Source organism: Pectobacterium parvum (genome assembly GCF_020971565.1).
In the GTDB taxonomy this organism is placed as follows: Bacteria; Pseudomonadota; Gammaproteobacteria; order Enterobacterales; family Enterobacteriaceae; genus Pectobacterium; species Pectobacterium polare.
On sequence record NZ_CP087392.1, the window covers coordinates 4,323,253 to 4,380,923 of the forward strand.

The 57,671-nt window shown below is 52.7% G+C and carries 56 protein-coding genes, 1 tRNA gene and 2 pseudogenes; 37 read left to right on the forward strand and 22 right to left on the reverse strand.

The features are described 5' to 3' along the window. Window positions 1–26: 26 nt before the first annotated feature. Window positions 27–323, reverse strand: coding sequence for a hypothetical protein (locus LOZ86_RS19445; RefSeq protein WP_039481919.1), 297 nt, complete (start codon window positions 321–323; stop codon window positions 27–29). Window positions 324–538: 215 nt separating this feature from the next. Between LOZ86_RS19445 and LOZ86_RS19450 the strand changes: the two genes are divergently transcribed. Further along, the gene (locus tag LOZ86_RS19450; RefSeq protein ID WP_230242647.1) at window positions 539–2,623 is read left to right on the forward strand and encodes an NADPH-dependent 2,4-dienoyl-CoA reductase; all 2,085 of its coding nucleotides are present in this window, start codon (window positions 539–541) and stop codon (window positions 2,621–2,623) included. A gap of 38 nt (window positions 2,624–2,661) precedes the next feature. Here LOZ86_RS19450 and rlmG read toward each other — a convergent pair whose 3' ends face one another. Beyond that, window positions 2,662–3,801, reverse strand: coding sequence for a 23S rRNA (guanine(1835)-N(2))-methyltransferase RlmG (gene rlmG / locus LOZ86_RS19455; protein WP_039481925.1), 1,140 nt, complete (start codon window positions 3,799–3,801; stop codon window positions 2,662–2,664). Window positions 3,802–3,962: 161 nt separating this feature from the next. On the opposite strand from rlmG, the gene LOZ86_RS19460 reads away from it, so the two are divergent. From LOZ86_RS19460 to sstT, 3 genes are all read left to right on the forward strand, one after another. After that, window positions 3,963–4,961, forward strand: a complete 999-nt coding sequence (locus tag LOZ86_RS19460) for a Gfo/Idh/MocA family protein (RefSeq protein WP_039481926.1) — start codon at window positions 3,963–3,965, stop codon at window positions 4,959–4,961. A 253-nt stretch (window positions 4,962–5,214) separates the two neighbouring features. After that, window positions 5,215–6,168, forward strand: coding sequence for a TerC family protein (locus LOZ86_RS19465; RefSeq protein WP_039481929.1), 954 nt, complete (start codon window positions 5,215–5,217; stop codon window positions 6,166–6,168). Between the two features lie 278 nt (window positions 6,169–6,446). Next, a complete protein-coding gene (sstT, locus tag LOZ86_RS19470; RefSeq protein WP_039481932.1) occupies window positions 6,447–7,694 on the forward strand; it encodes a serine/threonine transporter SstT in 1,248 nt (415 codons plus the stop codon). A 70-nt stretch (window positions 7,695–7,764) separates the two neighbouring features. Here sstT and LOZ86_RS19475 read toward each other — a convergent pair whose 3' ends face one another. From LOZ86_RS19475 to uxaC, 4 genes are all read right to left on the reverse strand, one after another. Then, complete coding sequence (locus LOZ86_RS19475; protein WP_039481934.1) at window positions 7,765–8,295, reverse strand: YgjV family protein; 531 nt, start codon at window positions 8,293–8,295, stop codon at window positions 7,765–7,767. A gap of 104 nt (window positions 8,296–8,399) precedes the next feature. Beyond that, the gene (locus LOZ86_RS19480; RefSeq protein ID WP_039481936.1) at window positions 8,400–9,890 is read right to left on the reverse strand and encodes a UxaA family hydrolase; all 1,491 of its coding nucleotides are present in this window, start codon (window positions 9,888–9,890) and stop codon (window positions 8,400–8,402) included. A 19-nt stretch (window positions 9,891–9,909) separates the two neighbouring features. Beyond that, complete coding sequence (locus tag LOZ86_RS19485) at window positions 9,910–11,376, reverse strand: tagaturonate reductase (protein ID WP_039481937.1); 1,467 nt, start codon at window positions 11,374–11,376, stop codon at window positions 9,910–9,912. Between the two features lie 112 nt (window positions 11,377–11,488). Then, the gene (gene uxaC / locus LOZ86_RS19490; protein WP_039481939.1) at window positions 11,489–12,898 is read right to left on the reverse strand and encodes a glucuronate isomerase; all 1,410 of its coding nucleotides are present in this window, start codon (window positions 12,896–12,898) and stop codon (window positions 11,489–11,491) included. 415 nt (window positions 12,899–13,313) lie between these two features. Between uxaC and LOZ86_RS19495 the strand changes: the two genes are divergently transcribed. The 10 genes from LOZ86_RS19495 (at window position 13,314) to LOZ86_RS19540 (ending at window position 20,485) form a co-directional block, all read left to right on the forward strand. Further along, entirely contained in the window at window positions 13,314–14,615 is a 1,302-nt protein-coding gene (locus LOZ86_RS19495; RefSeq protein WP_039513555.1) for an MFS transporter, read from the forward strand. Window positions 14,616–14,824: 209 nt separating this feature from the next. Then, a complete protein-coding gene (gene exuR / locus LOZ86_RS19500) occupies window positions 14,825–15,601 on the forward strand; it encodes a transcriptional regulator ExuR (RefSeq protein WP_039513554.1) in 777 nt (258 codons plus the stop codon). Window positions 15,602–16,055: 454 nt separating this feature from the next. Next, on the forward strand, window positions 16,056–16,739 hold the full coding sequence (locus LOZ86_RS19505; protein WP_039481944.1) for a DedA family protein: 684 nt from the start codon (window positions 16,056–16,058) through the stop codon (window positions 16,737–16,739). 2 nt (window positions 16,740–16,741) lie between these two features. Beyond that, complete coding sequence (gene mzrA, locus LOZ86_RS19510; RefSeq protein WP_039481946.1) at window positions 16,742–17,137, forward strand: EnvZ/OmpR regulon moderator MzrA; 396 nt, start codon at window positions 16,742–16,744, stop codon at window positions 17,135–17,137. A gap of 5 nt (window positions 17,138–17,142) precedes the next feature. Continuing rightward, window positions 17,143–17,532, forward strand: coding sequence for a DUF1090 domain-containing protein (locus tag LOZ86_RS19515; RefSeq protein WP_039481947.1), 390 nt, complete (start codon window positions 17,143–17,145; stop codon window positions 17,530–17,532). A gap of 176 nt (window positions 17,533–17,708) precedes the next feature. Then, window positions 17,709–18,014 carry an ElaB/YgaM/YqjD family protein gene (locus LOZ86_RS19520; protein WP_039481949.1) on the forward strand — a complete coding sequence of 102 codons (306 nt, stop codon included), beginning with the start codon at window positions 17,709–17,711 and terminating at the stop codon, window positions 18,012–18,014. Window positions 18,015–18,027: 13 nt separating this feature from the next. Next, window positions 18,028–18,423 carry a phage holin family protein gene (locus LOZ86_RS19525; protein ID WP_039481952.1) on the forward strand — a complete coding sequence of 132 codons (396 nt, stop codon included), beginning with the start codon at window positions 18,028–18,030 and terminating at the stop codon, window positions 18,421–18,423. Further along, window positions 18,420–18,710 (forward strand): YqjK-like family protein, encoded by a 291-nt coding sequence (locus tag LOZ86_RS19530; protein WP_039481955.1) that lies wholly within the window; start codon window positions 18,420–18,422, stop codon window positions 18,708–18,710. Before LOZ86_RS19525 ends, LOZ86_RS19530 begins: the two co-directional genes overlap by 4 nt. 276 nt (window positions 18,711–18,986) lie before the next feature. After that, window positions 18,987–19,382, forward strand: coding sequence for a DoxX family protein (locus LOZ86_RS19535; protein WP_010282928.1), 396 nt, complete (start codon window positions 18,987–18,989; stop codon window positions 19,380–19,382). Window positions 19,383–19,489: 107 nt separating this feature from the next. Then, on the forward strand, window positions 19,490–20,485 hold the full coding sequence (locus LOZ86_RS19540; protein WP_039481958.1) for a glutathione S-transferase family protein: 996 nt from the start codon (window positions 19,490–19,492) through the stop codon (window positions 20,483–20,485). A gap of 82 nt (window positions 20,486–20,567) precedes the next feature. On the opposite strand, the gene LOZ86_RS19545 is transcribed toward LOZ86_RS19540, so the two are convergent. Beyond that, window positions 20,568–21,464: a LysR family transcriptional regulator gene (locus LOZ86_RS19545; protein ID WP_039481961.1), complete on the reverse strand. Its 897-nt coding sequence runs from the start codon at window positions 21,462–21,464 to the stop codon at window positions 20,568–20,570. 112 nt (window positions 21,465–21,576) lie between these two features. Between LOZ86_RS19545 and LOZ86_RS19550 the strand changes: the two genes are divergently transcribed. Beyond that, the gene (locus LOZ86_RS19550) at window positions 21,577–22,275 is read left to right on the forward strand and encodes a pirin family protein (RefSeq protein WP_039481964.1); all 699 of its coding nucleotides are present in this window, start codon (window positions 21,577–21,579) and stop codon (window positions 22,273–22,275) included. 138 nt (window positions 22,276–22,413) lie between these two features. Next, window positions 22,414–22,923 carry a zinc uptake transcriptional repressor Zur gene (zur, locus tag LOZ86_RS19555; protein ID WP_010298842.1) on the forward strand — a complete coding sequence of 170 codons (510 nt, stop codon included), beginning with the start codon at window positions 22,414–22,416 and terminating at the stop codon, window positions 22,921–22,923. Window positions 22,924–22,991: 68 nt separating this feature from the next. Here zur and LOZ86_RS19560 read toward each other — a convergent pair whose 3' ends face one another. From LOZ86_RS19560 to LOZ86_RS19570, 3 genes are all read right to left on the reverse strand, one after another. Next, entirely contained in the window at window positions 22,992–23,201 is a 210-nt protein-coding gene (locus LOZ86_RS19560) for a CsbD family protein (RefSeq protein ID WP_039289892.1), read from the reverse strand. Window positions 23,202–23,656: 455 nt separating this feature from the next. Further along, window positions 23,657–24,265, reverse strand: a complete 609-nt coding sequence (gene lexA, locus LOZ86_RS19565; RefSeq protein WP_039481967.1) for a transcriptional repressor LexA — start codon at window positions 24,263–24,265, stop codon at window positions 23,657–23,659. Window positions 24,266–24,374: 109 nt separating this feature from the next. Beyond that, window positions 24,375–24,740 carry a diacylglycerol kinase gene (locus tag LOZ86_RS19570; protein WP_039481969.1) on the reverse strand — a complete coding sequence of 122 codons (366 nt, stop codon included), beginning with the start codon at window positions 24,738–24,740 and terminating at the stop codon, window positions 24,375–24,377. Between the two features lie 127 nt (window positions 24,741–24,867). Between LOZ86_RS19570 and plsB the strand changes: the two genes are divergently transcribed. Next, a complete protein-coding gene (gene plsB, locus LOZ86_RS19575; RefSeq protein ID WP_039481971.1) occupies window positions 24,868–27,336 on the forward strand; it encodes a glycerol-3-phosphate 1-O-acyltransferase PlsB in 2,469 nt (822 codons plus the stop codon). A 141-nt stretch (window positions 27,337–27,477) separates the two neighbouring features. On the opposite strand, the gene ubiA is transcribed toward plsB, so the two are convergent. From ubiA to LOZ86_RS19600, 5 genes are all read right to left on the reverse strand, one after another. Next, window positions 27,478–28,341, reverse strand: a complete 864-nt coding sequence (ubiA, locus tag LOZ86_RS19580; RefSeq protein ID WP_230242649.1) for a 4-hydroxybenzoate octaprenyltransferase — start codon at window positions 28,339–28,341, stop codon at window positions 27,478–27,480. Window positions 28,342–28,375: 34 nt separating this feature from the next. Next, window positions 28,376–28,885, reverse strand: a complete 510-nt coding sequence (gene ubiC, locus LOZ86_RS19585) for a chorismate lyase (RefSeq protein ID WP_039481976.1) — start codon at window positions 28,883–28,885, stop codon at window positions 28,376–28,378. Window positions 28,886–29,149: 264 nt separating this feature from the next. Further along, window positions 29,150–30,796 (reverse strand): chaperonin GroEL, encoded by a 1,647-nt coding sequence (groL, locus tag LOZ86_RS19590; RefSeq protein WP_230242650.1) that lies wholly within the window; start codon window positions 30,794–30,796, stop codon window positions 29,150–29,152. 45 nt (window positions 30,797–30,841) lie between these two features. Further along, on the reverse strand, window positions 30,842–31,135 hold the full coding sequence (locus tag LOZ86_RS19595) for a co-chaperone GroES (RefSeq protein WP_039279307.1): 294 nt from the start codon (window positions 31,133–31,135) through the stop codon (window positions 30,842–30,844). A 225-nt stretch (window positions 31,136–31,360) separates the two neighbouring features. Next, complete coding sequence (locus LOZ86_RS19600; RefSeq protein ID WP_039481983.1) at window positions 31,361–31,843, reverse strand: FxsA family protein; 483 nt, start codon at window positions 31,841–31,843, stop codon at window positions 31,361–31,363. A gap of 543 nt (window positions 31,844–32,386) precedes the next feature. Between LOZ86_RS19600 and aspA the strand changes: the two genes are divergently transcribed. The 9 genes and pseudogenes from aspA to LOZ86_RS19645 all read left to right on the forward strand — a co-directional run bounded on the left by aspA (window position 32,387) and on the right by LOZ86_RS19645 (window position 40,351). Beyond that, the gene (gene aspA, locus LOZ86_RS19605; protein ID WP_039481987.1) at window positions 32,387–33,826 is read left to right on the forward strand and encodes an aspartate ammonia-lyase; all 1,440 of its coding nucleotides are present in this window, start codon (window positions 32,387–32,389) and stop codon (window positions 33,824–33,826) included. 384 nt (window positions 33,827–34,210) lie between these two features. Continuing rightward, window positions 34,211–35,512, forward strand: a complete 1,302-nt coding sequence (locus tag LOZ86_RS19610; protein WP_039481991.1) for an anaerobic C4-dicarboxylate transporter — start codon at window positions 34,211–34,213, stop codon at window positions 35,510–35,512. Between the two features lie 131 nt (window positions 35,513–35,643). Continuing rightward, entirely contained in the window at window positions 35,644–35,976 is a 333-nt protein-coding gene (gene cutA / locus LOZ86_RS19615; protein WP_039481994.1) for a divalent cation tolerance protein CutA, read from the forward strand. Next, window positions 35,952–37,682: a protein-disulfide reductase DsbD gene (locus tag LOZ86_RS19620; protein ID WP_039481997.1), complete on the forward strand. Its 1,731-nt coding sequence runs from the start codon at window positions 35,952–35,954 to the stop codon at window positions 37,680–37,682. The genes cutA and LOZ86_RS19620 overlap by 25 nt, the downstream gene beginning before the upstream one ends. Window positions 37,683–37,920: 238 nt before the next feature. Beyond that, a complete protein-coding gene (locus tag LOZ86_RS19625; protein WP_014914059.1) occupies window positions 37,921–38,496 on the forward strand; it encodes a transcriptional regulator in 576 nt (191 codons plus the stop codon). A 126-nt stretch (window positions 38,497–38,622) separates the two neighbouring features. Then, window positions 38,623–38,698 (forward strand) — tRNA-Phe (locus LOZ86_RS19630). Between the two features lie 323 nt (window positions 38,699–39,021). After that, window positions 39,022–39,528 (forward strand): annotated as a pseudogene (locus LOZ86_RS19635) (tyrosine-type recombinase/integrase); the annotation flags it as partial. Continuing rightward, a pseudogene (locus LOZ86_RS19640) lies at window positions 39,523–39,893 on the forward strand (integrase core domain-containing protein); the annotation flags it as partial. The pseudogenes LOZ86_RS19635 and LOZ86_RS19640, both read left to right, overlap by 6 nt. Window positions 39,894–39,949: 56 nt before the next feature. Beyond that, entirely contained in the window at window positions 39,950–40,351 is a 402-nt protein-coding gene (locus LOZ86_RS19645) for a DUF4265 domain-containing protein (RefSeq protein ID WP_225969789.1), read from the forward strand. 223 nt (window positions 40,352–40,574) lie between these two features. On the opposite strand, the gene LOZ86_RS19650 is transcribed toward LOZ86_RS19645, so the two are convergent. The 5 genes from LOZ86_RS19650 to LOZ86_RS19670 form a co-directional block, all read right to left on the reverse strand. Continuing rightward, window positions 40,575–41,189, reverse strand: a complete 615-nt coding sequence (locus LOZ86_RS19650; RefSeq protein ID WP_039482000.1) for a YagU family protein — start codon at window positions 41,187–41,189, stop codon at window positions 40,575–40,577. A gap of 448 nt (window positions 41,190–41,637) precedes the next feature. Then, complete coding sequence (locus tag LOZ86_RS19655) at window positions 41,638–42,102, reverse strand: MEKHLA domain-containing protein (protein WP_039482002.1); 465 nt, start codon at window positions 42,100–42,102, stop codon at window positions 41,638–41,640. Between the two features lie 241 nt (window positions 42,103–42,343). Further along, window positions 42,344–42,787 (reverse strand): thiamine pyrophosphate-dependent enzyme, encoded by a 444-nt coding sequence (locus LOZ86_RS19660; protein ID WP_230242652.1) that lies wholly within the window; start codon window positions 42,785–42,787, stop codon window positions 42,344–42,346. A gap of 14 nt (window positions 42,788–42,801) precedes the next feature. Then, window positions 42,802–43,023: a hypothetical protein gene (locus LOZ86_RS19665; RefSeq protein WP_039482007.1), complete on the reverse strand. Its 222-nt coding sequence runs from the start codon at window positions 43,021–43,023 to the stop codon at window positions 42,802–42,804. Between the two features lie 253 nt (window positions 43,024–43,276). Next, the gene (locus LOZ86_RS19670; protein WP_225969788.1) at window positions 43,277–43,423 is read right to left on the reverse strand and encodes a hypothetical protein; all 147 of its coding nucleotides are present in this window, start codon (window positions 43,421–43,423) and stop codon (window positions 43,277–43,279) included. Between the two features lie 258 nt (window positions 43,424–43,681). Between LOZ86_RS19670 and LOZ86_RS19675 the strand changes: the two genes are divergently transcribed. From LOZ86_RS19675 to LOZ86_RS19700, 6 genes are all read left to right on the forward strand, one after another. Then, on the forward strand, window positions 43,682–45,295 hold the full coding sequence (locus tag LOZ86_RS19675) for an ABC transporter substrate-binding protein (protein WP_039482009.1): 1,614 nt from the start codon (window positions 43,682–43,684) through the stop codon (window positions 45,293–45,295). Continuing rightward, window positions 45,273–46,232: an ABC transporter permease gene (locus LOZ86_RS19680; RefSeq protein ID WP_039512800.1), complete on the forward strand. Its 960-nt coding sequence runs from the start codon at window positions 45,273–45,275 to the stop codon at window positions 46,230–46,232. Before LOZ86_RS19675 ends, LOZ86_RS19680 begins: the two co-directional genes overlap by 23 nt. Beyond that, window positions 46,225–47,091, forward strand: a complete 867-nt coding sequence (locus LOZ86_RS19685; protein ID WP_230242654.1) for an ABC transporter permease — start codon at window positions 46,225–46,227, stop codon at window positions 47,089–47,091. The genes LOZ86_RS19680 and LOZ86_RS19685 overlap by 8 nt, the downstream gene beginning before the upstream one ends. Then, window positions 47,088–48,797 (forward strand): dipeptide ABC transporter ATP-binding protein, encoded by a 1,710-nt coding sequence (locus tag LOZ86_RS19690; RefSeq protein WP_039512799.1) that lies wholly within the window; start codon window positions 47,088–47,090, stop codon window positions 48,795–48,797. Before LOZ86_RS19685 ends, LOZ86_RS19690 begins: the two co-directional genes overlap by 4 nt. Window positions 48,798–48,872: 75 nt before the next feature. After that, on the forward strand, window positions 48,873–49,124 hold the full coding sequence (yefM, locus tag LOZ86_RS19695) for a YoeB-YefM toxin-antitoxin system antitoxin YefM (protein ID WP_039324900.1): 252 nt from the start codon (window positions 48,873–48,875) through the stop codon (window positions 49,122–49,124). Then, window positions 49,121–49,375, forward strand: a complete 255-nt coding sequence (locus LOZ86_RS19700; protein WP_039482019.1) for a Txe/YoeB family addiction module toxin — start codon at window positions 49,121–49,123, stop codon at window positions 49,373–49,375. Before yefM ends, LOZ86_RS19700 begins: the two co-directional genes overlap by 4 nt. Before the next feature lie 41 nt (window positions 49,376–49,416). Here LOZ86_RS19700 and LOZ86_RS19705 read toward each other — a convergent pair whose 3' ends face one another. Further along, entirely contained in the window at window positions 49,417–50,271 is an 855-nt protein-coding gene (locus LOZ86_RS19705; protein WP_039482022.1) for a helix-turn-helix domain-containing protein, read from the reverse strand. Between the two features lie 24 nt (window positions 50,272–50,295). Beyond that, window positions 50,296–51,135: an HTH-type transcriptional activator RhaS gene (gene rhaS, locus LOZ86_RS19710; protein WP_039482025.1), complete on the reverse strand. Its 840-nt coding sequence runs from the start codon at window positions 51,133–51,135 to the stop codon at window positions 50,296–50,298. Window positions 51,136–51,470: 335 nt separating this feature from the next. Here rhaS and rhaB point away from each other — a divergent pair, with 335 nt between their 5' ends. The 5 genes from rhaB to LOZ86_RS19735 all read left to right on the forward strand — a co-directional run bounded on the left by rhaB (window position 51,471) and on the right by LOZ86_RS19735 (window position 57,577). Beyond that, a complete protein-coding gene (rhaB, locus tag LOZ86_RS19715) occupies window positions 51,471–52,961 on the forward strand; it encodes a rhamnulokinase (RefSeq protein ID WP_039482028.1) in 1,491 nt (496 codons plus the stop codon). After that, window positions 52,958–54,220, forward strand: a complete 1,263-nt coding sequence (locus tag LOZ86_RS19720; RefSeq protein ID WP_039482031.1) for an L-rhamnose isomerase — start codon at window positions 52,958–52,960, stop codon at window positions 54,218–54,220. The genes rhaB and LOZ86_RS19720 overlap by 4 nt, the downstream gene beginning before the upstream one ends. A 4-nt stretch (window positions 54,221–54,224) precedes the next feature. Continuing rightward, complete coding sequence (gene rhaD, locus LOZ86_RS19725) at window positions 54,225–55,049, forward strand: rhamnulose-1-phosphate aldolase (protein WP_010285281.1); 825 nt, start codon at window positions 54,225–54,227, stop codon at window positions 55,047–55,049. Between the two features lie 78 nt (window positions 55,050–55,127). Next, complete coding sequence (rhaM, locus tag LOZ86_RS19730) at window positions 55,128–55,442, forward strand: L-rhamnose mutarotase (RefSeq protein WP_039482034.1); 315 nt, start codon at window positions 55,128–55,130, stop codon at window positions 55,440–55,442. 557 nt (window positions 55,443–55,999) lie between these two features. Further along, the gene (locus LOZ86_RS19735; protein WP_039482037.1) at window positions 56,000–57,577 is read left to right on the forward strand and encodes a methyl-accepting chemotaxis protein; all 1,578 of its coding nucleotides are present in this window, start codon (window positions 56,000–56,002) and stop codon (window positions 57,575–57,577) included. The last annotated feature ends 94 nt before the right edge of the window (window positions 57,578–57,671 follow it).

Genomic DNA, 57,671 nt, shown 5'->3' on the forward strand with positions numbered 1-57,671 from the left:
AGGAAGCGGACGTATTGCGTTAAGCGTTACCGCAGTGAACGCCTAAAGGCGCTGGCTTCTTGTGCCAACACATCAAGATGGGCATGAACGACCTTCATTTTCTGAATCAGCGGATTACGCTCCGGCGAGCTATCCATCGCGCTCAGCTGTGCAGAGAGCCGTTCAATCTGCGCACAAAGGTAAGCGTCACGCGCTTTCGCCTGAAGCAACTGCTGCTGGAGGGACTGATGTTCCTGCCGCCACGTCTGTTGCTGACGTTGAACGCTTTGCTCTAACGCCCGAAGCGCGCTATCCAGCCGATATTCCAACTCTTCCACCCGCATAACGATACCTTTGCCCAATAAACTCGCGGATTATAATGTGACACGCCCCCGACAACAAACACTCCAGCACACGATCCCTTGTCTGCACGCGCTTCTACCTATGGTTAGCAATGACATCAATCACAATAAAGAAACATAAATTTCACAACTCCCTCAATTACGGCTAGATTGAACACCATAACTCATCAGACCAGTTGACTTCACCGGAGAGTGCAATGACTGCCTACCCCACGCTGCTTTCCCCACTCGATCTTGGCTTCACGACGTTAAAGAACCGCGTGGTGATGGGATCCATGCATACCGGTCTGGAAGAACACCCGGACGGCACCGAAAGGCTGGCGGCATTTTACCGTGAGCGCGCGCAGGGCGGCGTTGGCCTGATTGTCACCGGCGGCATTGCGCCAAACGCCAAAGGTGCCGTTGCCAAAGGCGGCGCGACCTTGCATGACAAGGTGCAGCTGGCGCATCATCAGGTGCTGACGCAGGCGGTACACGACGCGGGCGGGAAAATCGCGCTGCAAATTCTCCACGCCGGACGCTACAGCTATCAGCCCGATCCGGTCTCACCATCGGCTATTCAGGCACCAATTAACCGCTTTGCACCACGAGAAATGAGTACGCAGGATATTGTGCAAACCATCGACGACTTTGCCCGTTGCGCCGCGCTGGCACAGCAGGCGGGTTACGACGGCGTGGAAATTTTGGGATCGGAAGGCTACCTGATTAATCAGTTTCTGGTGACGCACACCAACCATCGCGATGACGAATGGGGCGGCGATTTCCAGCGCCGTAGCCGCTTCGCGCTTGAGATTGTTCGCGCCGTGCGGGAACGAACAGGGCCGGACTTCATCCTGATTTACCGTTTATCGATGCTCGACCTGATAGAAGAAGGATCAAGCTGGCAAGAAATTGTGCAACTGGCGCAGGCGATTGAGCAGGCAGGTGCCACCCTCATCAATACCGGTATCGGCTGGCATGAAGCGCGAATTCCGACTATCGCCACGCTGGTGCCTCGCGGTGCCTTCGGCTGGGTCACGCAGAAGCTAATGGGGAAAGTCCGCATCCCGCTGATTACCACCAACCGCATCAACGATCCCGTCGTCGCGGAACAGCTTTTAGCCGAAGGCTGTGCCGACATGGTGTCGATGGCGCGTCCTTTTCTCGCCGACGCTGAACTGGTAGCAAAAGCACAGTCGGGACGTGCGGATGAAATCAATACCTGTATCGGCTGCAATCAGGCCTGCCTCGATCAGATTTTTGCTGGCAAGGTCACGTCCTGCTTGGTTAACCCACGCGCTTGTCACGAAACCGAACTACCTATCCAGCCAGCCAGAGTCGGTAAACGCTTTGCGGTGGTCGGCGCGGGGCCTGCTGGCATGGCCTTTGCCGTCAACGCCGCCGCACGCGGTCATCAGGTCACGCTGTTTGAATCCTCTTCCTATATCGGCGGGCAGTTCAATATTGCCAAACAGATACCCGGCAAAGCAGAATTTTATGAAACGCTGCGCTACTACCGTCGGCAGCTAGAATTGCTCGGCGTCACGCTTCGCCTGAGCACGCAGGCAACTGCCGCCGATTTACTCGGTTTTGATGACGTGATTCTGGCCTGTGGCATCGTGCCGCGTACTCCCGAGATTGCAGGCATCGATCACCCTAGCGTGTTGAGCTATCTGGACGTGCTGCGCGACAAGAAGCCCGTCGGCAAACGGGTCGCTATTATCGGCGCAGGCGGCATTGGTTTTGATACCGCGCACTATCTTCTTAACGAGAACAGTCTTCTAAACAAGAATAGTCTTCTTAACAACGAGCACAGTGGCAACCATCGTCTTAATCCCCAGCCTTCTCAAGCGGGACATGCTGACTTTTATGCGGAATGGGGAATCGATAAGCAATTGCAGCACCGGGGCGGCCTGCTGCCTCAACAGCCTGACGGGCTTCCCCACCAGCGGGACATTACCGTATTACAGCGGAAGACCGGCAAGCCCGGTGAAAATCTGGGGAAAACGACAGGCTGGATACATCGCACCACGCTGCTGCGCCACGGTGTGACGCTGCTAGGCGGCGTGGAATATCATCATATTGATGATGAGGGACTGCACATTATCCACGACCAGCAACGACGCTGTCTGCCAGTGGATAACATCATTATCTGTGCTGGTCAGGAACCCAACCGTAAGCTGTATGACCCCTTACTCGCAGCTGGGTGTCACGTTCATCTGATTGGCGGTGCCGATGTGGCGCAGGAGTTGGACGCACGCCGGGCGATCGATCAGGCCACCCGGCTGGCGTTAATACTGTAGTTCGTGAGGCTGAATTAGCCTCACGAAACAGGAGCGGCTTAGCGGGACGAGCCCGTTTTAACCGAGCGCAGTACAGCGAACTTCGTGTTGCTGGCGAGAGTTTCACAGTTACCGAACAAGCGCTTCATCTTGTGGAAATAATCCAGATGGCGATTCCCCACGATGCGCAGTTCTCCGCCAACCTGAAGGCAACGGCGGGCATCCATAAACATCTGCCAGGCGATTTCGTCCGTCACGGCCTGCTGCTGGTGGAATGGCGGATTACACAGCACCGCCTGCAACGTATCGCGTCTAACGCGAGACAATCCGTGGTTCACCACGAAGCTACAGCGCTCAATATCCTGCGGGCGGTTGACTTCAACGTTCGTCTGGCTCGATGCCACCGCCATGTAGGATTCATCAAAGAAGCCGACGGTGGCTTCTGGGTTGGCTTCCAGCGCCGCTAGCCCAATGACGCCATTGCCACAGCCGAGATCGATGATCTTACCGTCTATCTTTTCCGGCAAGTGCTGCATAAAGAAGCGAGCGCCGATATCCAACCCATTACGCGAATACACGTTAGCCAGGTTTTGAATGCGATAGCCGTAACCATCCAGCTCCCACTCAGTAGTAAGTGATTGCTCACTGACTTTTAGTTCCGCCCACTCACAGTGAACCAGACGCGCCTTTTTCCAGGCCAGCGAGGTTTTCGTCGGCCCCATCACGCGTTCAAACAGTTGCAGCGTAGAGGTATGAATATCCCGCGCCTTCGCTCCGGCAATGATGCGCGTTTGCGGTGTAACAACCTTGCGCAACATTCTCAGCTGGTGTTCCAGCAGCGCGATCGTTTTCGGTATTTTTATCACCACCAGCGCAGGTGCATCGGGTAGCTCTGCCATGCTATCCAACAGGGTTACCGCATCGGCATCATAACCGTTCAGTTCCAGATTATGTCGCGTCGCCAGTTGGCTCAGATAAGAGTCGCTGATACTGACGGGCGATTGCGCCTGTAAACCGCAGGCCAGCGCACCAAACGTATCATTGAAAATCAGGCGCGGGCCCGGCGCGATTTCCATGGTAGCCAGTTCACGCAGCAGATATTCATCTGCGGCATCCCACGCCTGTAGCGCCGAGTTTTCAGCGACCTGAGGATAACGCACCAACGTCAGGTTGCACGTTTCCAATTCAAGTTGGCTCATTAGCCTCTCCTGCATCATAAAATTTGCGCTGTTTATCCCTTAAAACAGCCCGTCAGTAAATGCTTTTCTCTGCCAAAACCGGAAATGATTGACGTTGCCTTGTCATTTCACCGTGATAATCTGCATAGTCATCCCCCATGCCTTCAGGATACCAAACACTTATGATTCGCTTCGCCATTGTAGGAACCAGTTGGATCACCCGCCAGTTTGTTGACGCCGCCCATGAAACCGGCAAACTGAAGCTCACCGCCATCTATTCACGTACGGCAGAAAAAGCGCAGCCGTTTCAAGCCGATTACATGGTGGATACGCTGTTTGATTCACTGGAAGCCATGGCGAAATCCGATCTTATCGACGCCGTGTATCTGGCCAGCCCTAATTCCCTGCATTGCGAACAGGCGCTGCTTTTCCTGAGCCACGGCAAGCACGTCATCTGTGAAAAACCGCTGGCTTCCAACCGCTATGAAGTCGAACAAATGGTCGCCTGTGCCAGAGAAAATCAGGTCGTCCTCTTTGAAGCGTTCAAAACTGCCAGTCTGCCCAATTTTAGCGTGATCCAGCAATCGCTGCCGAAAGTTGGCAAATTGCGTAAAGTGGTGCTGAGCTACTGCCAGTATTCCTCACGCTATCCGCTCTATCTGGCGGGTGAGAACCCCAACACGTTCAATCCGGCGTTCTCCAACGGTTCTATCATGGATATCGGCTACTACTGTCTGGCATTCGCCGTCGCGCTATGGGGAGAACCGTGCACCACGCAGGCCAGCGCGACACTGCTGGAAAGCGGCGTAGACGCACATGGCTGCATCATCCTGAATTACGGCGATTTCGATGTGAGCATCGTCCACTCCAAAGTCAGCCACTCCGCTATTTCCAGCGAAATTCAAGGGGAAGACGGTTCGCTGGTGATTGAAAAAGTGTCTGAATGCCAGAACGTGAAATTCATTCCGCGTGAAGGCAAGCAGTTGGATCTCAGCCAACCGCAGCATATCAACAGCATGCTGTACGAAGCTGAAGTCTTTGCCACGCTGGTGAACAATAACGACATTAACCATGCGGAACTGGCGCGCTCACGCACCGTTGCGGCGCTGCTGACGGAAATTCGCCACCAAACAGGTGTCGTGTTTCCTGCCGACGCTGCGACGCCGGGGAATGCGGAGTAAAACAGCGATAATTATTTGACCAAGATCATCTTTTCACCTATCTTCAGTCAGGCAAAGGGGAGTAACTTTTCCGCCAGCTAATCGTCATTACGATGCGTTTCGCATCCGGTTACTGGGCAACCTTGATGAGACAGCTTCATTAACGTTGTAAGTGAGACCTTGCCGGGAGGCGAGGTGCATTTGCAGCTTTAATAACAAGCGGCCAGCGTCCTTCCGATGTTGGCCGTTTTTGTTTCTATTTAAGGATCTTGCTATGCACACCATCGGCACGCCATGGTTATGGGGCAGCTTCGCTGTCATTGTTATAGTAATGCTGGCCATCGACCTGCTCTATCAAGGGCGCAAAGGGTCGACGGTAATGACGTTCAAACAGGCTGCCGTCTGGTCTATCATCTGGGTCACGCTCTCTCTGCTGTTCAACGCCGGTTTCTGGTGGTATCTGGATGGCACGATGGGTCGCGAGGTGGCCAACGCCCAGTCGCTGGCCTTCCTGACCGGTTATTTGATCGAGAAAGCGCTTGCCGTCGATAACGTCTTCGTCTGGCTGATGCTATTCAGCTACTTCGCCGTTCCCCCGCAATACCAACGTCGCGTGCTGATTTACGGCGTATTGGGTGCCATCGTTCTCAGAACGCTGATGGTGTTTGGCGGCAGTTGGTTAGTCACGCAGTTCCAGTGGCTGCTCTATGTGTTCGGCGCGTTCCTGCTGTTTACCGGCCTTAAAATGGCGTTAGCTAAAGAAGGTGACGGAGCGATCGGCGACAAACCGCTGGTACGCTGGCTGCGTAGCCATCTGCGCATGACGGATAGCATCGAGAATGAAAAATTCTTCGTCCGTCGTAACGGCATCCTGTATGCCACGCCGCTGTTTCTGGTGCTGATTATGGTTGAAATCAGCGACGTGATTTTCGCCGTAGACAGTATCCCGGCTATTTTCGCCGTCACGACCGACCCCTTTATCGTACTGACGTCAAACCTGTTCGCGATTCTGGGCTTGCGGGCGATGTACTTCCTGCTGGCTGGCGTGGCTGAACGCTTCTCGCTGTTGAAATATGGTCTGGCCGTCATCCTGATCTTCATTGGTACCAAGATGATGCTCATCGACATTTTCCATATTCCGGTGGCGATTTCTCTGGGCGTCGTTGCCAGCATTCTGGTCATCACCATGCTGATCAACGTCTGGGTGAACAAACGCGCCGAGCGTTAATCCTGTTTTTCACCTCTCCGTAGGGTGACGGACAAGGATGTCCGTCATAAAAAAACGTCGGGAGCGTTTTTCAACGTTGCATAGCAACGGCCCGCAGGGTGACGGACAAGGATGTCCGTCATAAAAAACCACATCATTGCTTTTCCCAAAAATAAATTTTCATATACTGATACACGAAAACACACTTCGTTACGGAAAAACAAAGCCACCCGGCACAAGCCAGAGGTGTCAGCTCCGTACAGACAACTACTTAGCGGAACGGTTACATCGTCAAAATTATGGAAACTCAACACTCTCGTTTTTTGCAGTACATTACCCACGGCAGCCTGGTTAAACAGATTCTTCTAGGGCTTGCGGCGGGTATTATTCTGGCTTCACTGTCCACGCAGGCCGCGCTGGCGGCTGGCTTATTGGGAACGCTGTTCGTCGGCGCATTGAAAGCCGTCGCCCCCATTCTGGTATTCATGCTGGTCATGGCATCTATCGCCAATCACCAACAAGGGCAGAAAACCAATATCCGCCCCATTCTGGTTCTTTACCTCATTGGCACCTTCTCTGCGGCCTTCATTGCCGTCGTGTTGAGTATCACGTTTCCCTCTACGCTAGCACTGAGTGCGCAAGCTACTGACATTACGCCACCGTCAGGGATTGTCGAAGTATTAAAAGGCCTGTTGATGAGTGTTGTCGCTAACCCGATTCACGCTCTGCTCAATGCCAACTACATCGGTATTCTGGTGTGGGCTGTAGGTCTGGGATTAGCTTTCCGTCATGGGTCAGCTTCCACAAAGAACCTGATCAGCGATGCATCTCATGCAGTAACAGCTATCGTGCGTGTCGTGATCCGCTTCGCACCGCTGGGGATCTTTGGTCTGGTCGCCTCAACGCTGGCGGAAACCGGCTTCGGTGCGCTGTGGGGCTACGCCCACCTGCTGATGATGTTGATCGGTGGTATGTTGCTGGTTGCGCTGGTGATCAACCCGCTAATCGTCTACTGGAAGATTCGCAGCAACCCTTATCCGCTGGTGCTGCGCTGCCTGCGCGAGAGCGGCGTAACCGCCTTCTTTACCCGCAGCTCCGCCGCCAATATTCCGGTCAATATGGAACTGTGTCGTAAGCTGAACCTGAATGAAGATAGCTATTCCGTGGCTATACCGTTGGGCGCTACCATCAATATGGCCGGTGCGGCGATTACCATTACGGTACTGGCGCTGGCAGCCGTTCATACACTAGGGATTGAAGTTGATATCGCTACCGCATTATTACTGAGCGTGGTGGCATCTATCTGTGCCTGTGGCTCATCGGGTGTGGCGGGTGGTTCACTGCTATTGATTCCACTGGCGTGCAGCATGTTCGGTATCTCCAATGATATCGCCATGCAGGTGGTTGCGGTTGGGTTCATTATCGGCGTATTGCAGGACTCCGCAGAAACGGCATTAAACTCGTCAACAGACGTGATTTTTACCGCTGCTGTCTGTCAGGCAGAAGATGCCAAACTGGCGGAAAAAGAACGCTTGAATTTGCTGTAATTGATTAGGATTGATTATCAGCCGCTCGCTTAAAAACGAGCGGCCCTAAAGTGACGAGAAACACCTGAAATTACGCTTTGTTCTCTACGCTAAAAGGATCGATGCCGCGCTGCTGCATGCGCCAGAAGCGGATGATGTTAAAACCGTTCATCAGCAGGAAACTGCCTTCAATCAACGACCCACCAATCGAGCCCAGCCAGATATTATGCGCAACCCAGCAGGCGGTTGAGCACCACATCACGCAGCGCGTCGTTAACCCAGACGTACGAAACAGCGCCCAGGTACTGGCGACCGTGCCCGCTATCGGCAGCAGTTCCATCGCATGGTTCATGCCTGACAAACCAAAGAGCAGCGTCAGTGAGATAAAGACAAACATCACGAGGATGTTGTGCGTTTTCAGTGAGATTAATGTACGTGCCGAGTTCAACAATGCACTGGCACCTGCCGCATTTGCCCCCATCAAGAAGAAATGCAGACCAATGACGGCGCTGTATGCCGAGAGCTGTATTTTGAATTTTTGATCGTTACGGTTGAAAAACATGGTGATGCCGACCATAAATGCCAGTACACCAACAGACTGGGCAATCCAATAATGTGTCATGATCCCTGCCTCTAAAAGTTGTAGCGAATAAAAGTTGTGGCGAAAAAAAACGGCGTCATTATAAAAATGAAACGCCGTTTTATTTTAATTGGAATGAATGTAATTTATAACGTCACGCCGCTCTTAAATATGGCTAATTCGCGGAAGTCGTTCACTTCGTTCTTCGTACGCTTGCCGTCAGCAATCTCGACAATCAGCTCCACAAACTGGCTCAGCAGTTCATCCATCGGCATGTCGTGAATCAGACGCCCTGCATCGAAATCAATCCAATGTGGTTTCTTCTTCGCCAGCTCGCTGTTGGTCGCCAGTTTTACGGTAGGCACGAATCCACCGTAAGGCGTACCGCGTCCGGTACTGAACAGCACCATATGGCAACCGGCACCCGCCAGCGCGCTGGTGGCGACGGCATCATTCCCCGGTGCGCTGAGCAGGTTGAGCCCCGGTGTATGTAAGCGCTCACCATATTTCAGCACGTCCACCACTTTGCTCTGTCCGGCCTTTTGCGTACAGCCCAGTGATTTCTCTTCCAGCGTGGTGATCCCGCCCGCCTTGTTACCCGGCGAGGGGTTCTCGTAAATCGGCTGGTTGTGCGCGATGAAGTACTGTTTGAAGTCATTGACCATGTGCACGGTTTTCTCAAACGTGGCTTCATCACGGCAGCGGCTCATCAGAATACGTTCCGCACCGAACATTTCCGGCACTTCGGTCAGCACGGTGGTGCCGCCGTTGGCGATCAGATAGTCAGAGAAACGGCCTAACAGCGGGTTGGCAGTAATACCAGACAGCCCATCGGAGCCGCCGCATTCCAGACCAAACTTCAACTCGCTCAGCTTACCCGGCTCGCGTTTGTCATGGCGCATCGCCTCATACAGCGTATGCAGCCGTTCCAGACCGGCTTCAACTTCATCGTCCTGCTGCTGGCACACCATGAACGTCACGCGATCGGAATCAAAATCGCCCAGCGTCGTGCGGAAGGCGTCAACCTGATTGTTCTCACAACCCAGACCGATCACCAGTACAGCCCCCGCATTCGGGTGACGCACCATGTTTTGCAGCATCGTACGGGTGTTTTCGTGATCCTGACCGAGCTGTGAGCAGCCGAAGGTATGGCTGAACAGGTAAACGCCGTCGATCCCTTCCGCATCGTTAGTTTCTTTCAGAAAACGCTGCTGAATCTGGCGGGCAATCCCGTTCACGCAACCGACGGTAGGCAGGATCCACAGCTCATTACGGATACCGACATCGCCATTTTGGCGGCGATAGAGCTGCACATCCCGATCGCCCATCTGCGGCGGCAGTTCGAGAAATTCTGGTTCATACTGATATTCGTCCAGATCGCTCAGATTGGTTTTCGCATTCTGGGAATGGATGTGTTCTCCAGGAGCAATAGACACCAACGCATGGCCGATTGGCAGGCCATACTTGGTAATCATTTCTCCCGGTGCGATGGTTTCCAGCGCGAACTTATGTCCGCGCACGACAGGTTGCTGAAGTGTCACCGTATGGCTATCCACCGACACCGTTTCGCCTTGCTCGACATCACGCAGGGCGACAGCCACATTGTCCAGAGAATGAATTTTTATAATACTTTGCATGGATAACCCTTCTTACTGATTAGCAATAACCTTCCACGGCTGCGCGCATGCCGCGCTCAACGATGGTTTGCAACTGTTCAGTCACCTGCGCAGCCAGGCCAGGAACCAGTGTTAAATCCTGCTCCCAGTGATCGGCATCGCGCAGTACGACATTCACCAATTCAGCCAGGCTGACGGTGTTTTCTTTTACGCCCGCCCACAGCGTGGAATAACGTTCCAGCCAGTGTGCATCGTCCTGCAACGGATAGGTTTGTAACGCATCGCCTTCACCGCTGCGCTCGCCGCGATAGAATGCAATCAAGGCCGCTAGCGCAAACGTCAGGCGGGCAGGCAGCTCACCGTGGCGCTCACGGTAGGTCAGCAACTGCGGCAGAATACGGGTGCGGAATTTGGTCATGCCATTCAGCGAGATAGATAACAGCTGATGCTGAATGAACGGGTTGCGGAAGCGACTTAGCACGGCCTGAGCAAATGACGTCAGTTCGTCATGCGGCAAATCCAATACCGGCACAATCTCTTCGGCAATGGTCTTTTCTACGAATTTGCCAATCAGGGCATCATTCATCGATTCGCCAACGGTATCCAGACCTGCGAGGAATGCCACCGGCACCAGCGCAGTATGAGCACCGTTGAGAATCGCGACTTTACGTTCTTTGTACGGTTTGATGTCATCAACGATACGGACGTTCAGATCCAGCTTGTTCAGACGCAATTCTTCCGCCAGCCACTGTGGCCCTTGAATCACGAACAGGTAGAAGTGTTCCGCCGTATCCCAAAACGTATCCTGATAGCCCATTTCCTGCTGTAGCGCTTCCACTTCGGCACGCGGATAACCCGTGACAATACGGTCGACCAGCGTTGAGCAGAAGGTATTGTGATCGTTCAGCCAGGCAGTAAACGTTGGCGTCAGTTTCCACTGTGCGGCATAGCGCAGCACCAGCTCTTTCAGCGCCACGCCGTTGTAATCAATCAGCTCGCACGGCAGCAGCACCCAGCCTTTATCCGCCGCACCGTCAAAATGACAGAAGCGTTCATACAGCAGACGGGTTAATTTCGCCGGGAAGCTTACAGGCGGCGCGTCGTTCAGGCGGTCATCGGCGTGATAGCTGATACCCGCTTCGGTGGTATTGGAGAACACGAAGCGGATATTCGGATCGTGCGCCAGCGCCAGATACTCATCGAACTGACGGTACACGTTAATTTCACGGTTTACCGAACGGATCAGGCGGGGTTCACGCACTGCTTCACCCTGCTCGTTCAGACCACGGATAATGGTGGTATACAGGCCATCCTGAGTGTCCAGCGCGGGCGGGAAATCGGAATCGATCGGGCGAACAACGACAATGCCCGCATCCAGATCGGTGTGCTCATTCAGCAAATCCAACTGCCAGTCGACGAAAGCGCGCAGGAAGTTGCCTTCACCAAACTGGATAACACGATCTGGGTGTTGACGACCGGGGAAGTTACGACGATTTAACGTTTGCATTAACAGGCTACCTTAAGACAAAAGACCGAGACACCGGGAGTTGCGGCGTAAGCCCCTTTGGGAGTCTTACTGCCGCGTCCTCGCGCAATTCACACCTTACGACGCCGTGGAATTACAGCTCGATGGCAAAATAGTTTTTAGCGTTATCGAAACTGATGTTTTTCACCATTTCGCCCAGCAAAGGCAGATCGGCTGGCGCTTCGCCATCTTCCACCCAGCGGCCAATCATCTGGCACAGGATGCGGCGGAAATATTCATGACGGGTATAAGACAAGAAGCTGCGGCTATCGGTCAGCATACCGACGAAGCGGCTCAGCAGACCAAGCTGCGCTAACTGGGTCATCTGACGTTGCATGCCGTCCTTCTGATCGTTGAACCACCAGCCGGAACCGAACTGCATCTTGCCCGGCATCCCTTCGCCCTGGAAGTTGCCGATCATGGTACCGAGCACTTCGTTATCGCGCGGGTTCAGGCAGTAAAGGATGGTTTTCGGCAGCAGGTTTTCTTCATTCTGTTTGCTGAGCAGGCGAGACAGTTCCTGAGCCAGCGGACGGTCGTTGATGGAATCGAAGCCCACATCCGGCCCCAGCAGCTTGAACTGGCGCAGGTTGTTGTTGCGCAGTGCGCCAATGTGATACTGCTGAACCCAGCCGCGACGGGCATATTCCGCACCCAGCCAGACCAGAACGCCGGTCTTGAACTGTGCCACTTCATGTTCACTTAGCGTTTCGCCCGCAAGACGACGCGCCAGAATTTTATCCAGCGCAGCGTCATCGGCTTCGGCAAACATCACCACATCCAGCGCGTGGTCAGACACTTTACAGCCGTGTGCGGCGAAGTGATCCAGACGCTTGGTGAGCGCCGTTTGCAGATCGCTGAAACGACGAATGTCGGTGTCGGAGACTTCACCCAGTTTCGCCATGTAGTCGTTGAAGGTTGCCAGTTCAATGTTGAACGCTTTATCTGGGCGCCAGCTCGGCAACACTTTGATAGAGAAGCTTGAATCCTGAGCAACGGTTTTATGGTGGCGCAGATCGTCAATCGGATCGTCTGTCGTACCAACCATTTTCACGTTCATCTGCTGCATGATGCCGCGCGCGGTAAAATCATCGCGTTCCAGCATGGCATTACAACGATCCCAAATGTCTTTTGCCGTGCTCGGCGACAGCAGCGTGCCGGTGATGCCGAACGGACGACGCAGTTCCAGATGTGTCCAGTGGTAAAGCGGGTTGCCGATGGTGTGCGGCACGGTAGCAGCCCAGGCTTCAAATTTTTCCCAATCGCTGGCATCGCCCGTACACAAACGCTCAGGCACGCCGTTGGTGCGCATCGCGCGCCACTTGTAGTGATCGCCTTTTAGCCAGATGTCATACAAATTTTTGAAGCGATAGTTTTCCGCGATTTGCTCAGGCGGCAAATGGCAGTGATAGTCAAATATCGGTTGGTCGACGGCATACTCATGATAAAGACGACGGGCAAATTCACTGTCTAACAGAAAATCTTCACTCATAAACTGGGGCATGTTCTCTTCCTTACCGTGCTTCTTGTGCACCAAATTAGTTAACCGTTAAAAGATATCACACCAATTATGCGCGATATCTCACAGTATTTGTGAGGTCATGATCGCAAAAATGTAACAAATAGTACAATAACCCAGCATTTATCGCCGTAAACGGCCTATCTCTCTCGGTTTAAACGAGGAATCAGCTATTCCACATAAAAATAATGGTTTTGTGATATCACTCAACTTTTAAAGTTGTATGACAAATTATTGTAGCGCTGCCTTAAGCAGGGATTCAATCGCTATCTCACAAAGAGAAGGGTTTTCCTGTTCAGCACAACAACAAAACGTGTCGCACGACATCACAAGACACATCACACCCTGAGGCCACTCAAGAGCCATTACGGTGTTTTTTATTGACTCGGAGAGAAAGTAAATGCGTAAAATCAAAGGATTACGCTGGTATATGATCGGCCTGGTGACCATTGGCACCGTGCTGGGATATCTGACGCGTAATGCAATGTCTGTCGCCGCACCGACGCTACAAGATCAGTTGCACATCACGACACAGCAGTATTCTTACATCGTTGCTGCCTACTCAGCTTGTTATACCATTATGCAGCCCATCGCTGGCTATGTACTGGATTTGCTTGGCACAAAAATCGGCTATGCCATGTTCGCCATTCTGTGGGCCATCTGCTGTATGGGCACCGCGTTGGCAAACAGCTGGGGGGGTTTAGCGATCGCCCGCGGCGCTGTCGGTATGGCAGAAGCAGCCATGATCCCTGCTGGCCTGAAAGCCAGTAGCGAATGGTTTCCGGCAAAAGAGCGCTCTGTTGCGGTGGGTTACTTCAACGTGGGGTCATCCATCGGCGCCATGATCGCGCCACCGCTGGTCGTGTGGGCGATTGTGGCGCACAGCTGGGAAATGGCCTTTATCATTACCGGTGTACTGAGCCTGATCTGGGCCCTCTGCTGGCTCATTTTCTATAAGCACCCGAAAGATCAGAAAAAACTCAGCGACGAAGAGCGCGACTACATTCTTAGCGGGCAAGAAGCACAGCACCAGACCAATAACGCGAAAAAAATGTCCGCCTTGCAGATCCTGCGTAACCGTCAATTCTGGGGTATCGCACTGCCGCGTTTTCTGGCTGAACCCGCCTGGGGAACGTTCAATGCGTGGATCCCGCTGTTCATGTTCAAAGCCTACGGTTTTAACCTGAAAGAAATCGCCATGTTCGCCTGGATGCCGATGCTGTTCGCCGATATCGGCTGCATTCTGGGCGGTTACTTGCCAATGCTGTTCCAAAAACACTTCAAAGTGAACCTGATCGTTTCCCGCAAAATGGTCGTCACGATGGGCGCGGTACTGATGATTGCGCCGGGCATGATCGGGCTGTTCTCCAGCCCTTATGTCGCCATCGCTCTGCTGTGCGTCGGTGGTTTTGCGCACCAGTCGCTGTCCGGCGCGCTGATTACGCTGTCATCTGACGTATTTGGCCGTAATGAAGTCGCAACGGCAAATGGTTTGACCGGCATGGCAGCCTGGATGGCAAGCACCCTATTTGCTCTGGTTGTGGGCGCACTGGCCGACACGATGGGCTTCAGCCCGCTGTTCGCGGCACTGGCCGTCTTTGACCTGTTGGGTGCTATCGTCATCTGGACCGTGTTGAAAAACCAACCGGCATCAGAAGTCGCCGCCGCGGCTGAAACATTGAAAGAAGCCAACCAACACTGATAATCCCTGCATTATCCTGGCTCATCCGGTATGATCTGCGACTGGGTGAGCCACCTCCCTCCGATAACACACCGCGATAACTGTGACCACAACATTGGTTGCTGCTATGATTAAGTGGTATAACAAATCATCCCTGAAAGATTAACGAGATAGACACTCAGGCCCTGACGTGGCACATGGACCGTCATCTATCGAGAGTAGACATCATCATGGCACTCACTGAACCCCGACGGCTATACCAGCAGTTAGCCGCAGAATTAAAACAGCGCATCGAAAGTGGTATGTATCAGGTCGGCGAAAAATTACCGGCAGAGCGCTATATTTCTGAAGAAATGAACGTCAGCCGCACCGTGGTGCGCGAAGCCATCATTATGCTGGAAGTCGAAGGGTACGTTGAAGTACGCAAGGGTTCAGGCATTCACGTTATTTCCAACCAGCAGAAGAATTCGTTCATTAATAGCGGCGATATTGAATTCGTCGCGGCAGGCCCCTTTGAGCTGCTTCAGGCTCGCCAACTCATTGAAAGCAATATTGCTGAATTTGCGGCCACACAGGTGACCCGTCAGGACATCATCCAACTGATGGAAATTCAGGAATATGCGCGTCAGGAAGATCGCTTCCGTGATTCTCAGTGGGATCTCAAATTCCACGTTCAGGTCGCGCTGGCAACACAGAACTCCGCGATGGCGACCATCGTCGAGAAAATGTGGAGCCAACGGATTCATAATCCTTACTGGCGCAAACTGCATGAGCACATTGACGACAAGTCGATTGAAAGCTGGTGCGAGGAACACGACCGCATCCTTAAGGCACTGATTCGCAAAGATCCTTACGCTGCAAAATTGGCAATGTGGCAACATTTGGAAAACACCAAACAGATGCTGTTTCGCGCCACGACCGATGATTTCGAGTTTAACGTCGATCGCTATATGTTCGCCGAGAATCCGGTCGTCCACCTCGACCAGATACATACGGGCAAGTCCTAAATATGCATCCTTTCCCCCGTTTTAGGCGCAGGGGGAAATTTTTGAACCAAAGGGAAAAAGTCAGAAAACGTTGATTTCTGTCAGCGAGTGTAAAATATGGCAGAAATCACAACTCTTCCTCGAAAAATCCCCCTAAACCGCCTCAGTTGTCGTAATATTTTTCTGTCTCAAGAACACCTATTTTGTTACAGTTAACGCGTCTTTCTTACGCTTAATCCATCGCTTTGGATGCAAAGTTTGCCAAGACCAAACAATCCCCAAGCAGCCTGTTCATCGGGCTCGCAGCGAAAAGCGAACATCGAGTCAGACGCCAGCTCCACTATCAGGTGGAACGAAGCAGAGATCATAAAAAAATAATAATCCTGCTCCCTGAGAGCACTGTATTCACTCTTATCATGTCCAGAAGCGTGATTGTCGCCAAGGCTAAATGCAACAGCAGTATTAGGAATACCGGATGGAATTAATCAAAGAACTGTTAAACGCACTCTGGCATCAGGATTTCGATATTTTAGCCGACCCGAAGCTGGTATGGACCATCTACATATTACTGTTTCTGATTATCTTTCTGGAAAATGGTCTGCTCCCTGCCGCGTTCTTGCCCGGCGATAGCCTGCTTATTTTGGTCGGCGTCCTCGTCGCCAAGGGCACAATGAATTACCCTTTTACGATATTCCTCCTGACGACAGCCGCCAGCCTTGGCTGTTGGGCCAGCTATATTCAGGGGAAATGGCTTGGCAACACGGGAGTCGTTCAGGGCTGGCTATCGCATTTGCCCGCGCACTATCACCAACGCGCCCACCAGCTCTTTCACCGTCATGGTTTGTCCGCGCTTTTAGTGGGTCGCTTTCTGGCTTTTGTCAGAACGTTACTCCCAACCATCGCAGGCTTGTCTGGCCTGAATAACGCGCGCTTTCAGTTCTTTAACTGGATGAGTGGGTTCCTGTGGGTGTTTATTCTGGTTACGCTGGGCTTCGCCTTAGGGAAAACAACGGTCTTCCTGAAATATGAAGACGAGCTGATGCTCTGCCTGATGATACTGCCGCTGGCCCTGCTGTTTATCGGCCTGTTTGGATCGCTCTTTGTCCTGTGGCGTAAAAAACGTGACGATAAAACAAGTAATGCAGAAAAGGGGAGCTAACCGTGTCAATTCGCGGATTATTTCCTAAGCTCTTCTCCAGAAAAGCAGGTCGCATACTGCTATTGCTTGCTCTACCGATGATTGTATTGACGCAGTCCCAGTCGCTTCGTCATTCCCAGGGTGATGCGATGCTGCACATCAAGCCTGACGATGGTGCTGCGTTGCCCGATGGCTTTTACGTATATCAGCGTCTTAATGAAAAAGGCATTGCGATCAAAAGCATTACACCAGAGCAAGATAGCCTGATCGTCCGTCTTGCTTCGCCAGAACAGAGTATCGCTGCCAGAGATGTCCTGCGATTGTCTCTGCCCAAAGTCACCATTACCGCGCAGCAGGCGACAATCCCGACACCGTTCTGGCAGCAGAAACTGACACAGAAACAATCCAAACTGGGGTGACAAAGATGAAACTATTTCCATCCATCATTGCATTATCTGTCCTGTTTTCCGGCCACGTGCTGGCGAATACCGCCAATCAGGTGGAAACCTGTCAGCAGAAAGCGCAAGATATTCAGCGCCAAATCGATGAAGCGCGTAAGCATGGCAATCAGAATCGCATCAACGGGTTAGAGAAGGCATTGGACGGCGTGAAAACCCACTGTACGGATGCCGGATTAGCAGAGAAACGTCAGGAAGCCATTGCGGAAAAGCATAAAGACGTCGCTGAACGCCAGCAGGAACTGAACGAAAGCCGGCAGAAAGGGGATGATGCCGAAAAGATCCTCAAGCGCGAAAGAAAGCTGGCTGAAGCCGAGCAGGAATTACGCTCAGCGGAACGTGCAGCATCGCAATAACTCATCAGTATATTGTCCCTATAAAACACACAGCAATTGTTCATTTTATATTCAAAAAACCAAATCGCTAAAATTTACAGCGAGTTATCAGAATTGTCCGTATCCGTCTGGGGCGGCATAAATCTCAGCTTCAGCTATAGTTAACATTCAGGTTTATAATACGAAGGGTTATTAATATGGCTAAAGATCAAAATTCTGAATACCTACGCACCGAATTGAAATCACTGGCAGATACGCTGGAAGAAGTATTAAGTACCTCCAGCGATAAATCTAAAGCGGAACTCGACAAACTGCGCAATAAGGCAGAAAGCGCGCTGAAAGAAACCCGTAGCCGCCTGAGCGATACCGGTGAGCGCATTGCCTCCCAAACCAAAGAAGCGGTTGAATCGGCGGACGACTATGTACGTCAGAACCCGTGGACTGGTGTCGGTATTGGTGCTGCTGTGGGCGTCGTGCTTGGCGTCCTTCTGTCTCGTCGCTAATTAGCGGATCGTTATGACGGATAAATCACAACAAGGCCCCGCAAGCGGGGTCATGGCTTCTGCTCAGCGCATCATCTCCATTATTGTCAGCATGGTGGAAAACCGTGTTCGACTCGCCGTCATTGAATTAGAGGAAGAAAAAACCAATCTGATTCAGTTGCTGATGATGGTCGGTCTGACGCTGATTTTCGCCACTTTTGGCATTATGAGCCTGATTGCGCTGATCATCTGGGGTATCGATCCGCAGTATCGTCTTTTTGCGCTGGGGTGTATTACCGCCACATTGCTCGGACTGGCGCTGATAGGCGGTATATGGACACTCGTGAAGGTACGTCGTTCCACCTTGCTCAAAGCGACGCGTAAGGAGCTGGCGACCGACAGATCGCTGCTGGAGGAAGATCCCAAGTGAACCAGCGTCAGCAGCGAGACAGAGAAAAAGCCCAGCTACTGCGCCAGATACAGCAGCAGCGGCTGGATTTATCGGCAGGTAAAAAACACTGGCTGGATACCACTGCCCGTTACGATCACGGCTGGCAAAGCCTGATGCAGTGGCGTAAATACTGGATCGTGGGCTCCAGCCTCGTGGCGCTCTATGGCGTGCGACATCCCAGCCGCATGATTCGCTGGGGACGCCGCCTTGTCGGGCTGTGGGGCACAGTCAGACTCGTCCGCAAAACGTTTGAGCCACGTCCGTAATCCTTACTATCGCTTCGGCTATCTGTCTTATCTATACGCTACTACTTTTCATCTGACTTTTACCTAACGCGCTCGCGCCATTACAGCGCGTTCTTGCACAGTTCACTGAACATCAATTTTTCTGAAATACAGCAACAATTATACTCGCTGGAAGCGCAAATCATCTCTCTATACTATCTGCCCATAACCTGATGGCGGGCTAGGTTTTCAGACCACACCTGCTACAACAAACAAAACAGGGTAATATAGCCCACAACAAAATTAATTGGAGAGATGATGAAAAATTTAGAAAGTACTGCACTGCTGGTTGCACGTATCTTAATGCCAATTCTGTTTATCGTTGCAGGTTACGGTAAGCTGGGTGATGCCTATGCAGGCACACAACAATACATGCAGGCGATGGGCGTTCCATCCTTCCTGCTGCCGCTGACCATTCTGCTGGAACTGGGTGGTGGTCTGGCGGTTCTGTTCGGTCTGCTGACGCGTACCGTCGCGCTGTTCACTGCGGGCTTTACGCTGCTGACCGCACTGATTTTCCACTCTAACTTTGCGGAAGGCATGAACCAACTGATGTTCATGAAAAACCTGACCATCGCTGGTGGCTACCTCCTGCTGGCTGTAACGGGCCCAGGCGCATTCAGTATCGACCGCCTGCTGGGCAAAAAGTGGTAAGACGAGGCTTTTCCGGCCTGTACTACACTTAATAGTCGAATAACGAATGAGACGGCAAGCAGATAAGGCTTGCCGTTGTTTTATCGCACTCACTAACGGGAGGATTTATGGGACAACTGGTTGACGGCGTATGGCACGATACCTGGTATGAAACCAAATCTACCGGCGGCCATTTTAAGCGTTCAGAATCCGCATTCCGCAACTGGGTAACGCCCGATGGCGCACCCGGCCTCACCGGCAAAGGTGGCTTTCCTGCTCAGTCCGGCCGTTATCATCTCTATGTTTCGCTCGCCTGCCCGTGGGCACATCGCACGCTGCTCATGCGGCAGTTGAAAGGGTTAACAGATCACATCGCGGTTTCGGTGGTTCATCCGTTAATGCTCGATCAGGGCTGGACGTTCGATACCGATTTTGAAGCCGCAACGGGTGACTCGCTCTATCAGCACGAATTCCTCTACCAACTCTACCTGCACGCTATGCCAGACTACAGCGGTCGGGTGACCGTGCCTGTCCTGTGGGATACCGAGCAGCACACCATCGTCAGTAACGAATCCGCCGATATCATCCGCATGCTGAACAGCGCTTTTGATGGCGTGGGAGCAACGGCGGGAGATTATTATCCAGAAGCGCTACGCGCGCAGATTGACGAATTGAACGGCTGGATTTACGACAAGGTCAACAACGGTGTGTACAAAGCTGGTTTTGCGACAAGCCAGTCAGCCTATGATGAATCCGCCACAACCGTTTTTGCCGCGCTATCCGATCTGGAAAACATTCTGGCAAAACAACGCTATCTGACAGGTGAGCAGTTAACCGAAGCCGACCTGCGGCTGTGGACGACGCTGATCCGTTTCGATCCGGTCTATCACACGCATTTTAAATGCGATAAATATCGCCTAAGCGATTATCCCAATCTGTTCGGTTTTCTGCGTGATATTTATCAGATGCCCGGCATCGCCGATACCGTCGATATGGCGCACATTCGTCACCACTACTATCGTAGCCACGGCACGATTAACCCGCATGGCGTGATTTCGCAGGGCCCAGAGCAAGATTTGAACCAGCCTCATCAGCGTGATAAGACGTTTGTCGATTTGTACTAGGGTTTTGTCGATTCACATGAGCGAGTAGTGAAGTGCAGAGGCAAGGTGTGGAGCCACACCTTGCCGCAAAAAAACGCAGGATTTAAGGCTGGTTCAATAGTTTCGGAATTTCACGCAGGAACCAGGATTTCGCCTCGCCCATGCTGTCTCGCCGCCACGCCATAATGATCTGGCTTTCCATCTGATGCTCCGGCCCAATCACCAGCAAACGCCCTTCGGCAATATCTTGCGCAACCATCGGATAAGGCATGGTCGCGACGCCTAATCCCGCCAGCAGCGCACGCCGTTTATCATCCAGCGAACTCACCGTCAGCCGTTGCTGTTTATCCAACAGCTGCACGGTCAGTACTGGGCGTTCGCGCGCGGTGTCTGCCATCGCAATCCCACGGTATTTCACCCGTATTGCATCCGACAGCGGTTCAGGTTCCTGATGAATCGGATGTTCTGGGCTGGCGACATAAACGTTATTCATCGTGTACAGCTTGCGGGTATTCATTTCGGAAGACGCGCGAAAATGCATGTCTGGCGCAATCACGATATCGGCGCGCCCTTGCTCAAGACGCTCCCACGCCCCGGCCAGCACTTCCGTCAGAATCGATACCTGCGTATTGGCTTTGAGCGCCAGTTTATCGATTAATGGGAAAATTCGCTGAGTCGGAATTAGCGCTTCCGTCACAATCGTCAGGTGCGTTTCCCAACCGCGTGCCAGCGCTTCTGCATCCGTCGTGAGCTTATCCGCGGCCTCCAACAGGATGCGTCCGCGTTCCAGCAGCATCCGCCCAACATTCGTGAATTTAGTACGATGCCCGGAACGATCGAACAGCACCACATCTAACTCTTCTTCCAATTTCTGCATAGTATAGCTCAGCGCCGAAGGCACCCTACCCAGCTCGTCTGCCGCAGCGGCAAAGCTGCCACGACGATCGATCGCATCCATCACCCTCAAGGCTTCCAGCGTCAGTGCTCGTTCTCTCGCCATCTTCGTACTCATTCAGGAATTTTGAATATACCCACCAGATTAACTAGCTAACAATCCAACGTCCACACAATTACTATCAGTTCAATAAATAATTCTCTGGGGGATAAAAATTATGATCACACGAAGAGCAGCAGGGCAATGCGGCCAGGCCGACTATGGCTGGTTGCAGGCGCGCTATACCTTTTCTTTTGGTCACTATTTTGACCCACAGCTGCTGGGCTACGCATCTCTGCGCGTGCTCAATCAGGAAGTATTGGCACCGGGGGCATCATTCCAGCCGCGAACCTACCCACGGGTTGATATTCTGAACATTATTCTTCAGGGCGAAGCAGAATACCGTGACAGCAACGGCGGCCACATTCAGGCCAAAGCCGGAGATGTGCTACTGCTCTCCACGCAGCCAAACGTCAGCTATAGCGAACATAATACCAGCGCCAACAAGCCGCTGACGCGACTGCAATTATGGCTGAATGCTTGCCAAACGCGAGAGAACAGCCCGTTGCAGCGCATGGGGCTGAGTTCAGTAAACCATACGCTGCTTGCCTCACCGGAAGGTGAACACAATAGCCTGCAACTGCGCCAGCAGGTTTGGGTTCATCATGTCGATCTCCAGCAGAATGAGCAAAGCACCATCGCGCTAAAGGGAAATCAGGCGTACCTCCAATTGATCCACGGTTCAATGGCGGTAAAAGGCAATCAGAACAGTGAAACACTACACTGCGGCGACGGAGCCTTCATTAAGGAAGAGACGTCGTTGACGCTACAGGCAGAGTCGCCTTTGCGGGCGCTGCTCATCGATCTGGTCATGTAGCGCGTCTGTCCGTTCTTTTTGTAGGGAGTTGTTTTTGCAGAGAGTTGTTTTCGCAGGAAAACTCCGCCAGTTCGGCGTTTTTATTCAGTCGTGGTAAGATATCCGTCTTGTTCCTCAACGCGTCAGGGTGATATGACAATGGATTCAACCAAACAGGACAAACTTCTTGCCCAGGCTGAACAGATTTGTCAGCAGCGCGCTGTGCGTCTCACGCCACAGCGGTTAGAGGTTTTACGCCTTATGGCACAGCAGTCCGGTGCTATCAGCGCTTATGACCTGCTGGACCTGTTGCGCGTTTCTGAACCTCAGGCGAAACCGCCAACTGTCTATCGCGCGCTGGATTTTCTGCTGGAACAAGGCTTCATTCATCGCGTCGAATCAAACAACAGCTACGTGCTGTGTCACCATATTGAAGACCACAGCCACACGTCCGCCCTTTTCATCTGCGACCGCTGCGGACAGGTTACAGAACGTCAAACCGAAGGTGTGGAAGAAACGCTGCGTAGTCTGGCACAGCAGTCAGGGTTTACGTTGCGTCACAGCGTGGTGGAAGCACACGGCTTGTGTGGAGGCTGTCAGGAAGTTGCATCATGCAAACAGCCGGATCATTGCGATCACGACCATACTGTTCCCATTAAAAAACGATAGCCCAGGGGCTATCGTTTTTTCTGTGGAGAGACATCACTGTTGTGACCAGTGATAGCTACCAATGATAGTTACCAGTGATATTTATGGTGATCTTCCCAGTGTTTCACTTCTTTCTCTGCCGCTTCTTTTTCGTACCCGTAACGTTCCTGGATTCTACCCACCAGTTGGTCACGTTTACCTTCGATGACCGTCAGATCGTCATCCGTTAATTTGCCCCATTGCTCTTTCGCTTTACCTTTAAACTGTTTCCAGTTACCGCTGGCTTGGTCTTTATTCATAAGAATCTCCGTACCTTAGGTGAATTGCGCATAAAAAATCGTGACTACCGACTTATGCATCAGTTTCAGATAAATAGATTTATTCAGTAAGCAGCATCATAAATATGTGAACCATGACGGTGCTCTTCGCCACTGTCTCCCTTGATTACTGGGCTATCTCAATGTGATGGCTAATGATCAATCGGCAAACGATTAATCAAGATAAAAATGCTTACCTTGCTAAAAATTATAGTCGAATATTTCACTTAAAAGATAAAACCAGGAATTTGTGACTGGAATGGGCGTTGAGAAAGGGAAAATGACCGCAAAAAGCAGTGAAAAAACAGAAGGATAATGGGGATCGTAGAAACGCGCACGAAATGTAACTAAATATATATATCTGGCAGATTGGCAGATTAACACACAGAACATGATGCACTGATCCAGACTGGCGAGCAGTGCATCTCTGCGAACGGTTAGCTCCAGTCGCTATTACGAATGACGCCAACCGCTAAACCTTCTATCGAAAAGCTTTGCTGGCGCAGATCGACAACGATGGGGGAGAACTCTTCATTTTCAGCGATAAGGTGCACCGTATTGCCCTGCTTTTTCAGGCGCTTCACCGTCACTTCATCGTCAATACGCGCCACGACGATCTGGCCGTTGCGCACATCTTCCGTTTTATGTACAGCCAGCAAATCGCCATCCAATATACCGATATTTTTCATCGACATGCCGCTCACTCGCAGCAAAAAATCAGCGCTGGGTTTGAACATCGCAGAGTCAACCTGATAGCGACATTCAATATGTTCCTGTGCCAGCAGAGGTTCACCTGCGGCGACGCGACCAACCAGAGGAATGCCCGTCTCTTCTTCCATCAGCAGACGAATACCGCGTGAAGCACCCGATACAATTTCAATCACGCCTTTACGCGCCAGCGCTTTCAAATGTTCTTCAGCCGCATTGGGAGAGCGAAACCCCAGCTGTTGAGCAATTTCCGCGCGCGTTGGCGGCATCCCAGTGTGCGCAATATGATCGCGGATCAGCTCATAAACCTGCTGCTGCCTTGCTGTTAATACTTTCATTCCGCCCCCTGGTTGTTTATACAGTCTTTCTGTGAGTATATACAGGTAAGGCACAATTGGGAATCGGGATATAGGCAAAGCCCTGACTTTTACTCATTTATGCGTACCGTCAGGCAAAATGTTGCCAGAGGATACTGCCCCAGACGACAGCGGCTAACAAGATGGCAACAAAGACAGCCGCCGAGCCGATATCTTTCGCCCGACCGGATAATTCATGGTGCTCGAGACCAATGCGATCAACAACCGCTTCAATGGCGCTGTTGGCCAGCTCAAACAGCATAATCAGTACCACAGACACAATCAGCAGGAGCTTCTCGACCAGCGTAACCGGCAGTAAACATGCGATAATGACGCCGACAAGGGTCAGTATCGTTTCCTGACGAAACGCCGCCTCATGCTCCCACGCCTGCTTCAGCCCCTTAAAGGAATAACCGGTCGCCTTAATAATCCGGGTCATCCCCGTTGCTTTATTCATTTGTTCTCCATTATTTATGTAAAATAGTTCGCATTTTAACGCACCTACGTTGTCTCATCACCACAGATCTCCAGCGCAGTTTCTGGTATCCTTGCGGCGCATTGCTAACAAGAGGCTCCACGTTGTTATGTCAGGTTGGCGTAAAATTTACTATAAATTATTGAATCTCCCACTGAAACTGCTAGTGAAAAGCAAAATTATTCCCGCAGATCCGGTGGTCGAGTTGGGGTTAGATCCCTCACGTCCTATACTCTATGTTCTGCCTTATAACTCTCAGGCGGATCTCTTAACGCTACGTGCGAAGTGCTTGGCATTAGGGTTACCCGATCCTTCGCTGCCGTTCGAATTCAATGGCGTCGAACTTCCCAGCCACGTCTTTATTAATGACGGGCCACGCGTCTTCCGCTATTACGTTCCCAAGCAGAAATCCGTCAAGCTGTTCCACGACTATCTGGACCTGCATCGTGCCAATCCAGATTTAGACGTACAGATGGTGCCGGTTTCCGTGATGTTTGGGCGATCCCCAGGTCGGGAAGGCCATTCGCAGGCCGCGCCACACCTGCGTTTGCTCAACGGCATCGAGAAATTCTTTGCCGTCCTGTGGCTAGGCCGTGACAGCTTTGTCCGCTTCTCCAGCCCGGTCTCGCTACGCTATATGGCGACCGAGCACGGCACGGACAAAACCATAGCCCACAAGCTGGCACGCGTCGCGCGTATGCACTTCTCACGCCAGCGTTTGGCGGCAGTTGGGCCGCGCTTGCCAGTGCGTCAGGAACTATTTAACAAGCTGCTTGATTCCAAAGCGATCAAGAAAGCCGTAGACGATGAGGCGCGCAGCAAGAAGATTTCTCATGAGAAAGCGCAGCAAAACGCGATTGCGCTGATGGAAGAAATCGCCGCCGACTTCTCCTACGAAGCCGTGCGTTTGTCGGATCGTGTATTGAGCTGGACGTGGAATCGCCTTTATCAGGGGATTAACGTCCATAACGCCGAACGCGTTCGCCAGTTGGCGCAGGATGGTCACGGCATTGTTTATGTGCCCTGCCACCGCAGCCATATGGATTATCTGCTGCTGTCCTACGTTCTGTACCATCAAGGCTTGGTGCCGCCGCACATCGCCGCCGGTATCAACCTTAATTTCTGGCCAGCGGGACCGATCTTCCGCCGTCTTGGTGCGTTCTTTATTCGCCGTACCTTCAAAGGCAACAAGCTGTATTCCACGATCTTCCGTGAATATCTGGGTGAGCTGTTTGCCCGTGGTTATTCGGTTGAATACTTCATGGAAGGCGGGCGTTCGCGCACGGGTCGTCTGTTAGAGCCGAAAACCGGTACGCTGGCCATGACCATTCAGGCTATGCTCAGAGGCGGCACGCGCCCTATCACGCTGGTACCGATTTATATCGGTTACGAGCACGTGATGGAAGTCGGCACCTATGCGAAAGAGCTGCGCGGTGCGGTGAAGGAAAAAGAAGGCTTTATGCAGATGGTGCGCGGTTTGCGCAAACTGCGTAATTTGGGTCAGGGTTATGTGAACTTCGGCGAACCGCTCCCGCTGACAACCTATCTGAACCAGCATGTACCGCAATGGCGTGACGCGATTGATCCCATCGAGGCACAACGTCCAAGCTGGCTAACACCGACGGTGCAAGATATCTCTATGGATATCATGGTGCGCATCAACAATTCTGCGGCAGCAAATGCAATGAACCTGTGCTCTACCGCCTTGTTAGCCTCGCGCCAACGCTCGCTGACGCGCGAACAAATGCACGAACAGCTGGATTGCTATCTGCAACTGCTGCGTCAGGTTCCTTACCATAAAGATATTACAGCACCGAAGAAGACAGCGGATGAACTGTTGGAACACGCGCTGAGCATGAACAAGTTCGAAGTGGAGAAGGACAGTATTGGTGACATCATCATTCTGCCGCGCGAGCAGGCGGTACTGATGACGTATTACCGCAATAACATCCAGCATCTGTTGGTCTTGCCGTCACTGATTGCCAGCATCGTCATCCATCATCGCCGAATTACGCTTGCTGAAGTCGTACGACAAATCACGCTGGTCTATCCGCTGCTGCAATCTGAACTGTTCCTGCATTATTCGAAAGAACAGTTGCCAGATGTGCTGGAAACGTTGTCTAACGAACTGATTCGACAAGAGCTACTGTGCAGCCGTGATGGTGAATTGGCAATCAATCCACCACGAATTCGCACGCTGCAACTGCTGTCAGCAGGCGTGCGTGAAACGCTGCAACGTTATGCGATTACGCTGTCCTTGCTGTGCGCGAATCCAGAAATCAACCGTGGGACGCTGGAGAAAGAAAGCCGGAACATGGCACAGCGTCTGTCCGTTCTGCACGGCATCAACGCGCCGGAATTCTTTGATAAAGCGGTGTTCTCAACGCTGGTCACAACCTTACGCACAGAAGGGTATATCACCGACAGTGCGGAAGCGGCACAAGGCGATATCCTGGAAATCTACAACATCCTCGGCGATCTGATCACTCCGGAAGTTCGGTTGACTATCGAAAGCGCCAGCTCATCCGCTGAAATGGAAGCCAATAGTCAGACGGTCGAAGCGATAAAGCAGGAATAACGGGGCAGGAAGTAGCGGCAAGGTGGCGGAAAAATGCCATCATCAAACCGTGGATAGGTTTGGTATAATAAACGCATCCGAGCATTCCGTCATAAAAAAAGCAGCGAGAAATCGCTGCTTTTTTGTCTCTGTTGGTCCGCGCTACAGACCAAACAACACGCCAATAAATATCGCCATACCCGCGTACTTATTATTGTGGAATGCCTTAAAACAAGCATCACGTTCACGCCCGGCCGTCAGGATTTGCTGGTAGACAAACATGCCCGCCGCCACCAGCAGCGAAATGTAGTATGGCGTTCCTAATCCGGTGGCGATTCCCAAAGCCAGCAGCAGCGCCAGCATACTGAACTGCAACAACCCGATGATCATATTGTCAAAACGTCCAAATAAGATCGCGGTGGATTTCACGCCGATCTTCAAATCGTCATCACGATCCACCATCGCATATTGGGTATCGTAGGCGACCGTCCAGCAGATATACGCCAAAAACATCATCCAGCAGGTCACTGGTAGGCTTTCGCTTACCGCAGCATAGGCCATAGGAATCGACCAGCCAAACGCCGCGCCCAGAACAAACTGGGGCAAATGACTAACCCGTTTCATGAACGGATAGACCCATGCCAAAACCAGCCCCGCAACGGACAGCCAGATCGTCATCTTATTTAGCGTCAACACCAGACCAAACGCCAGCAAGACCAACACGACAAACAGAACTTTGGCAGATTGCTCGCTCACTTCACCGCTGGGCAAGGGGCGAGACGCCGTGCGTTTTACATAGCCGTCAAAATGGCGATCGGCATAATCATTGATGACACAGCCCGCCGCACGCATTAAGAAAACGCCAGCGACAAAAACAAACAGCGTCCACGGTGCAGGCACTTTCCCTCCTGCCAGCCACAGCGCCCCTAGCGTTGGCCACAGCAGCAACAGAGAACCTATCGGTTTATCAATTCGCATCAAGCGACAATAAGCCAGCCATTTCCCTGCTGTAACACTTCTTTCCAAGGATTTATCTCCTCAAATTACCTGCCAACCTTCATCACCAGCTGAAATAAATCGGTGACTCCGGTAAGAAAAGCTCAGTCAACAGTAACGGATAACCAGAGACACACAGGCGGGAACGTCGCGCCCACAAGCCCTCACAGCATCCGGTATGAATATAGTCACGCGTCAGCGCCTTTTGCCCAAACAGGTAGCGGCCTAGCGGCTGATCACCTATTTTCATCAAGGCTGAATCCGTGCCGTCGAGCGTTTGTTGCGGAACAAGGGTACGACCAAAAAGCCAGGGACGATCGTCACCATACAGCACCACTTCACGCAGCCAGTAACGTTCACTATACGGCAGTTGTTCGCGTTCTTCGCCCAGCGCTTGTGGTGTAATGAATTTCTCACTGCACAGCGTGGTCTTCAGTTGGGCACAATATTTTTCAAGTCGCCGCGTCATGGAGCCAGTTTCCATCAGCCAGTCACCAATGTGCTCAGGTAATACCGAAGGGGGCTCAGTAAACCAGGAAATAGAGCGCAGAAGCGTAGACGCATCGTCAGACATTGTCCCTACTCCGAACAGGGTTGTTTTGAATAAAAAGGTATTCGTAAATAAAGTAACGCCGCCATTGTAGCGCAGAATGCTTCCCCCGATAACAGGCTATAAACGCATTCATCAACGATACGGCAACATTTCAGCAATGCCGCGCATAAAAAAACACTACCCAGCCTCGCGACCAGATAGTGCTCTTTAAAGGACAGAAAGACGTGCTTCTGTAACCTGACTCCCTGTCATCGGAAAACGGCTTCCGGTGACAATGGCGTCATATTACATCATGCCGCCCATACCACCCATGCCGCCCAGACCACCAGCGCCACCTAAGTCAGGTGCATCGCCTTTCGGCAGGTCGGTAATCATACATTCGGTGGTGATCATCAGACCAGCAACAGAAGCCGCGAACTGCAGTGCAGAACGGGTGACTTTGGTTGGGTCCAGAATACCGAAGTCGATCATGTTGCCGTATTCTTCAGTTGCTGCGTTGTAACCGTAGTTACCGTCACCGGCTTTAACGTTGTTTGCAACCACAGATGGCTCTTCGCCAGCGTTGGAAACGATCTGGCGCAGTGGGGCTTCCATTGCGCGCAGCGCAACTTTGATACCCACGTTCTGATCTTCGTTTTGAGCGGTCAGAGAAGCCAGTTTGGCTGCAACGCGAACCAGCGCAACACCACCACCAGCAACCACGCCTTCTTCTACCGCAGCGCGAGTCGCAGCCAGAGCATCTTCAACGCGTGCTTTCTTCTCTTTCATTTCAACTTCAGTTGCTGCGCCAACTTTGATAACGGCTACGCCGCCAGCCAGTTTAGCCACACGCTCTTGGAGTTTTTCTTTGTCGTAATCAGACGTTGCTTCTTCAACCTGCTGGCGGATCTGAGCAACACGGCCCTGAATCGCAGCTTCTTCACCACTACCATCGATGATAGTAGTGGTGTCTTTGTTGATCACAACGCGTTTTGCCTGACCCAGATCTTCCAACGTCGCTTTTTCCAGCTCCAGACCAATCTCTTCAGAGATAACGGTACCGCCAGTCAGTGTCGCGATATCTTGCAGCATCGCTTTACGACGATCGCCGAAGCCTGGTGCTTTCACCGCAGCAACTTTCACGATGCCACGCATGGTGTTAACCACCAGTGTTGCCAGGGCTTCACCTTCAACATCTTCAGCAACGATAACCAGCGGTTTGCCGGCTTTCGCTACGGCTTCCAATATTGGCAGCATTTCGCGGATGTTGGAGATTTTTTTATCCGCCAGCAGGATGAACGGGCTTTCCAGCTCTACAGCACCGGTTTCCGGCTTGTTGATGAAGTACGGAGACAGGTAGCCACGATCGAACTGCATACCTTCAACCACGTCCAGCTCATCTTGCAGACCGGTACCTTCTTCGACGGTGATAACACCTTCTTTGCCGACTTTGTCCATGGCTTCGGCAATCATTTTGCCTACGGTTTCGTCGGAATTAGCAGAGATAGTACCAACCTGAGCAATAGCTTTAGAGTCAGAGCACGGTACAGACAATGCTTTCAGCTCTTCAACAGCGGCGATAACGGCTTTATCGATACCGCGCTTCAGATCCATCGGGTTCATGCCCGCTGCAACAGCTTTCAGGCCTTCAGTGATGATAGCCTGCGCCAATACGGTTGCGGTCGTAGTGCCGTCGCCTGCTGCGTCATTCGCTTTAGAGGCAACTTCTTTCACCATCTGTGCGCCCATGTTCTCGAACTTGTCTTCTAGCTCGATTTCACGCGCAACAGATACGCCGTCTTTAGTAATAGTCGGTGCACCGAAGGATTTATCCAAAACTACGTTACGGCCTTTTGGGCCCAGGGTAACCTTCACTGCATCAGCCAGTACATTTACGCCGCGTAGCATTTTTACACGCGCGTCACTACCGAATTTTACGTCTTTAGCTGCCATGGTTTATTTCCCTTAAATTCGTTCAGTTCAGATGGTTACACGTGATTACGCTTCAACAATTGCCAGAATGTCGCTTTCAGACATGATCAACACTTCTTCGTTATCGATCTTCTCTGCTTTCACACCATAGCCATCATTGAAAATGACGATGTCGCCAATTTTCACATCCAGCGGCTTCACTTCACCATTTTCCAGAATACGTCCGTGACCTACGGCCAGAACTTCGCCGCGGGTAGATTTACCAGCAGCGGAACCAGTCAGTACGATACCACCAGCAGATTTTGACTCGACTTCTTTGCGTTTGACGATAACGCGGTCATGCAATGGCCGAATATTCATTGATAGCTCTCCTTTAAGAAAATCCATATCGGTTTAGGATAAATGCCGACTACGCCTTTCATATCATAATCAGCCTTGTGGTATTTTAAGTGGGGGCGTTCTGCGGGCCTTCAAGGGAGAAAATTCATTTTTTTTGCGTTAAGCGGCCACTTGGCGCAGACAGCAGATAAAAAACAAGAATTATCAATACGATAATCCTTATCTATTTTTCAGTTCATCGTGACGTTAACGGTCATCTCGATCATCCTGATGTTCAATATTTGCGCGCCCGCCATCCTTGCGCTGGTATTCACCTTCAAAGGTGTTACCGCCGGAAGACGATGCACTTGGGCCTGCTCCAGAACCAGAACGCCAGACGTGCAGGTGAGGCATCAGTTTGAGCGTCAGCCTTTTCTGCACAGGTGGCAGCAGCAACAGCAGCCCCAGAAAGTCAGTCAGGAAGCCCGGAATCAGGAGCAGGAAGCCAGCCAGCACCAGTGACACGCTTTTTACCATCTCGGCTGCTGGGCTTTCACCTGCCGCCATTTTCTGCTGCATCTGCACCAGCGTTTTCATCCCCTGATTACGCACCAGTGAGACGCCCACGCAGGACGTGAAGACAACCAGCAGCAGGGTCATGGCGACGCCAAGCACCTCAGCCACCTGAATAAACAGCGATATCTCGATGTAAGCCAAAAGAAAAATAAGTAATAACGGTAACCAGCGCACCCGGTACTCCTGTGTGTTTTACGCGTACTGTTCTAATAAAAACGTCTGTGAATAAGAACGTGTTAAGCCATCGCTATTGAAAATCCAGTACGCCTTACTACCCATCGACTTTACCACCAATGGATTAGGTAAAATGCGCGCCTGCTCTGCGATCCGGCACATCATGATTTACTAAAGTGGGTACGCCTTTGCGCATTTTCAAGCCGCCGACCTACGATTATTGTTCTAAAATAGTGACTCGTGACTACAGTCACAGTTCATTTACCGTCGTGGTAGAGAACGCCAGTATAGTGATCTAAACACCTGTTTTTCGCTGTCGTAACGACATATCCTCACGGCAATGGATACCTGGTTGGTCAAACATCCCGAGACTATTGCCGAGATAAGACGGTTTATCCAAGGCTGCCCTGTTTTTCTGAAAATTGCTGTTTTTCTGAAATGGCTATTCTTTTGAAATAACAGTTTCCCAAGATAACACAGCCCGACACACCAGCCCACAACGTCTAGTTGCATCACTAGTCGCACAACAGGATAGGCACTCTCATGTCAGAAAACATTCGTATTGAAGAAGACCTGTTAGGCACCCGAGAAGTTCCCGCAGACGCGTATTATGGCGTTCACACGCTGCGCGCTGTCGAAAATTTCTATATCAGTAACAATAAAATCAGTGACATACCCGAGTTCGTGCGCGGCATGGTGATGGTGAAGAAAGCCGCGGCCTTGGCGAACAGAGAGCTGCAAACTATCCCGAAAAAAATCGCTGACGTCATCATCCGCGCCTGCGATGAAGTGCTGAATAACGGCAAATGCATGGATCAGTTCCCGGTTGATGTCTATCAAGGGGGCGCTGGCACGTCGGTCAATATGAATACCAACGAAGTATTAGCCAATATTGGTCTGGAGTTAATGGGTCACCAGAAAGGCGAATACCAGTATCTGAACCCCAACGATCACCTGAACAAATGCCAGTCCACCAATGACGCCTACCCCACCGGATTTCGTATCGCGGTCTACGCGGCCGTACTGAAACTGACGGATGCGATAGCGAAGTTAAGCGATGGCTTCGAACGCAAAGCCAAAGAATTTGAAGACGTGCTGAAAATGGGTCGCACCCAGTTGCAGGACGCCGTGCCGATGACACTCGGTCAGGAATTTCATGCATTTAACGTGCTGTTGCAGGAGGAAATCAAAAACCTGCTGCGCACGTCGGAACTGCTGCTTGAAGTCAATTTGGGCGCAACCGCAATCGGTACACGCCTGAATACGCCGGACGGCTATCAGCAACTGGCAGTGCAGCGTCTGGCAGAAGTCAGCGGCCTGCCGTGTGTGCCAGCAGAGGATTTGATCGAAGCCACGTCAGACTGCGGTGCCTATGTGATGGTACACAGTTCGCTGAAGCGTCTGGCCGTGAAGCTGTCGAAGATCTGTAATGACCTGCGCCTGCTCTCTTCCGGCCCTCGCGCTGGCCTGAATGAAATCAACCTGCCGGAGCTACAAGCGGGTTCCTCGATCATGCCCGCCAAGGTGAATCCGGTCGTGCCGGAAGTCGTCAATCAGGTGTGCTTCAAGGTCATCGGCAACGACACCTGCGTCACGATGGCGTCGGAGGCCGGGCAATTGCAGTTAAACGTGATGGAACCGGTTATCGGCCAGGCGATGTTTGAATCGACCCACATTCTGACCAACGCCTGCTACAACCTGCTGGAGAAATGCGTCAACGGCATTACTGCCAATAAAAGCGTCTGCGAAGCTTATGTCTTCAATTCCATCGGGATTGTGACGTACCTGAACCCGTTCATCGGCCACCACAATGGCGATATCGTCGGCAAAATCTGCGCGGAAACGGGGAAAAGCGTGCGCGAAGTTGTACTGGAACGCGGCCTACTGACGGAAGCTGAGTTAGATGACATTTTCTCTATCCAGAACCTGATGCATCCGGCATATAAAGCCAAACGCTACACCGATGAAAACGAGCTTCCTTAACACCAACACCTAATACCCACAGGCACGTCCGTTCACGAAGAACAGCGTGCCTTTATTTTTTGCCGTCTACGGCCATAAGAATAAGTTATGTACTCTAAATAATTCGAGTTGCGTGACAAAACGTGAGCGTTTTGAACAACGCTCTGCGTTGGTCCTTTAGGACAAGGCCGCATGGCCTTGTAACGCGGCAACCGCACGAATCCCCAGGAGCTTACACAAGTAAGTGACTGGGGTGAGTAAGGACAAATTGGCTTCGCCAATTTGAACGCCGCTTGCGGCGGCCCTTCAGGGCGAGGCTCAGAAATGAGCCGAGTATTGCCAACGCACAAGCAGCTTGAAGTATGACGAGTAGATTGAATTTTTTATTAATTAAGGAGCATAGTCATGCTTGGTCTTGAGTTACTGATCGTTCTGCTCGCCATCTATTTGGGGGCGCGGCTAGGAGGCATCGGCATTGGTTTCGCCGGTGGCCTAGGGGTGCTTGTTCTTACGCTGGGGTTTCAGATAAAGCCCGGCGTAATCCCCTTTGATGTCATTGAAATTATCATGGCCGTTATCGCCGCCATCGCCGCGATGCAGGTGGCGGGCGGAATGGATTATCTGGTCAGTCTGGCGGAGAAACTGCTGCGTAAGCACCCGAAATACGTCACCTTTCTCGCGCCGCTGGTCACCTATTTCATGACGATTCTGGCTGGAACTGGACACACCGCGTTTTCCACCCTGCCGGTTATCGCCGAAGTCGCCAAAGAGCAGGGTATTCGCCCTTCTCGCCCGCTCTCTATCGCCGTCGTTGCCTCACAAATCGCCATTACTGCCTCGCCAATCTCGGCGGCGGTGGTATTTGTCGCGGGTATTCTTGAGCCGCACGGGGTCAGCTATCTGCTGCTGTTAGGCATCTGTATTCCTACCACACTTGCCGCGATCATGTTGACGGCAATTGTGACCAACTTCCTGGGTAAAGAACTGAAAGACGATCCGATTTATCAGGAACGTCTGAAGAAAGGCGAAACCACGCTGCGCGGTAATAGCCAGCATGAGATCAAACCGGGTGCCAAACTTTCCGTGATGCTGTTTCTAATCGGCATCGTCGCTGTCGTGCTGTATGCCACGGCAATCAGCGGCACGGTTGGGCTGATTCAGAATCCAGTTCTGCCACGCAATGAAGCGATTGTGGTCTTTATGCTGACGATCGCCACGCTGATTTGCATCACCTGCAAAATCGACACCTCGCGCATCCTTTCTGCCAGCACGTTTAAGTCCGGCATGAGCGCCTGTATCTGCGTGATGGGCGTGGCCTGGCTGGGCGATACCTTTGTTAAAGCACACATTTCCGATATTCAGGATACCGCTGGCGCACTGCTGCAAAGCTATCCGTGGATGCTGGCTGTCGTGCTGTTCTTCGCCGCGACGCTGCTTTACTCACAAGCGGCAACGGCAAAAGCGCTGATGCCTGCTGCGCTGCTGTTGGGCGTATCTCCGGTCACGGCCGTGGCGTCTTTTGCTGCCGTTTCCGCCCTGTTCGTTCTGCCGACCTACCCGACTCTGTTGGCCGCCGTGGAGATGGACGACACTGGCTCAACACGCATCGGCAAGTTTGTGTTTAATCACTCATTCCTGATTCCAGGCGTGATAGCGATTACGCTGTCGGTGATATTTGGCTTTATCCTCGGCAGCATCCTGATCTAAACATTGCCTGTCAGACAGTCCCTCGCGGATCGGCGTAACTCGTCGATCCGCTTCATTCCCTTCAAACAATAAAGCAAGGTATAGTGTGGCTCTGGTTGTCTGGGATTTGTTCATCTGACACGGAGGATGTGATGTCTGACCGCCCGCTCTGCGATGCTGTCGTCATATTATGTACCGCACCTGACGACGCCTGTGCGCAACGGCTTGCCAACTCGCTGCTGGAAACGCGGCTTGCTGCCTGCGTCACCCTGCTACCCGGCGCACGTTCGCTCTATTACTGGAAAGGCAAGCTCGAACAGCAATCAGAAGTACAAATGCTGATAAAAAGCGATACCTCACATCAGCAAGCGCTGCTGACTCACCTGAAACAACAACACCCTTACGATACGCCGGAGCTGTTAGTCCTGCCGGTATCCGAGGGCGATAGCGATTATCTGACATGGCTCAACGCATCTTTACGCTGATTTTCCTGTTATGGACGGCTTTCGGCACCCACAGTGTAGCCGCCTCTTCTTTCGGTCAGAAACTGTTTGGCAACAGCGCGACGTCACGCTTTCTGCCGGTCGATGGCGCTTTCGCCTTTGAGTTTCAGCAGCAGGATAACCAGCTCAACCTGCGCTGGGATATCCATCCCGATTACTACCTGTACCGCGCACAAATCAAGATCGAAGGAAACGGTGCCACGCTTGGCAAGGTGGATCTGCCACAGGGCGAAAGCCATAACGACGAGTTCTTCGGTCAGGTCTTTATCCTGCGGGATCGGCTGGCGCTAACGGTTCCTATTCAACAGGCCGACAACGGCGCGACGGTGAAAGTCACTTATCAAGGCTGCGCCGATGCGGGTTTCTGCTATCCGCCGGAAACGCGCGTCGTTCCTCTAAGTCAGGTGCTTGCTAATGCAGGCACGGATACCTCGAATACCGCATCAGCCCAGACGGCACCGCCGCAGACCACGCCGATGCCGTTCTCGCCGTGGTGGGCGCTGTTGATTGGTATCGGCGTCGCCTTTACCCCTTGCGTCCTGCCGATGTACCCGCTGATTGCCAGCCTGGTGCTGGGCAGAAAAGAACAGCTGACGCCGCGCCGCACGCTGCTGCTATCGATGACCTACGTTCAGGGCATGGCGCTGACCTACACGCTGCTTGGGTTGGTTGTCGCCGCCGCTGGATTACGTTTTCAGGCGGCGCTCCAACATCCTTATATTCTGATTGGCCTGTCGGTAATGTTTGCCGCGCTGGCACTGTCCATGTTTGGTCTGTATACGCTCCAGCTCCCGTCATCGGTACAGACCCGGCTGACAGAGTGGAGCAACCGTCAGCAGGGCGGCTCCGTCACTGGCGTATTCTGCATGGGCGCGCTGGCTGGGCTAATTTGCTCCCCCTGCACCACCGCCCCGCTCAGCGCCATCCTGCTTTACATCGCCCAGAGCGGCAACATGCTGGCAGGCGGCGGCACACTTTATCTCTACGCGCTCGGGATGGGCTTACCGCTCATTCTGGTCACGCTGTTCGGCAACAAACTGCTACCGCGCAGCGGCCCGTGGATGCAGTACGTTAAGGAAGCGTTTGGCTTCATCATTCTGGCACTGCCCGTCTTCCTGCTGGAACGCATTCTGGGCGAGACGTGGGGAATGCGGCTGTGGAGCGCGTTGGGTATCGCCTTCTTTGGCTGGGCACTCATGCTGACGCTCCGCAGCAGCAAAGGCTGGATGCGTGGCGTACAGCTACTGCTGTTGGCAGGCGTGGTGATCAGCGCCAAACCGCTGCAAGACTGGGTCTTTCCTCCGGCTGGCGTGGCGCAAGCTCATACTTCAGCATTGAACTTCGCCCCTGTCGCCAATATTGCCGATCTCAACAGTTCGCTGGCAAAGAGCGCTCAGCCTGTTATGCTCGATCTTTACGCTGACTGGTGCGTGGCCTGCAAAGAGTTCGAGAAATACACGTTCAGCGACCCAGCGGTGCAAAACCATCTGTCGCGCATCACGCTGCTACAGGCGGACGTCACCGCTAACCGCGAAGAACAAAACGCGCTGCTGAAAAAGCTACAGGTTTTAGGGCTGCCGACCATCGTATTTTTTGACGCTCAGGGGAAAGAAATCCCCGGCTCGCGCGTCACCGGTTTTATGAATGCTGAACAATTTAAGGCGCATTTGCAGAAGTTCAGCCCATAAACGACGATTTATACCCTAAATAATTCTAGTTTCAGGCAGGCGGCAAGAGAAGGCATCCCGATGAGCTTACATCGGTAAGTGATTCGGGTGACAAATCTGCCGGGAGCAGATTTGAACGCTGCTCGCAGCGGCCCCGACGGGGCGAGGCCCACGACGGGCCGAGTATTTGAGCGCAGCCAACGCACAGGCAACTTGAAGTATGACGGGTATACCTATATGTGCTTCTGGAGGAGACCTAATGCAACGGGAAGATGTTCTTGAACATGCGCTTACTCTGCTGGAGCAGCACGGCTTTGCCATGACAACGCTGGATATGCTGGCGGAGAGACTGGGGGTTCCGGTAGAAGAACTGACGCCATTCTGGCCGGATCGGGAGGCGCTGCTGTACGACGGCCTGCGTCATCATAGCCAGCAGGTCGATACCTGGCGGCGTCAGCTTCTCTTGGACGACGAGAAAAGCATCGAGCAGAAGCTGCTGGCACGCTATCAGGTGCTGCATGAGTCGGTGAACAAACAGCGTTATCCGGGCTGCTTGTTTATTGCGGCATGCAGCTTCTTCCCTGATATCAATCACCCTATCCACCAGATTGCGGAACAGCAGAAGCTGGCGTCTTACCAGTACACTCGCGATTTGCTGGAAGAGCTGGAAACCGACGATCCTGAGATGGTAGCACAGCAGATGGAATTGATTCTAGAAGGCTGCCTGAGCAACCTGCTGGTCAAGCATCAGGCCGCCAGCATCGCCACCGCACAGCGGTTAGCAGAAGATGTCTTACGCTTTGCGCTGTGCCGTAAAAACGGCGCACTCACCTGATTTCAGGCACAAAATGCAGTAAAGCCCGCGCTTTGGCTGAAAAGTCGGCAATCAGTAGGGTTTTCCACGCTTTCGTTGATAAACCCGTTGACGCCACGCGGCCAATACGGTTTAATGCGCCCCGTTGCCCGGATAGCTCAGTCGGTAGAGCAGAGGATTGAAAATCCTCGTGTCCTTGGTTCGATTCCGAGTCCGGGCACCACTAATTCTTAACCCTCGCCTATGGCGGGGGTTTTCGTTTATGGTGTGTGGACTCTTCATCGAACACCGTTCGATTATTCGCCGCAAGCGGCTCCCCCTTTCAGGGCCAGCGTGACAAGCACGCTGTTCAACGCCTCCGGCGTTTGTCCGAGTCCGGGCACCACCTTTCCTTTTTTATGCTTCCTTATCAATCCCTATGTTGTTGTGATTCAATAAGTTGGCGTGAAAATCTTTTCCGATGCGTTTTGATTTATCCCTTCGTATCGAGGAATTTGTGGGTCAGATTGCGGGTCATTCAGTTCGATGAACGGGAGTGACCCTCACATGTTAACTGACAGCAAAGTCCGATCCGCGAAACCTCTCGCAAAATCTTACAAACTCACTGATTCGCAAGGCCTATACCTCACGGTATCACCCAGCGGCGCTAAGTTATGGTATTTCCGCTATCGCCTTGGCGGTAAAGAAAGCCGTCTGGCCTTTGGCCCCTATCCTCAGACTACGCTGGCAGAAGCACGCGAAAAACGCGATACGGCACGTAAGCTACTGGCGTCCGGCATCAGCCCTTCTCAGTTTCGTAAATCGAACAATCCCGCCGTTGAAGAATCCCGCACCTTTCAGTATGTCGCGATGGCGTGGCACACCAGCAGCCTCAAGCTCTGGTCGGACGCGCACGCCGATAAAATCCTCACCTGCCTGAAACGCTACGTTTTCCCCGTGATTGGCGCGATGGATATCGCGCAGGTTGAAACCCGCCATCTGGCGCAGTTGGTTAAGGCGATTGACGACAAAGGCGTGCATGACGTCGCCGGACGAGGGTGCCAGCATCTGACCATTAAAGCGTTAGAAATGTCGTGGAAAACTCGCGCGGAGTGATGTTCCACAGTGACCAGGGTAGCCACTATACAAGCAAGCAGTTCCGGCAGTCACTGTGGCGTTACCGGAGCAGGCAGAGTATAAGCCGATGCGAACACTGTTGGGATAACAGCTCAATGGAACGGTTCTTCAGAAGTCTGAAAACAGAGTGGGTGCCAGATAATGGGTACGTAAATTTTAGCGAAGCCAGCACAGCGATAACGAATTACATCACGGGATATTACAGCCAGCTCAGACCTCATCAATATAACGGTGGTTTGACGCCAAATGAATCAGAGCGATTGTTCTGGAAAAACGCTAAAGACGTAGCCAGTTTTTGTTGACCACTACAACCCAGCCTATGTTAGTTAATGTCTATGTCGCACATAACGACGAACCCGTGTTTGAAGAGTTACCTGTCCGAGAAATCGAGAAGGACACTTATGAATTGCTGTCTTCTCCCGGCCTTGTACTAAACCTGCCACGTGGAGATATTTTCCGAATTAAAGACAAACATGCGCACCCAGAAGTCTTAAAAAGAGGCGGCAATTTTTGCATCCATATTCATGCTGATGAGCTTCCCTCTGAAGACATCACCAGTTTAGAAAACGATGTAGCCAAGCAGCTGAATGGAACGTTAGACGGCGCATTTAAGGGTAATTTGACATTGGCCGTTCCAGCCAGGAATGGGATGGATAAATTGCTGACGTTTTCGACGCCTTTCGCGAAAAAACAGGCGTTCAATGGTACTTCGCGAACATTTATAAGAATATTGATGACAATGAAGACGAAATGCTTTTAAATTGGTGGCTGAATAGCTAGGCGCCGATTGGCTAGCCCCTCAGGTGCAAGCGTTCTTGAGTCAGCTCATCGGGATTCCCTCTCTTGCCGCCTGCCTGAAACTCGAATTATTTAGAGTATAGACTTCAATTTTTATGGCTAATTTATTTCAAAGCTAATTTATAGTGCGATACTTAAATAATAAGCATCGCACTCTTTTACATTATCTAAAGTAAAATCACAGTCTATCGTGAAGCACTTAAAGGAATCTCTGGATCAGGTTCGTGAGTCATTCGATTACGTAAATCACGACGAATAATCTCAATAGACCAGAACCAAATGAGATGGCCTACGATTTCTGATACATGTTCATACCAAGGGAGAACAAACAGAGATGGCGTAAGCCCCATCAATGGGAATGAAATCATATGAACAAACAGTTGAGCCAGCGCACCCGCAAACAAACCCTGCCATAATTTTATTTTAGGAAATACTTCTGCAACAATGCAATAACCTAAAGCAAAAACAATAGAGAAAATAATATGCGTTACACCAACCCAGTTGAATACGTGGCCGGCAAAAGTATAAACCGCCGCATTAGGGTCAACAACCCCAAGCCAATCGCGTAAAAAGATGTAGGGTGGGTTAAGAAAATTACGAGAGCAATCAATTTGCTCGGCAGCTCTGATCAGTGATTCAGGTGCACAAGCACCGGTAAACATATCAGTAGGGCTACGTGGAGGAAGCGGATTTTCTGCGCCCCACTTAACGAAAGATGAAACAATACCTGCAATCAAACCAATAAAAGCAGCCAATCCATAGCGTCTCCGAGATGGAGGTGTTTGTTCAAAAAAGTTCATTTTTTTTACCAATCTAACCATTAAAGGTTATAGTCTTACATAGACATCATGTACTTATAAAGAGGTTAATTGATATATCGAACAATCTCTCTAGTATATTTTATTATTAGAAACACATTTTTAAATTTTACAAAAACAAAAAGAAGAAATCACACGTTGATTTTTTGTGAAACTTTTATTTAATAATTGAAAACCAGATTCTCTAACGTGTTCGGAATGTCTATTCCCAATGATGCGAACGAATAATAATTCACCAATAATATTATCAATAAGAAATAGCCTGGTTATTTTTTTGTGAAATGATAACAGTTTAGTCACTCATATTCTCCCTTTGCATCATGCATAAATCCGATCCCGCGTTTTCACTCACTTCACTGAGCGCTGATATTCAGTTGCAATAGTTCGACGGGATAAGGTGCTCCATAAAGCCTCATTCCATGCTTGTTTCTTAATCAGGTTTGAACCAATCTGGCCGCTGATGCTCCTCGCGCCAGAATAGCGCCGCCATTCCCCATGCTGCCCCATCTGGGTAGCGTAACTGCCAGACCACACCACCATAAATCGGAAACGTCTGCCCGTTTTTCCTGACCCGAACTCCCGTGTAGTCATAGGCAATCCCCCGCTGAGACACGCTCTCAAGAAACTGCTGCCGCGCTGGCTGCAAAGAGGCCTCAGCGCTCAGCCGAGAAGGCAGAGCCAGCATCTCTGCTTCGCTATACCCGAAGCAACCGAGCGCAAAGCAATTGGCATAAATAAAGTGAGGATCGTCCCCTGTTCCTTGTGCCAACACGCTATACGGCGCCTGTTCATGCAACCATCGATAGCGGTCGACCAAACCAGCAGGAGAAGGCAATAAAGCACCGTTCAAAGCCAGATAACACGAGTCAATCTTCTCAAGCTGCGTAAGTGACATAGCCCCTCCTTAAAGATTCCGTAGACGTGGATTACTCCCTAGCCGTTTATGCGCATCAACCGGTACTTCAATCAGTAGAGAAGGACGCCCAATCTCGCCCACTCTAATCAGAACATCATCTAAATTAGCAAGATTGGGTTGAAGCCGCTTTGCATCCCAGCCACAGGCCTTAGCGATCGCACAATAATCGAGAGAACACACACCAGCATGATAATACTCTGGCGCGACCTCAGGCAGGATTTTAGGCAACCCCTGCGCCACGATGGCTAGGCTCGTATTGTTTAGCAGGAAAATGACAATACCCAGTGCCCGCACTTCTCCCAGCGCCCCAGAAAACAGGCGAAAACAGGCGAAAACAGCAATCACCGGTAAATAAAAAAACGGCGTGTTCGGGGCGAGCCAGCTTCGCACCAATGGCAGCGCCAAATGCGCCGCCCATCGCCGAACCACGATATAACGAGTAAAAACGAATGTGGGGATGAGGACGCTGCGTCACATACTGACGATCTTTATACGCAAGGCACACATCGTCAAACCCTATTGAATCTGCAGGCCACCAGCTATCCAAACGCTGATATAGCGTCGCCATGTTCACATAGCCCAAGCGCGGGGAAGAGAAAGTCTGATCATTCAAATTATGCGGCGCGTTGGGATAGCGCGCCATCTCCTCCCCGACTAACACCACCAGACGCTTTTCCCTCACCGCACAGCGGAACCGATCGACAAAGCCTCCGAAATCGTCACCGCCGGAGCAAGAGGATTCTCGCTGCTGGCCTCAGCCAGCGCATGGTGCACCAACACCAGCACCACCGGTTTCGCGTTTCCCAACTGTGCCCTTGCCAATGCCAATGTTTCATTCAGCGTCTGCGGGTTGTCGAGCACAAAAACTGAATCAGGCAGATCGGCCCGCGGTGGCTGCACAAATATTGCTACCGTGCTCCCACGTATCCTGTAACGGTAAGAGGCCTTCCGTATGCTTCCCCGATAGCGCAACCAGATAAACCGCAGGAATATCATGCAGCTTAGCATCACTAAGCCCACAGCCTAACAGCTTCGTTGCCGCTCCCGTGGTAGCCGCCGTCGCGTATTTTCCACTGGCAAGATAGTAGCCCAGTGGAACAAATCCCGCGCTGTACTCACACAGCGTTAAAAAACCGGTTTTATCTTGAACCGATCAGTCAACAGGATGGATGTCTTTAACAAAATGAATCACCCTGCCGCCCGTCACGCCCGTATAGAGAGCCACGCCAGTTTCAGAGAGAAAATCAAACAATCGCGCATACCCATCTGATTTAACGCCACAAAAATCTGGTGTCTCCATGCAACCCTCCGTCTGGAATCGTCGGTCATGACATAAGCGTAGTTGCCGTTATGGAGGGAATACATGGCGAATGAATAAAAAGAAGCCTGAATCATAAGGTTGCTGAGACACCTGAATCGTGGCAGCCAGCGTTCGCATATATGTTTTTTATGGAATTAAAAATCTATTTTTATTCTTTTACATGCATAAGTACGCCCTCTAGAGTGGCGAAAAACACCGCCGTGTATGGCCTCATGTCATTTGTAAGGGACACAGGGAATGGAAAAAAATCATCCGCAAGTTACGACTCTCGCCGCAGGGTTACTCTCGTTACTTTTCGCATTCAATCCCGGTACGTATGCTGCACAAACCGGTGAAAAACCGGTGTCTGGCGGTATTCTGAATGTCGGATTGGGCAGCGATACGCCGATTATCGACCCTCACATCACGGCCTATGGCGTCACAGCGCTGATTGCGCGTAACGTGGTGGATTCACTGGTCGGACAGGCGGAAGATAACCGTTTTACGCCTTGGTTGGCGGAAAGCTGGAAAATTAACGACAACAACACCGAGTACACCTTCCACCTGCGCAAGGACGTGACATTCAGCGACGGTACCAAACTGGATGCGGAAGCGGTGAAATACAACATCGAACGTATTCTCGATCCGAAGACCACCTCCAGCTACGCGAAATCGCTGTTAGGTCCTATCGACAAGATCTCAACGCCGGATGACTATACGATTGTGCTCCACTACAGCTCACCGTTTGCGGCGCTGTTACAGGGGCTGAGCCTGCCGTATCTGGGCATTCAATCACCGACGTACCTGAAGAAAACACCAAATACCAGCACCACTGTGGTGGGTTCCGGTCCGTTTATTCTCGATTCCTTTGTGAAAGGCAGCGGCAGCAAGCTGACGAAGCGCCCTGATTACAACTGGGGACCGGGTTATGCCAAACACACTGGCCCAGCTTATCTCGATGGTCTGGTGTTCAAATACCTGCCGGAAGCATCGGTTCGCCTTGGCGCACTGAGCAGCGGCCAGATTCAGGCAATTGACGCCGTGCCGCCTGCCAATTTCCCGACGGTGAAACGCAATCCGAAGCTGGAAGTGATCACCTATGAGAACCCGGGCGTTAACCGCGTACTCTATCTCAACACCACCAAAGGCCCTTTCCAGGATGTCGCGGTACGTAAAGCATTCCAGAGCGCGGTAGATACCAATGCCGCAGTGAAAGTCGCCTTCTTCGGTACGCTGAAAGCCGCCGATAACGTTCTCGGCCCGGCCACACTGTACTACGATCCGAGCGTCGCGTCCCGCTGGGGTTTTGATGCGAAAAAAGCCAACGAACTGTTGGATAACGCAGGCTGGAAACAGAAAGACGGCGAAGGTTTCCGAACCAAAGATGGCCAACGCCTGAGCGTCAGCTTCGTTTACGCCTCAACCAACGTTGAAGCCGCGGATGTCGCGCTGTTCCAGGCGGTACAATATCAGGTGAAGCAGGCAGGCTTCGAAGTCAAACTGACGCCAGTTGATGCGGGTGAATTCACCACGCGCACCAATGCCAACGAGTACGATATCGCCTCTAACTTCTTCGTGCGTGCAGAGCCGGATATTCTGCGTACCGTGTTCGATTCGGCCTATGCGCCACCGAACGGTAACGGCTTTACTCGCATCAGCGCGCTGGACGGTAAACTGAGAAAAGCCATCGGTGCTGGCGAGGCGGAACGTAAACAGCTTTATAGCGAGATACAGCGTGAGGTCATCGATCAGGCGTATGTTGTTCCACTGTACATTCCCGCCTATCAACTCGGCCTGTCCAAACAGGTACAGGGCATAAGCTGGGCCACCAACGCAAAACCGAACTTCTATGATGTCTGGATTAAACGTTAATCTGTACGCGATAGGTAAACGTCTTTTCACCATTCTGGCTGTGCTCTGGGGCGCAGCCACATTGACGTTTATTGCCGTCAAACTGATCCCCGGCGACCCGGTCGCCATTCTTAGCGGCGGCGATAACGTGGTGGATGAAGCCTATCGCGCCGTACTCATCAAACAATTTGGGCTCGACCAGCCGCTGTGGGTGCAATATCTGCGCTACTGCGGGCAGGCGCTACAGGGCGATTTTGGCGTCAGCTATCTCTACCGTCTGCCTGTCGGCAGCGTGATTAGCGATGCGATGCATGAAACCTTACCACTGGCGCTCGGCGGTCTGATTCTGGCGTTGCTCCTTGCCATCACCAGCGCGCTGCTGACCGCAGGCCGCTATGGCGTACTGCGTACCGCCGTTTCCTGGCTGGAACTGACGCTGCTTAGCACGCCGGTCTACTGGATTGGTATCGTGCTGTTAAGCCTGTTCAGTTTTCGTCTGCAATGGTTTCCGGTCACCGGCAACGACGGAATCATGTCGCTAGTGCTGCCGGTTATCACGCTAGGCCTGCCGATTGCCGCCATTCTGAGTCAGGTACTGCGCGACGGTCTGGAAGATGCGCTCTCCCAACCATTCTCGCTCACCGTACGTACGCGCGGCGTCAGCGAAATCCGACTGCGTTTCCGCCACGGTTTACGCCACGCGGCGTTGGCCGCCTCAACGCTTACGGGTACGTTACTGGCAAGCGTACTCGGCGGCTCCGTGCTGACAGAAACCGTCTTTGGCCGCGCGGGGATTGGACAGGTCACGCTGAGCGCAATTGAAAACCGCGACATGCCGCTGGTGCTGGGTGTCGTCATGCTGTCCGCGTTCCTGTTCGTCGTTATTAACCTGCTGGTGGATGCGCTGTACCTCATTATCGATCCCCGCTTACGCAAGAAGGCGAGCGCCCATGAGTAGTGAACCGATGCCCTTTGCGCAGACGCCCTCAAGAAAAACCTATCACAGCCCGTGGCTGAGCACGGCGACGTTGCTGCCTGCCGCTATCGTTTTCCTGCTGGCGCTGGCGGTCTTTTTCCCCTCGCTGTTTACCAGCCGTACCGCCGATGAAATGGATATGGGCGCGGTATTCCAGTCGCCGAATAGCACTTACTGGTTCGGCACCGATCAACTGGGACGCGACATTTTTTCCCGCATCGTTCACGGCACCTCGCTGTCGCTGGGGATTGGCGTCGGCGCGATGCTGATCGCCTGCGTCGGCGGTGTGCTGTTTGGCACGCTGTCGGTGCTCGCGCCGCTGCGCATCCGTCAGGTTCTGGTACGTCTGCTGGACATCATGCTGGCGTTTCCCGATCTGCTGCTGGCGCTGCTGGTTATTGCCGTTCTGGGACGCGGACCGGAAAACACCATGCTGGCCGTCGGTCTGGCGGGAATTGCTGGCTATGCACGTTTAATTCGCTCTCAGGTGTTGCAAGTCAGGCTATCCGGCTACGTTGAGCATGCGATTGCGCTGGGTGAACACCCGCTGTATATCGTCTTCCGCCATATCATTCCCAATACGCTGCGCCCGTTGCTGATTGTCGCCACTATCGGCGTAGGCCACGCGGTACTGTCCGCCTCGGCACTGAGCTTTCTGGGGCTAGGCGTCGTCCCACCGACCGCCGAATGGGGCGCGCTACTGGCCGACGGACGCAACTTCCTTGATATCGCGCCTTGGGTCAGCCTGCTGCCCGCCAGCGTCGTCGCGCTGTCGGTGATTTCCATCACGCTGTTGGGACGTCGGTTACAGGCCATTTTGGCAAAAGGAGAGGCACGATGAGCCTGAACACACATTCTCACCCCTCTCATTCATCTTTAGAAACGTCCGCGAAGACACCGCTGCTGCGTGTGGACGGCCTGAGCGTAACCTTTCCCAGCCCTTTCGGCCCCGTTCGTTCGGTTAAAAACCTTTCTTTTCAGGTGAATGCCGGAGAAATTCTGGCGCTGGTCGGCGAATCGGGTTCAGGGAAATCCGTCACCGCGCGCACGCTGGTGGGTCTAGCCGGTGAATACGTTGACGTACAGGCAAACGCGATTGAGCTCACGCGCCATGACGGCAGCCTGTGTGATTTACGCTATCTGACTGACCGGGACTGGCGGGCGATTCGCGGCCGAGAAATCGGCTTTGTTTTGCAGGATGCACTGGTGTCTCTCGACCCGCTGCGCAAGATCGGGCAGGAAGTCGCCGAGCCGATTCTGACCCATCGCCTGTTGCCTCGCCAGCAGGTTCCCGCACGCGTTGCCGAACTCCTGACGAAGGCGGGCATTCCCGATCCAGAGAATCGCGCGGCGCAGTATCCGCATGAACTGTCCGGCGGGCTACGCCAGCGTGCGCTTATCGCTTCCGCGTTGTCGGCGGGCCCACAGCTGCTGATTGCCGATGAGCCGACCACCGCGCTGGATGCCACGGTGCAAAAGCAGGTGCTGAAAGTCTTCACCGCATTGGCGCAGGCAGGGCATGGCGTTTTACTGATCACTCACGATCTTGCCGTTGTCGCAGAGGTGGCAGATCGCGTCATCGTGATGCAGCAAGGAGCGCTGGTAGAAGGCGGTGAGGCGCGGCAGATCCTGTCAGCGCCGACGCATCCCTACACCCGCAAGCTGCTGGCGGCGATCCCGACCGCGTCTACCCGTGGAAAATGGCTGGCTGGCGCTGACCCGTTACAGAGCGGCATTGCACCATCGCCCGCTTCTTTGACAGCCGATCACACCAACACAGACGATACCATTGCACTTACGGCAGATCGGATTGCGGTGTCGTTCAAGCTCCCGGACGGCAGCCGGATGCAGGCCGTCAATCAGGTTTCTCTCCAGATCAAGCGCGGCGAAACGCTGGGTATCGTCGGGGAATCCGGCTCCGGTAAAACCACGCTGGGCAAAGTCATTTTGGCGCTGCAAAAGCCAGACAGCGGGGAAGTCCGACTCGCGGACAATGCCTGGAGCACGTTAACGGAACGCGAGCGCCGCCCGCTACGCGCCCGCATTCAGACGATCACACAGGATCCGCTCAGTTCGTTCGATCCACAATTTACCGTCGCCCAGATTCTGAACCAACCGCTGCGCTTGCGCCGCAATCTGAGTGACGATGAGAAACAGCGGCGTATTCTGACGCTGCTCGAGTATGTCGGCTTGACGCCCGATCTGCTGACCCGACGCCCTACGGCGCTGTCCGGCGGTCAACGCCAGCGCGTCTCCATCGCACAGGCGCTGGCTTCGGAACCCGAGATTCTGATCTGCGACGAACCGGTATCGGCATTGGACGTCACCACACAGGCACAGGTGTTGGATTTGCTGGTGGCGTTACAGCGCCAACTGGGGCTGACGATGCTGTTCATCTCCCACGATCTGGGCGTGGTACAGCATATGAGCCACCGCATCGCGGTCATGAAAGACGGGGATATCGTAGAAACAGGGCCGGTCGAGCAGATCTTCAATCAGCCGCAGCACCCTTACACGCGCCTGCTGCTCTCGACGGTGGCGGAATAGCGCTGCTGAAGAAAGATTGAATGGTTAAAAACGCAGCGACATTGTACAATGATAAGTACATATCAGGAGGTACACATGCGTACAATTAGCTACAGCGAAGCCCGACAAAATCTATCGGCGACCATGATGAAAACGGTCGAAGATCGTGCTCCCATTCTTATCACCCGACAGAATGGTGAAGCCTGCGTGCTGATGTCCCTGGAAGAGTATAACTCTCTAGAAGAAACCGCGTATTTACTGCGTTCACCAGCCAATGCAAAAAGACTGATGAATTCAATCGAGAGCCTTAAGGCTGGCAATGGCGAAGAAAGAGATATCATTGAGTGAAGCTAATCTGGTCAGAAGAAGCATGGGAAGACTACCTGTACTGGCAGGACATCGATAAGCGGATAGTCAAAAAGATCAATGAATTAATAAAAGAAACGCGCAGAACACCTTTTGAGGGAAAAGGAAAACCAGAGCCACTTAAACATAACCTGGCTGGTTTCTGGTCGCGCCGTATCACCGAAGAACATCGTCTGGTTTATGCCATCACCGATGACGCCATGATGATCGCTGCCTGCCGCTACCACTATTAACCCTTCATTGATTCATCGCACCCAATAGCTCAAAACCGCCGTCACTCCACATTCAGGAAGCGCTGGCGGTAGGCGCTGGGTGAGACGCCGAACGCCTGATGGAACACCACGGAGAAGTAGTTGCTGTCTTCAAAACCGCACAGCGCAGCGACGTCGCCAATGGTTTGCAGGTCATAACGCAGCAGCTCCATCGCCTTGCATAGCCGTAGCTGACGCAGGTAGTGCGGCACGCTCATGCCGGTTTGTTCTTTAAAGCGCGAACGTAAACTGCGGGCGCTAAAGTGGTGCTGTTCGCAGAAGGCTTCAAAGCGGAACGGGGCTGCGATGCTGGCACGCAGCGCATTCATCAACATATCCAGTTGGTGCGCATCCGCTAGCTGTGGACTATCCGGCGTGTGGCGATAGCGCGCCGCCAGCAGAGCAATCTGTAACAGCAGCGCCTCGCTCAGTTGCAGCGACAGCGCATCCGACTTCATGCACTCCTGCCTCAACGCGTCCACCTTCTCACGGATGGTATCCATGCCCTCCGAGCCTAAACACCAGTGGCGCTGGCTTTGTGGAAGCTCCCCACCCGGCAACAACGCTTGCCAATCGGCAGATAGCGTCAGACGATTGCGGATATAGAGAATGTTGTCCAGTTCGAGCCCGTGGACGGATTCATAGCTGTGGCGATCGTTCGCGGATACATAGAACATATCGCCGCGAGTAATGCGGTAAGGCACATCGTTCCAGAGGTGCAGGCCATTGCCACGCCAGACGATGACCAGTTCGTCGAAATCATGATAATGTAGCGGAAACACGGGCTGCGGATGCCGTTCGGCAACCATCACGGCATTTTTGTCGGTGAGGAAATAGTCTTCAGTCTGTAATTTCAAACCCCGTATTACTGTCGTCATTCCCTCACCCGCAGTTGCCGTTACCTACTCTTCACGAGAAAACGCCTGATGGCGCAGAGACTTAGGTGCCTGCGAGAATGCCTTGCGGAATTGCGTCGAGAAGTGATTGCTGTCGCTAAATCCACAGGCGTGCGCAATAGTGGTAATGGAATCATCACTCTGCTGCAACCGCCGACGAGCCTCCAGTAATCTTAACCGATTCAGATAGCGTTGTGGCGTCATACCGGTGTGTTGTTTGAGCTGACGGTGCAGCGTACGCAGCGGCAGCGAGAACTGATCGGCCAGACTGCCCCAGTTCACCTCTTCGCTGTAGTTATTTTGCAGCCAGCCCAGCAGCGCCTGTACTCCCTGACGCTCGGAGCCGTTGGCCTGCGTCTGGAAACAGTGCTGGCGCAGCTGCACCAGAATGTGCAGAAACAGGCTCTCGCTAGCGGCAATCGCTTCCGGTGCATCGCTCTGTGCCAGCTCCGCCAGACTGTTCATCGACTGCTTCAACTGCTGCATTCCCACCGCATTGACCTGCCACTGCCCTTGCCATTCGCCGTTCGGGCCATACGGCAAAAAGGCAGCGATATCGGAAAGGAAGCGGAATCCGCGCGGCGAGCGGTACAGCATGTTGGTCAGGCACAGCCCTTCCACGTCTTCAAACAGATGCCGATCGTTATCGCGAACGAAGAATACCGAACCGCTGCATAGCGCATAGGGCTGATCGTTAAATACATGGACGCCAGCGCCCTGCTCCACCAGCACAATTTCCCAGAAATCATGATAATGCTCAGGAAACGCCGTTTGTGGGGTGCGCGGCTCCACCGCAACCGTTACGGCACGCGAAGTAAAAAAATCATCACCACGAAGTAACGTCATTTCAGTTCTCCATTCAGCCTCTGGAAAAGTGCAGCCTTTGAAAAAGGGTAGCCAGAAGCGACAAAACCAGCCTTGAAATACCGTCACCCGCACGCCATCTGGCTGCTCTTTTTTTAAGATCGCACCGCCTAATTGATTGAAGTGTGGTAAGGATCACACCGCCTTTTCCCTGATTTTTTCGTGGTTATTCCCTAAATAATTTCCCAGATTGTGAGCCCTTTCACGGCCAGCTTTGTCATTTTGCCAGCCGCCTGTTGTTGATGGCACTCATAGGAAGGTGGCTTCTGTTACCGCTCTTTACACTGCAACACATCCAACAAGTAAGGAGTGCGGCTATGGCGGTGAAGAATATCGTGGCGGTGGATTTAGGTGCATCCAGTGGTCGGGTCATGCTGGCAACCTTGCACACCGCAACGCGGCATTTGACGCTGAAAGAAATTCACCGTTTCAGCAATACGCTGGTGTTTCAGGACAACCATCATCAGTGGGATCTGGCCGCGCTGGAAGGCGACATCCTCACCGGATTACACCAAATCGATGCCATGGGTATCGCCCCCGATAGCATCGGGATCGACAGTTGGGGCGTGGACTACGTGCTACTCGATAAGGACGGGCAGCGTGTTGGCCTGCCGTATTCCTATCGCGACCACCGCACCGACGGCGTAATGGCCGCGGTTACCGCAGAACTGGGACGTGAAACGATCTATCAGCGTACCGGCATTCAGTTCCTGCCGTTTAATACGCTGTACCAGCTTAAAGCGCTGGGCGATGCGCCCTCTGACGCTCTGGATCAGGCAGCACACCTGCTGATGATCCCCGACTATTTTCACTATCGCCTCACGGGGAATGTCGTCTGCGAATACACCAACGCCAGCACGACCCAACTGCTTAATCTGGAAAAGAAAACCTGGGACAGCGAACTGCTGGAGTATCTGGGCATCCCGCGCCGCTGGTTGAGCGATCCGGTACAACCGGGGCACGCCGTCGGAAACTGGGCAGCGCCGAGCGGACGACACATTCCCGTTACTGCTGTCGCCACGCACGATACCGCCAGCGCGGTAGTCGGCGCACCGTTGCTGAGCCGCGACAGCGCCTACCTCAGTTCCGGCACCTGGTCGCTAATGGGCATCGAGAGCGACACGCCGTTTAACAGTCCGCAGGCGCTGGCCGCCAATATCACCAACGAAGGCGGCGTAGACGGCACCTATCGGGTGCTAAAAAACATCATGGGTCTGTGGCTGCTACAGCGCGTTTGTCAGGAGCGTAATATCAAAGATTTAGGTGCGCTGATTCAGTCCGCCACCGCCGTGCCCGCCTTCGCCAGCCTGATTAACCCCAATGACGATCGCTTTATCAATCCGCCGTCCATGCATCAGGCGATCTGCGACTATTGCCGTGAGCACGGCCAGCCCGTGCCCCACAGTGATGCCGAACTGGCACGCTGTATCTTCGACAGCCTCGCGCTGCTCTATCGGCAGGTGGTACTGGAACTGGGCGAACTACGCCACGCGCCAATCCGCCAGTTGCATATTGTCGGCGGTGGCAGCCAGAACGCCTTCCTGAACCAACTGTGCGCCGATGTATGCCAGATTCCGGTTCTGGCCGGGCCGGTCGAGGCCTCGACGCTTGGCAATATCGGCTGCCAACTGATGGCGCTGGGCGCCGTTGCCGACCTTGCCGCATTCAGGCACATGCTGACTCATAACTTCCCTCTGCATCGCTATACCCCGCGTGCGGAGAGTGATTTTGCCGGGCACTGGCGTCGTTTTCAGGCGCTCAGCCAGCCAGAAACCGCCCCACAGGGCAAAAAGGAGACTACGCAATGAGCACACCAATTGAAGCTGCCTGGCAGTTGGCAAAAGCACGTTATGCCAGCCTAAATGTTGACGTAGAGGCCGTGCTGGAACAGCTCGACCAGATTCCGGTGTCAATGCACTGCTGGCAGGGCGATGATGTAGCCGGATTCGAGAACACCGGCGGGCCACTGACCGGCGGTATTCAGGCCACTGGCAACTACCCCGGTAAGGCGAGCACGCCAGATGAACTGCGTGCCGATCTGGAACAGGCCTTTGCGTTGATCCCCGGTCCTAAACGGCTGAACCTGCACGCCATCTATCTGGAATCCGCGCAGCCCGTCGCCCGTAACGAGATTGCCCCCGAGCATTTCAGTTCCTGGGTCGCATGGGCCAAGCGCCACCAGCTTGGGCTGGATTTTAACCCGACCTGCTTTTCTCATCCGCTGAGCGCGGACGGCTTTACTCTGTCGCATCCAGACGAAAAAGTACGCCGCTTCTGGATTGAACACTGTCAGGCCAGCCGCCGGATTTCCGCCTACTTCGGGCGCGAACTCGGCACGCCGTCTGTAATGAATATCTGGGTGCCGGACGGTATGAAAGATTTGACCATCGATCGTCTGGCGTTCCGCCAGCGGCTGCTGAGCGCGCTGGATGAGGTCATCGCCGAACCGCTCGATCAGGCACACCATATCGACGCGGTGGAAAGTAAGCTGTTCGGGATCGGCGCGGAAAGTTTTACCGTCGGATCCAGCGAATTCTGCCTTGGCTACGCGGCTAGCCGCGGCACCGCGCTCTGTCTGGATGCCGGACACTTCCACCCAACCGAAGTGATTTCCGACAAGATTTCCAGCGCAATTCTTTACGTCCCGCGCCTGCTGCTGCACGTCAGCCGCCCAGTACGCTGGGACAGCGACCATGTGGTGCTGTTGGACGACGAAACGCAGGCCATCGCCCACGAAATCGTGCGCCATAAGCTGCTTAACCGCGTGCATATCGGGCTCGATTTCTTTGATGCCTCGATCAACCGCATCGCCGCCTGGGTCATCGGCACCCGCAATATGAAGAAAGCCCTGCTGCGCGCGCTGCTGGAACCTACGGAAACGCTGCGCACACTGGAACAAAACGGCGATTACACCGCGCGTCTAGCCCTACTAGAAGAGCAAAAATCGCTACCGTGGCAGGCCGTGTGGGAACACTACTGCCAGCGTCATGACGTCATCCCGGGCAGCGAATGGCTGCAACAGGTACGTCAGTATGAAGAAACCATCCTCACTCAACGTCAAGGGTAAGACTATGCAAGCAATTCTCTCTTCCTGGTTTGTACAGGGAATGATTAAAGCCACCAGCGACATGTGGCTCAAAGGCTGGGACGAACGTAACGGCGGTAACGTCAGCCTGCGCCTGACGGCTGAGGATGTGACGCCTTATGAAAGCGATTTCTATCCACAGCCGCGCCATGAAGCCCTTTCGCAGCCGATGCCTGCACTGGCTGACTGCTGGTTTATCGTCACCGGCTCCGGCAAATTCTTCCGCAACGTGCAGTTGGATCCGGCTGATTCACTGGTGGTGTTGCAGGTCGATAGCGACGGTAAAGGCTATCGCATTTTCTGGGGGCTCACCAACGGCGGCCTGCCGACGTCTGAACTGGCTTCGCATTTCCAGTCGCACATTGTGCGTATGGGCGTCACCCACGGACGCGACCGCGTTATCATGCACTGCCACGCGACCAACCTGATCGCCTTGAGTTATGTGCTGGAGCTGGATACCGCTAAGTTCACCCGTGAACTATGGGAAGGCAGCACGGAGTGTCTGGTCGTCTTCCCGGACGGCGTGGGGATTGTGCCGTGGATGGTGCCGGGCACCGATGCCATTGGCGATGCCACCTCCGAACAAATGAAGCGTCATTCGCTGGTACTGTGGCCCTTCCACGGCATCTTCGGCACCGGACCGACGCTGGATGAAGCCTTCGGCCTGATCGATACCGCAGAGAAATCCGCCGAAGTGATGGTGAAAGTGATATCGATGGGCGGTAAGAAACAGACAATCTCGACCGAAGAACTGATCGCGCTGGGTAAACGTTTCGGCGTCACGCCAATGGAAGCCGCACTACGCGTGTAGTGCACATAACGATTAGGCCTCAAACCGCCACGGCATTACCGCCGTGGCGTTCTGCCAACGACTACGGGAGATTCATCCATGTTGCGTAAGGCTTTTGTGATGTCAGTTTTTCCTGGCAGTCACGATGAATATCAGCGTCGCCACAATCCTATCTGGCCGGAACTGGCCGAGGTGCTCAAGAACCACGGTGCACACCACTACAGCATTTTTCTGGATAAGCAGCGCAATCTGCTGTTCGGCTATGTCGAGGTCGAATCCGAAGCGCGCTGGGAAGCGATTGCACAAACGGATGTCTGTCAGCGCTGGTGGAAACACATGAGCGACGTCATGCCCGCCAACCCTGATAACAGCCCGGTTAGCGATGCACTGGAACCGGTGTTCTATCTGGACTAAGGCATCCTCTGAACCAAGCATCATCGCGTAGCGGTAATAACATTACCGCTGCGTCATTATTTTGAAGAGATAAAAAAGAAATAACGTGTCACTTAATTAATGAGTCCCGTTAGTTATTATCATTATTTTTAATTTACATACCCTAAATAATTCGAGTTTCAGGAAGGCAGCAAGCGAAGGAGTCCCGATGAGCTTACTTGAGTAAGTGATTCGGGTGACTGAACGCAGCCAACGCACATGCAACTTGAAGTATGACGGGTATAAATAATTATCGATTATTGATGGCTATCACATTTTATTTTTCCTATTTGTGAAATATAGTTTTCTCACATTAAAAATAAAAACATTTATTAAAACAATATTTAACAACCCGCTTTCACTTAAAATAATCCATTACCAGTTTAAAAATAAACAGAATTTAGTCTCGCCATAATGAGTCTGGTTATTATTAAATGCCGTTTATTCACCAACCTCTCTTTATCGAATTACGTATTATAAAGATCTTATTTTATTTGCCGTTATCACTACTACCTTCTCTATAATCAATAAGAATAACGATGAAATTTTCTCAGCTCACAGTGTTCTCTAAATTATTGCTCGGTTTTTCGATCCTGATAGCGATGATGTTGTTATTAGGTGTGGTTTCACTACTCCAACTTAGCGTTAATAATAGTCGCATTGATGAATTAAGCAGCAGCAGCCTACCCGGCGTGCGATATAGCCTGGAAATGCGCGGCTCGTTATCCGAAACGCGTTTGCAGCAAATACAATATATCGATTCCAAAGCCCCCGAAGAACGCGAAGGCCACCGCAAAGAATTACTGCAAAACGCCGATGCCTTCCTTACCGCGTTTAAGAACTACCAAGCCATTGCTAACAGCGAGGATAAAAAAGCGCTGATTAAGGTGATTGGCGAAAACTTCTCCGGCTTTAACTCAGTCAATGCCACGCTGGTTGATACCGTCAATCGGGGCGATCTGGCAGAAGCGAGTAAAATCAGCGGCGCAAGCTCTTCCAAGTATCGTAGTCAGTTGATGAAAGATCTGGCTAAGCTGGTGGATATGGAATTGGCGACGGCAAAAAATATCGTCGTCAGTGCCGATTCAACTTACCGGACCTCCCAGTACTATGTTTGGGGATTGTTGCTGCTCGCCCTGCTGGCCACCGCAATTATCGCGACCGTTATCTCACGTAATATTTCACGCCAGCTCGGCGGCGACCCACATTACGCCCAAGAAATCATGACTGAGATTGCCTCTGGTAATCTGACGGCGAAAATCCAACTGCGCCAAGGGGACAACAGCAGCCTTCTGGCCTCAATCCACTACATGAACCAGCAGTTGATGAGCATCGTGCACACCATCATGAGCGGCAGTGAATCCATCTCGCTGGCGTCCAACGAGATTGCTCAGGGCAACAGCGACCTGTCGCAGCGTACTGAAGAGCAGGCGGCCTCGCTGATTCAGGCATCGGCCAATATGCAGCAGCTAACGCACACCGTGCGTCAGAATGCGGATAACGCCAAGGAAGCGAGCCAGTTGGCCCAGCAAACCTCGGTAACGGCCTCTCAGGGCGGGCTTATCGTGGACGACATGCTCAAACGTATGCATGAAATCTCCGACAGTTCACAGAAGATCGTCGATATTATCGCCGTGATCGAAGGGATTGCCTTCCAGACCAATATCCTTGCACTGAACGCCGCAGTAGAAGCGGCCAGAGCGGGCAGCGAAGGGAAAGGATTTGCCGTTGTAGCGGGTGAAGTCCGAACGTTGGCACAAAAGAGTGCCAATGCCGCCAAAGAGATCAAAACGCTGATCGAAGGCACCGTCGAGAAGATTACCGACGGCTCCGCGCGGGCAGACAAAGCCAGCCAGGCGATGTCGGAAATTGTGCAGTCGGTGAAAAAGGTCACGGATATCGTGGCGGAGATTTCTCAGGCCTCCAACGAGCAGCATATTGGCATCAAAGAAATCAGCCTAGCGGTAGAACAAATGGATCGGGTCACTCAGCAAAACGCCGCGCTGGTTGAAGAATCCGCCACGGCGGCACACGCTATGACGGAACAGGGTGCACAGTTGCGTGATGCGGTTCGTTTCTTCAAAGTGAATCAGGACCACACGCTGAGAATTCATTAATGCTCCTCTGCCCCGCCAGCGACTCGGCGGGGCAGCCCCCTATTTCTGAGCACTGTTTTTTCTGATAACTATTGCTTCTGATAACGGCCCTTCC

Excerpts from the sequence above, each read along its gene's own strand:
- LOZ86_RS19445 (WP_039481919.1), bottom strand. The coding sequence starts at position 323 with ATGCGGGTGGAAGAGTTGGAATATCGGCTGGATAGCGCGCTTCGGGCG.
- LOZ86_RS19450 (WP_230242647.1), top strand. The coding sequence starts at position 539 with ATGACTGCCTACCCCACGCTGCTTTCCCCACTCGATCTTGGCTTCACG.
- rlmG (WP_039481925.1), bottom strand. The coding sequence starts at position 3,801 with ATGAGCCAACTTGAATTGGAAACGTGCAACCTGACGTTGGTGCGTTAT.
- LOZ86_RS19460 (WP_039481926.1), top strand. The coding sequence starts at position 3,963 with ATGATTCGCTTCGCCATTGTAGGAACCAGTTGGATCACCCGCCAGTTT.
- LOZ86_RS19465 (WP_039481929.1), top strand. The coding sequence starts at position 5,215 with ATGCACACCATCGGCACGCCATGGTTATGGGGCAGCTTCGCTGTCATT.
- sstT (WP_039481932.1), top strand. The coding sequence starts at position 6,447 with ATGGAAACTCAACACTCTCGTTTTTTGCAGTACATTACCCACGGCAGC.
- LOZ86_RS19475 (WP_039481934.1), bottom strand. The coding sequence starts at position 8,295 with ATGACACATTATTGGATTGCCCAGTCTGTTGGTGTACTGGCATTTATG.
- LOZ86_RS19480 (WP_039481936.1), bottom strand. The coding sequence starts at position 9,890 with ATGCAAAGTATTATAAAAATTCATTCTCTGGACAATGTGGCTGTCGCC.
- LOZ86_RS19485 (WP_039481937.1), bottom strand. The coding sequence starts at position 11,376 with ATGCAAACGTTAAATCGTCGTAACTTCCCCGGTCGTCAACACCCAGAT.
- uxaC (WP_039481939.1), bottom strand. The coding sequence starts at position 12,898 with ATGCCCCAGTTTATGAGTGAAGATTTTCTGTTAGACAGTGAATTTGCC.
- LOZ86_RS19495 (WP_039513555.1), top strand. The coding sequence starts at position 13,314 with ATGCGTAAAATCAAAGGATTACGCTGGTATATGATCGGCCTGGTGACC.
- exuR (WP_039513554.1), top strand. The coding sequence starts at position 14,825 with ATGGCACTCACTGAACCCCGACGGCTATACCAGCAGTTAGCCGCAGAA.
- LOZ86_RS19505 (WP_039481944.1), top strand. The coding sequence starts at position 16,056 with ATGGAATTAATCAAAGAACTGTTAAACGCACTCTGGCATCAGGATTTC.
- LOZ86_RS19515 (WP_039481947.1), top strand. The coding sequence starts at position 17,143 with ATGAAACTATTTCCATCCATCATTGCATTATCTGTCCTGTTTTCCGGC.
- LOZ86_RS19520 (WP_039481949.1), top strand. The coding sequence starts at position 17,709 with ATGGCTAAAGATCAAAATTCTGAATACCTACGCACCGAATTGAAATCA.
- LOZ86_RS19525 (WP_039481952.1), top strand. The coding sequence starts at position 18,028 with ATGACGGATAAATCACAACAAGGCCCCGCAAGCGGGGTCATGGCTTCT.
- LOZ86_RS19535 (WP_010282928.1), top strand. The coding sequence starts at position 18,987 with ATGAAAAATTTAGAAAGTACTGCACTGCTGGTTGCACGTATCTTAATG.
- LOZ86_RS19540 (WP_039481958.1), top strand. The coding sequence starts at position 19,490 with ATGGGACAACTGGTTGACGGCGTATGGCACGATACCTGGTATGAAACC.
- LOZ86_RS19545 (WP_039481961.1), bottom strand. The coding sequence starts at position 21,464 with ATGGCGAGAGAACGAGCACTGACGCTGGAAGCCTTGAGGGTGATGGAT.
- LOZ86_RS19550 (WP_039481964.1), top strand. The coding sequence starts at position 21,577 with ATGATCACACGAAGAGCAGCAGGGCAATGCGGCCAGGCCGACTATGGC.
- zur (WP_010298842.1), top strand. The coding sequence starts at position 22,414 with ATGGATTCAACCAAACAGGACAAACTTCTTGCCCAGGCTGAACAGATT.
- LOZ86_RS19560 (WP_039289892.1), bottom strand. The coding sequence starts at position 23,201 with ATGAATAAAGACCAAGCCAGCGGTAACTGGAAACAGTTTAAAGGTAAA.
- lexA (WP_039481967.1), bottom strand. The coding sequence starts at position 24,265 with ATGAAAGTATTAACAGCAAGGCAGCAGCAGGTTTATGAGCTGATCCGC.
- LOZ86_RS19570 (WP_039481969.1), bottom strand. The coding sequence starts at position 24,740 with ATGAATAAAGCAACGGGGATGACCCGGATTATTAAGGCGACCGGTTAT.
- plsB (WP_039481971.1), top strand. The coding sequence starts at position 24,868 with ATGTCAGGTTGGCGTAAAATTTACTATAAATTATTGAATCTCCCACTG.
- ubiC (WP_039481976.1), bottom strand. The coding sequence starts at position 28,885 with ATGTCTGACGATGCGTCTACGCTTCTGCGCTCTATTTCCTGGTTTACT.
- groL (WP_230242650.1), bottom strand. The coding sequence starts at position 30,796 with ATGGCAGCTAAAGACGTAAAATTCGGTAGTGACGCGCGTGTAAAAATG.
- LOZ86_RS19595 (WP_039279307.1), bottom strand. The coding sequence starts at position 31,135 with ATGAATATTCGGCCATTGCATGACCGCGTTATCGTCAAACGCAAAGAA.
- aspA (WP_039481987.1), top strand. The coding sequence starts at position 32,387 with ATGTCAGAAAACATTCGTATTGAAGAAGACCTGTTAGGCACCCGAGAA.
- LOZ86_RS19610 (WP_039481991.1), top strand. The coding sequence starts at position 34,211 with ATGCTTGGTCTTGAGTTACTGATCGTTCTGCTCGCCATCTATTTGGGG.
- cutA (WP_039481994.1), top strand. The coding sequence starts at position 35,644 with ATGTCTGACCGCCCGCTCTGCGATGCTGTCGTCATATTATGTACCGCA.
- LOZ86_RS19620 (WP_039481997.1), top strand. The coding sequence starts at position 35,952 with ATGGCTCAACGCATCTTTACGCTGATTTTCCTGTTATGGACGGCTTTC.
- LOZ86_RS19625 (WP_014914059.1), top strand. The coding sequence starts at position 37,921 with ATGCAACGGGAAGATGTTCTTGAACATGCGCTTACTCTGCTGGAGCAG.
- LOZ86_RS19650 (WP_039482000.1), bottom strand. The coding sequence starts at position 41,189 with ATGAACTTTTTTGAACAAACACCTCCATCTCGGAGACGCTATGGATTG.
- LOZ86_RS19655 (WP_039482002.1), bottom strand. The coding sequence starts at position 42,102 with ATGTCACTTACGCAGCTTGAGAAGATTGACTCGTGTTATCTGGCTTTG.
- LOZ86_RS19670 (WP_225969788.1), bottom strand. The coding sequence starts at position 43,423 with ATGGAGACACCAGATTTTTGTGGCGTTAAATCAGATGGGTATGCGCGA.
- LOZ86_RS19675 (WP_039482009.1), top strand. The coding sequence starts at position 43,682 with ATGGAAAAAAATCATCCGCAAGTTACGACTCTCGCCGCAGGGTTACTC.
- LOZ86_RS19680 (WP_039512800.1), top strand. The coding sequence starts at position 45,273 with ATGATGTCTGGATTAAACGTTAATCTGTACGCGATAGGTAAACGTCTT.
- LOZ86_RS19685 (WP_230242654.1), top strand. The coding sequence starts at position 46,225 with ATGAGTAGTGAACCGATGCCCTTTGCGCAGACGCCCTCAAGAAAAACC.
- LOZ86_RS19690 (WP_039512799.1), top strand. The coding sequence starts at position 47,088 with ATGAGCCTGAACACACATTCTCACCCCTCTCATTCATCTTTAGAAACG.
- yefM (WP_039324900.1), top strand. The coding sequence starts at position 48,873 with ATGCGTACAATTAGCTACAGCGAAGCCCGACAAAATCTATCGGCGACC.
- LOZ86_RS19705 (WP_039482022.1), bottom strand. The coding sequence starts at position 50,271 with ATGACGACAGTAATACGGGGTTTGAAATTACAGACTGAAGACTATTTC.
- rhaS (WP_039482025.1), bottom strand. The coding sequence starts at position 51,135 with ATGACGTTACTTCGTGGTGATGATTTTTTTACTTCGCGTGCCGTAACG.
- rhaB (WP_039482028.1), top strand. The coding sequence starts at position 51,471 with ATGGCGGTGAAGAATATCGTGGCGGTGGATTTAGGTGCATCCAGTGGT.
- LOZ86_RS19720 (WP_039482031.1), top strand. The coding sequence starts at position 52,958 with ATGAGCACACCAATTGAAGCTGCCTGGCAGTTGGCAAAAGCACGTTAT.
- rhaD (WP_010285281.1), top strand. The coding sequence starts at position 54,225 with ATGCAAGCAATTCTCTCTTCCTGGTTTGTACAGGGAATGATTAAAGCC.
- rhaM (WP_039482034.1), top strand. The coding sequence starts at position 55,128 with ATGTTGCGTAAGGCTTTTGTGATGTCAGTTTTTCCTGGCAGTCACGAT.
- LOZ86_RS19735 (WP_039482037.1), top strand. The coding sequence starts at position 56,000 with ATGAAATTTTCTCAGCTCACAGTGTTCTCTAAATTATTGCTCGGTTTT.